The 57,671-nt window shown below is 38.0% G+C and carries 50 protein-coding genes, 1 other RNA gene and 1 riboswitch (2 of these 52 cut by a window edge); of the genes, 36 read left to right on the top strand and 15 right to left on the bottom strand.

From position 1 onward, the window contains the following. From hydA to MHH95_RS00905, 6 genes are all read left to right on the top strand, one after another. A protein-coding gene (gene hydA, locus MHH95_RS00930; protein WP_340726094.1) for a dihydropyrimidinase crosses the window boundary here: on the top strand, nucleotides 1-1,064 show its 3' portion. 334 nt of this gene lie to the left of the window's left edge; the window shows 1,064 of its 1,398 coding nt (coding positions 335-1,398); its start codon lies off the left edge, out of view; the stop codon is at nucleotides 1,062-1,064. A 57-nt stretch (nucleotides 1,065-1,121) separates the two neighbouring features. Continuing rightward, nucleotides 1,122-2,459 carry an NAD(P)-dependent oxidoreductase gene (locus tag MHH95_RS00925; RefSeq protein WP_340726093.1) on the top strand — a complete coding sequence of 446 codons (1,338 nt, stop codon included), beginning with the start codon at nucleotides 1,122-1,124 and terminating at the stop codon, nucleotides 2,457-2,459. 11 nt (nucleotides 2,460-2,470) lie between these two features. Next, nucleotides 2,471-3,754: an NAD-dependent dihydropyrimidine dehydrogenase subunit PreA gene (gene preA, locus MHH95_RS00920; protein ID WP_340726092.1), complete on the top strand. Its 1,284-nt coding sequence runs from the start codon at nucleotides 2,471-2,473 to the stop codon at nucleotides 3,752-3,754. A 118-nt stretch (nucleotides 3,755-3,872) separates the two neighbouring features. Further along, a complete protein-coding gene (locus MHH95_RS00915; RefSeq protein WP_191699558.1) occupies nucleotides 3,873-5,354 on the top strand; it encodes an NCS1 family transporter in 1,482 nt (493 codons plus the stop codon). A gap of 20 nt (nucleotides 5,355-5,374) precedes the next feature. Continuing rightward, a complete protein-coding gene (locus tag MHH95_RS00910) occupies nucleotides 5,375-5,587 on the top strand; it encodes a hypothetical protein (RefSeq protein WP_340726091.1) in 213 nt (70 codons plus the stop codon). A 352-nt stretch (nucleotides 5,588-5,939) separates the two neighbouring features. Next, nucleotides 5,940-6,377: a nucleotide-binding protein gene (locus MHH95_RS00905; RefSeq protein ID WP_340726090.1), complete on the top strand. Its 438-nt coding sequence runs from the start codon at nucleotides 5,940-5,942 to the stop codon at nucleotides 6,375-6,377. A 132-nt stretch (nucleotides 6,378-6,509) separates the two neighbouring features. Here the strand turns inward: MHH95_RS00905 and MHH95_RS00900 are convergent, their stop codons facing one another. Together MHH95_RS00900 and MHH95_RS00895 are read right to left on the bottom strand one after the other, a co-directional pair. Continuing rightward, nucleotides 6,510-6,686, bottom strand: a complete 177-nt coding sequence (locus tag MHH95_RS00900) for an asparagine synthase (protein WP_340726089.1) — start codon at nucleotides 6,684-6,686, stop codon at nucleotides 6,510-6,512. Nucleotides 6,687-6,864: 178 nt separating this feature from the next. Further along, on the bottom strand, nucleotides 6,865-7,476 hold the full coding sequence (locus MHH95_RS00895; RefSeq protein ID WP_340726088.1) for a spore coat protein: 612 nt from the start codon (nucleotides 7,474-7,476) through the stop codon (nucleotides 6,865-6,867). A 95-nt stretch (nucleotides 7,477-7,571) separates the two neighbouring features. Between MHH95_RS00895 and MHH95_RS00890 the strand changes: the two genes are divergently transcribed. The 9 genes from MHH95_RS00890 (at nucleotide 7,572) to eno (ending at nucleotide 17,087) form a co-directional block, all read left to right on the top strand. Next, the gene (locus MHH95_RS00890; protein WP_191699566.1) at nucleotides 7,572-8,159 is read left to right on the top strand and encodes a LemA family protein; all 588 of its coding nucleotides are present in this window, start codon (nucleotides 7,572-7,574) and stop codon (nucleotides 8,157-8,159) included. A gap of 33 nt (nucleotides 8,160-8,192) precedes the next feature. Continuing rightward, nucleotides 8,193-8,972 carry a TPM domain-containing protein gene (locus MHH95_RS00885; RefSeq protein ID WP_191699567.1) on the top strand — a complete coding sequence of 260 codons (780 nt, stop codon included), beginning with the start codon at nucleotides 8,193-8,195 and terminating at the stop codon, nucleotides 8,970-8,972. A gap of 308 nt (nucleotides 8,973-9,280) precedes the next feature. After that, nucleotides 9,281-9,514 (top strand): glutaredoxin family protein, encoded by a 234-nt coding sequence (locus MHH95_RS00880; protein ID WP_340726087.1) that lies wholly within the window; start codon nucleotides 9,281-9,283, stop codon nucleotides 9,512-9,514. A gap of 161 nt (nucleotides 9,515-9,675) precedes the next feature. After that, complete coding sequence (locus tag MHH95_RS00875) at nucleotides 9,676-10,713, top strand: sugar-binding transcriptional regulator (RefSeq protein ID WP_445682984.1); 1,038 nt, start codon at nucleotides 9,676-9,678, stop codon at nucleotides 10,711-10,713. A 66-nt stretch (nucleotides 10,714-10,779) separates the two neighbouring features. After that, on the top strand, nucleotides 10,780-11,793 hold the full coding sequence (gene gap, locus MHH95_RS00870) for a type I glyceraldehyde-3-phosphate dehydrogenase (protein ID WP_339214001.1): 1,014 nt from the start codon (nucleotides 10,780-10,782) through the stop codon (nucleotides 11,791-11,793). A 343-nt stretch (nucleotides 11,794-12,136) separates the two neighbouring features. Further along, a complete protein-coding gene (locus tag MHH95_RS00865) occupies nucleotides 12,137-13,321 on the top strand; it encodes a phosphoglycerate kinase (RefSeq protein WP_340726085.1) in 1,185 nt (394 codons plus the stop codon). 103 nt (nucleotides 13,322-13,424) lie between these two features. Then, nucleotides 13,425-14,186, top strand: coding sequence for a triose-phosphate isomerase (tpiA, locus tag MHH95_RS00860; protein ID WP_340726084.1), 762 nt, complete (start codon nucleotides 13,425-13,427; stop codon nucleotides 14,184-14,186). Continuing rightward, the gene (gene gpmI, locus MHH95_RS00855; protein WP_340726083.1) at nucleotides 14,179-15,720 is read left to right on the top strand and encodes a 2,3-bisphosphoglycerate-independent phosphoglycerate mutase; all 1,542 of its coding nucleotides are present in this window, start codon (nucleotides 14,179-14,181) and stop codon (nucleotides 15,718-15,720) included. The genes tpiA and gpmI overlap by 8 nt, the downstream gene beginning before the upstream one ends. A gap of 74 nt (nucleotides 15,721-15,794) precedes the next feature. Then, a complete protein-coding gene (eno, locus tag MHH95_RS00850) occupies nucleotides 15,795-17,087 on the top strand; it encodes a phosphopyruvate hydratase (RefSeq protein WP_191699573.1) in 1,293 nt (430 codons plus the stop codon). Nucleotides 17,088-17,238: 151 nt separating this feature from the next. On the opposite strand, the gene MHH95_RS00845 is transcribed toward eno, so the two are convergent. Both MHH95_RS00845 and MHH95_RS00840 read right to left on the bottom strand, forming a co-directional pair. Next, nucleotides 17,239-18,456, bottom strand: a complete 1,218-nt coding sequence (locus MHH95_RS00845; protein WP_340726082.1) for a Zn-dependent hydrolase — start codon at nucleotides 18,454-18,456, stop codon at nucleotides 17,239-17,241. Then, nucleotides 18,449-19,168, bottom strand: coding sequence for an L-2-amino-thiazoline-4-carboxylic acid hydrolase (locus tag MHH95_RS00840; RefSeq protein ID WP_340726081.1), 720 nt, complete (start codon nucleotides 19,166-19,168; stop codon nucleotides 18,449-18,451). Before MHH95_RS00840 ends, MHH95_RS00845 begins: the two co-directional genes overlap by 8 nt. A 261-nt stretch (nucleotides 19,169-19,429) precedes the next feature. Between MHH95_RS00840 and MHH95_RS00835 the strand changes: the two genes are divergently transcribed. From MHH95_RS00835 to MHH95_RS00825, 3 genes are all read left to right on the top strand, one after another. Continuing rightward, nucleotides 19,430-20,014 carry a TetR/AcrR family transcriptional regulator gene (locus MHH95_RS00835; RefSeq protein ID WP_340726080.1) on the top strand — a complete coding sequence of 195 codons (585 nt, stop codon included), beginning with the start codon at nucleotides 19,430-19,432 and terminating at the stop codon, nucleotides 20,012-20,014. 438 nt (nucleotides 20,015-20,452) lie between these two features. Then, nucleotides 20,453-21,868 carry a DHA2 family efflux MFS transporter permease subunit gene (locus tag MHH95_RS00830; RefSeq protein WP_340726079.1) on the top strand — a complete coding sequence of 472 codons (1,416 nt, stop codon included), beginning with the start codon at nucleotides 20,453-20,455 and terminating at the stop codon, nucleotides 21,866-21,868. Nucleotides 21,869-22,346: 478 nt separating this feature from the next. Next, nucleotides 22,347-22,577, top strand: a complete 231-nt coding sequence (locus MHH95_RS00825) for a hypothetical protein (protein WP_340726078.1) — start codon at nucleotides 22,347-22,349, stop codon at nucleotides 22,575-22,577. A 67-nt stretch (nucleotides 22,578-22,644) separates the two neighbouring features. On the opposite strand, the gene MHH95_RS00820 is transcribed toward MHH95_RS00825, so the two are convergent. Next, the gene (locus MHH95_RS00820; protein ID WP_340726077.1) at nucleotides 22,645-23,574 is read right to left on the bottom strand and encodes a nuclease-related domain-containing protein; all 930 of its coding nucleotides are present in this window, start codon (nucleotides 23,572-23,574) and stop codon (nucleotides 22,645-22,647) included. Between the two features lie 180 nt (nucleotides 23,575-23,754). On the opposite strand from MHH95_RS00820, the gene MHH95_RS00815 reads away from it, so the two are divergent. Next, nucleotides 23,755-23,997, top strand: coding sequence for a hypothetical protein (locus tag MHH95_RS00815; RefSeq protein ID WP_340726076.1), 243 nt, complete (start codon nucleotides 23,755-23,757; stop codon nucleotides 23,995-23,997). A 62-nt stretch (nucleotides 23,998-24,059) separates the two neighbouring features. Here the strand turns inward: MHH95_RS00815 and MHH95_RS00810 are convergent, their stop codons facing one another. Further along, nucleotides 24,060-24,671 (bottom strand): hypothetical protein, encoded by a 612-nt coding sequence (locus MHH95_RS00810; RefSeq protein ID WP_340726075.1) that lies wholly within the window; start codon nucleotides 24,669-24,671, stop codon nucleotides 24,060-24,062. Further along, nucleotides 24,668-25,309 carry a phosphate starvation-inducible protein PhoH gene (locus MHH95_RS00805; RefSeq protein ID WP_340726074.1) on the bottom strand — a complete coding sequence of 214 codons (642 nt, stop codon included), beginning with the start codon at nucleotides 25,307-25,309 and terminating at the stop codon, nucleotides 24,668-24,670. Before MHH95_RS00805 ends, MHH95_RS00810 begins: the two co-directional genes overlap by 4 nt. A gap of 194 nt (nucleotides 25,310-25,503) precedes the next feature. Between MHH95_RS00805 and MHH95_RS00800 the strand changes: the two genes are divergently transcribed. From MHH95_RS00800 to ssrA, 9 genes are all read left to right on the top strand, one after another. Next, complete coding sequence (locus MHH95_RS00800; protein ID WP_340726073.1) at nucleotides 25,504-26,625, top strand: ABC transporter substrate-binding protein; 1,122 nt, start codon at nucleotides 25,504-25,506, stop codon at nucleotides 26,623-26,625. Between the two features lie 17 nt (nucleotides 26,626-26,642). Further along, the gene (locus MHH95_RS00795; protein ID WP_340726072.1) at nucleotides 26,643-27,644 is read left to right on the top strand and encodes a FecCD family ABC transporter permease; all 1,002 of its coding nucleotides are present in this window, start codon (nucleotides 26,643-26,645) and stop codon (nucleotides 27,642-27,644) included. After that, a complete protein-coding gene (locus MHH95_RS00790; protein WP_340726071.1) occupies nucleotides 27,641-28,486 on the top strand; it encodes an ABC transporter ATP-binding protein in 846 nt (281 codons plus the stop codon). The genes MHH95_RS00795 and MHH95_RS00790 overlap by 4 nt, the downstream gene beginning before the upstream one ends. A gap of 126 nt (nucleotides 28,487-28,612) precedes the next feature. Then, nucleotides 28,613-28,840 carry a preprotein translocase subunit SecG gene (secG, locus tag MHH95_RS00785; RefSeq protein WP_191699596.1) on the top strand — a complete coding sequence of 76 codons (228 nt, stop codon included), beginning with the start codon at nucleotides 28,613-28,615 and terminating at the stop codon, nucleotides 28,838-28,840. 186 nt (nucleotides 28,841-29,026) lie between these two features. Next, nucleotides 29,027-29,773: an alpha/beta hydrolase gene (locus tag MHH95_RS00780; protein WP_340726070.1), complete on the top strand. Its 747-nt coding sequence runs from the start codon at nucleotides 29,027-29,029 to the stop codon at nucleotides 29,771-29,773. Nucleotides 29,774-30,014: 241 nt separating this feature from the next. Beyond that, on the top strand, nucleotides 30,015-32,423 hold the full coding sequence (gene rnr / locus MHH95_RS00775) for a ribonuclease R (RefSeq protein ID WP_340726069.1): 2,409 nt from the start codon (nucleotides 30,015-30,017) through the stop codon (nucleotides 32,421-32,423). 74 nt (nucleotides 32,424-32,497) lie between these two features. Continuing rightward, on the top strand, nucleotides 32,498-32,962 hold the full coding sequence (gene smpB, locus MHH95_RS00770; protein WP_340726068.1) for an SsrA-binding protein SmpB: 465 nt from the start codon (nucleotides 32,498-32,500) through the stop codon (nucleotides 32,960-32,962). Between the two features lie 272 nt (nucleotides 32,963-33,234). Further along, nucleotides 33,235-33,489, top strand: a complete 255-nt coding sequence (locus tag MHH95_RS00765; RefSeq protein ID WP_340726067.1) for a hypothetical protein — start codon at nucleotides 33,235-33,237, stop codon at nucleotides 33,487-33,489. Nucleotides 33,490-33,736: 247 nt separating this feature from the next. Beyond that, nucleotides 33,737-34,093: a transfer-messenger RNA gene (ssrA, locus tag MHH95_RS00760) on the top strand. Nucleotides 34,094-34,995: 902 nt separating this feature from the next. On the opposite strand, the gene MHH95_RS00755 is transcribed toward ssrA, so the two are convergent. The 7 genes from MHH95_RS00755 to MHH95_RS00725 all read right to left on the bottom strand — a co-directional run bounded on the left by MHH95_RS00755 (nucleotide 34,996) and on the right by MHH95_RS00725 (nucleotide 42,613). Continuing rightward, nucleotides 34,996-35,814, bottom strand: a complete 819-nt coding sequence (locus tag MHH95_RS00755; protein WP_340726066.1) for a hypothetical protein — start codon at nucleotides 35,812-35,814, stop codon at nucleotides 34,996-34,998. Beyond that, nucleotides 35,799-36,755 (bottom strand): hypothetical protein, encoded by a 957-nt coding sequence (locus MHH95_RS00750; RefSeq protein ID WP_340726065.1) that lies wholly within the window; start codon nucleotides 36,753-36,755, stop codon nucleotides 35,799-35,801. Before MHH95_RS00750 ends, MHH95_RS00755 begins: the two co-directional genes overlap by 16 nt. Before the next feature lies 1 nt (nucleotide 36,756). After that, a complete protein-coding gene (locus MHH95_RS00745) occupies nucleotides 36,757-36,963 on the bottom strand; it encodes a hypothetical protein (protein ID WP_340726064.1) in 207 nt (68 codons plus the stop codon). Nucleotides 36,964-36,976: 13 nt separating this feature from the next. Then, nucleotides 36,977-39,508, bottom strand: a complete 2,532-nt coding sequence (locus MHH95_RS00740; RefSeq protein ID WP_340726063.1) for a hypothetical protein — start codon at nucleotides 39,506-39,508, stop codon at nucleotides 36,977-36,979. A gap of 352 nt (nucleotides 39,509-39,860) precedes the next feature. Continuing rightward, nucleotides 39,861-41,696, bottom strand: coding sequence for a nuclease-related domain-containing DEAD/DEAH box helicase (locus MHH95_RS00735; RefSeq protein ID WP_340726062.1), 1,836 nt, complete (start codon nucleotides 41,694-41,696; stop codon nucleotides 39,861-39,863). 166 nt (nucleotides 41,697-41,862) lie between these two features. After that, nucleotides 41,863-42,141 carry a helix-turn-helix domain-containing protein gene (locus tag MHH95_RS00730; protein ID WP_340726061.1) on the bottom strand — a complete coding sequence of 93 codons (279 nt, stop codon included), beginning with the start codon at nucleotides 42,139-42,141 and terminating at the stop codon, nucleotides 41,863-41,865. 82 nt (nucleotides 42,142-42,223) lie between these two features. Then, nucleotides 42,224-42,613, bottom strand: a complete 390-nt coding sequence (locus MHH95_RS00725) for a hypothetical protein (protein WP_340726060.1) — start codon at nucleotides 42,611-42,613, stop codon at nucleotides 42,224-42,226. 623 nt (nucleotides 42,614-43,236) lie between these two features. Between MHH95_RS00725 and MHH95_RS00720 the strand changes: the two genes are divergently transcribed. From MHH95_RS00720 to MHH95_RS00695, 6 genes are all read left to right on the top strand, one after another. Further along, nucleotides 43,237-44,625 (top strand): reverse transcriptase domain-containing protein, encoded by a 1,389-nt coding sequence (locus MHH95_RS00720; protein ID WP_340726059.1) that lies wholly within the window; start codon nucleotides 43,237-43,239, stop codon nucleotides 44,623-44,625. A gap of 19 nt (nucleotides 44,626-44,644) precedes the next feature. Beyond that, nucleotides 44,645-45,484, top strand: coding sequence for a GIY-YIG nuclease family protein (locus MHH95_RS00715; protein WP_340726058.1), 840 nt, complete (start codon nucleotides 44,645-44,647; stop codon nucleotides 45,482-45,484). 518 nt (nucleotides 45,485-46,002) lie between these two features. Further along, a complete protein-coding gene (locus MHH95_RS00710; RefSeq protein ID WP_340726057.1) occupies nucleotides 46,003-46,581 on the top strand; it encodes a restriction endonuclease subunit S in 579 nt (192 codons plus the stop codon). 4 nt (nucleotides 46,582-46,585) lie between these two features. Beyond that, nucleotides 46,586-49,642, top strand: coding sequence for a type I restriction endonuclease subunit R (locus MHH95_RS00705; protein WP_340726056.1), 3,057 nt, complete (start codon nucleotides 46,586-46,588; stop codon nucleotides 49,640-49,642). A gap of 102 nt (nucleotides 49,643-49,744) precedes the next feature. Next, complete coding sequence (locus tag MHH95_RS00700) at nucleotides 49,745-50,983, top strand: hypothetical protein (RefSeq protein ID WP_340726055.1); 1,239 nt, start codon at nucleotides 49,745-49,747, stop codon at nucleotides 50,981-50,983. Nucleotides 50,984-51,001: 18 nt separating this feature from the next. After that, a complete protein-coding gene (locus MHH95_RS00695) occupies nucleotides 51,002-52,618 on the top strand; it encodes a type I restriction-modification system subunit M (protein ID WP_340726054.1) in 1,617 nt (538 codons plus the stop codon). Nucleotides 52,619-52,902: 284 nt separating this feature from the next. On the opposite strand, the gene MHH95_RS00690 is transcribed toward MHH95_RS00695, so the two are convergent. Continuing rightward, nucleotides 52,903-53,157 (bottom strand): hypothetical protein, encoded by a 255-nt coding sequence (locus MHH95_RS00690; protein WP_340726053.1) that lies wholly within the window; start codon nucleotides 53,155-53,157, stop codon nucleotides 52,903-52,905. Between the two features lie 143 nt (nucleotides 53,158-53,300). Here MHH95_RS00690 and MHH95_RS00685 point away from each other — a divergent pair, with 143 nt between their 5' ends. Together MHH95_RS00685 and MHH95_RS00680 are read left to right on the top strand one after the other, a co-directional pair. Next, nucleotides 53,301-53,483: a DNA/RNA helicase domain-containing protein gene (locus MHH95_RS00685; RefSeq protein ID WP_445682983.1), complete on the top strand. Its 183-nt coding sequence runs from the start codon at nucleotides 53,301-53,303 to the stop codon at nucleotides 53,481-53,483. Nucleotides 53,484-53,761: 278 nt separating this feature from the next. Next, nucleotides 53,762-53,959: riboswitch (cobalamin riboswitch) on the top strand. A 163-nt stretch (nucleotides 53,960-54,122) separates the two neighbouring features. Next, a protein-coding gene (locus MHH95_RS00680; protein WP_340726052.1) for a DUF4430 domain-containing protein crosses the window boundary here: on the top strand, nucleotides 54,123-57,671 show its 5' portion. 333 nt of this gene lie beyond the right edge of the window; the window shows 3,549 of its 3,882 coding nt (coding positions 1-3,549); the start codon lies at nucleotides 54,123-54,125; its stop codon lies off the right edge, out of view.

Raw genomic sequence — 57,671 nt, 5'->3', positions numbered from 1 at the left:
CGAAGGACAAGGCCGTGATCGACTATGGCTTCCACTTAATGATTGGTGATTTGAATGAACAGCGCTTAAAGGAATTACCGGAAGCACTGGAACGAGGCGGGATTAGCTCGATCAAAGTGTTTTTAGCATATGCAAAGGAATTCCAGGCGACAGATCGTACGTTATTCCAGGCATTTAAAGTCGGGAAGCAATTAGGTGCGACGGTTATGGTGCATTGTGAAAATGGGTCTGTTATCGATGAGCTAGTAGAAGAGGCGAAGGCAAATGGGCAGACAGAACCGATTTATCATGCACTGACTCGTCCTCCAGAAGTTGAAGGAGAAGCGACGAAGCGTGCAATTGAGCTAGCGAATTTAGCGGGTGCACAGCTTTATGTTGTACATGTTACGTGTAAAGAGGCGGTTGATGAAATCATCGCAGCGCGTAATAAAGGCTACAACGTGTTAGGGGAAACTTGCCCACCGTATTTAGTATTGGATCAGACAGCATTGGAAAAGCCGAACTTTGAAGGGGCAAAATATGTATGGTCTCCGCCACTGCGTCCAGTAGAGCATCAGGAAGTATTATGGAATGCGTTGAAAGCGAAGCAGCTGCAAACGATTGGCTCGGACCAATGCTCATTTAGCTTCAATGGCAAGAAAACATTAGGGAAGGATGACTTCTCAAAAATTCCGAATGGTGGACCGTTTATTGAAGATCGCTTCTCCGTACTGTATTCAGAGGGGGTAGCGAAAGGCCGTATTTCGGAAAATGAATTTGTCGATATGATTTCAACGCAGTCTGCGAAGATTTTCGGACTGTTCCCTAAAAAAGGGACAATTGCAGTTGGTTCGGATGCGGATATCGTATTATTCGATCCGACAGTGAAACGGACAATCTCGGCAGAAACACACCATATGAATGTGGATTACAACGCATTTGAAGGGCTGGAAGTAACGGGTGAGCCAATAAGTGTGTTAGTGCGTGGCGATTATGTCATTCAAGATAAAAAGTTCGTCGGCAAGCTTGGAAGTGGTGAGTATATTCGCCGCGAAGTGAAGAGTACCACTAAAGTAACTTCATAGAACTAATAATCAGCTGAAAAAGTAATAACAAATCAAACTGGAGAGGGTTGTTATGAAATGAGCAATAGTTTAGCGAAAAACTTTGAAGAAATATTTGGTGGTTTAACAACATACACAGCAACCGTGGAAGCGAATCGATGTTTGTATTGCTATGATCCACCGTGTGTTAAAGCGTGCCCGACAAGCATTAATATTCCGAGCTTTATAAAGAAAATCGCCTCGAATAATATGAAGGGCTCTGCACGTGTCATTATGGAAGCGAACCCAGTAGGAGCAAGCTGTGCACGTGTATGTCCGACAATCGAGCTTTGTGAGGGAGCTTGCGTGTTGAACAGTGAAGAAAAGCCAATACAGATTGGTCACTTGCAGCGCTATGCAACAGACTGGCTTCGTGAAACCGATGTGAAGTTGTTTACACCGAAACCTGCAAACGGCAAGAAAATCGCGATTATCGGTAGCGGTCCTGCTGGATTATCTGCTGCGCGTGAATTGGCGTTATTAGGATATGGTGTGACAATTTACGAAGCGGATGAAAAAGCAGGGGGCTTAAATTATTACGGAATCGTTTCATTCCGTTTGCCGCAGGATGTTGTGGAATGGGAAGTGCAGCAAGTACAAAATCTTGGTGTTGAAATTAAAACGAATACAAAAATCGGTGAAGATGTCCTAGTAGATGAACTTCTAGCTAATTTTGACCGCATCATCGTAGCTGTTGGGATGGGGAAAGTACCGATGCTCAATATTGAGGGCGAACACTTGGAAGGTGTCTATGATGCGATTGATTTTGTAAAAGAATCGAAAGCTTCGTTTACAGATAAAATGCTAGGCAAAAAAGCAGTCGTGATCGGTGCCGGTAATACTGCGATTGATGCGGCCACATGTTCAGTAAGGCTAGGCGCAGAACAAGTTCAGATCGTTTACCGCCGTACATCGAAAGAAATGACGGCTTATGACTTTGAATATGATTTTGCTAAGCAGGACGGTGTTGAATTTAGATGGTTATCGTTACCGAAGCGAATTATCGGGGACGAAGCCGGCAAAGTAATCGGTTTGGAATGCATTAAGATGAAGCTAACGGAAATCGAGAATGGAAAAGGTACGTTAACGGAGATTCCGGGGTCTGAATTTGTAATTGAAACGGATGCTGTCATTCGGGCAATTGGTCAAGCGAAGCAGTATGAGCTGATTGAACATCTAGGGCTGGCGAATACTCGTGGGGTCATTGATGTCGAGATGAATAGCTTAAAGACATCGAATCCGAAAATTTATGCTTGCGGTGATGTAATTTACGGCAATGGGTACGGTGAAGCGACTGTTGTATCCGCGGCACAGCAAGGGAAAGATTCGGCATACGCAATTCATTATGAACTAAACGCAAATTCAGAGATCGCATAGGGGGTATTCAAATGGCTGATTTAAGTATAAATTTTGCTGGAATAAAGTCACCGAATCCATTTTGGCTGGCATCTGCACCACCGACTAACTCGGGCTATCAAGTTCAGCGTGCTTTTGAAGCAGGCTGGGGCGGCGCTGTTTGGAAGACGTTGGGGGACCCTATTTTAAACGTTTCTTCCCGTTTTGCAGCTGTCAGTTTTAATGGTCAAAAGGTGGCAGGATTTAACAATATTGAGTTAATCACCGACCGACCGCTTGAAGTGAACTTGAAGGAAATTTACGAAACGAAAAAACGATTCCCGAATCATGCGATCATTGCTTCGTTAATGGTCGAGCCAAAAGCTGAAAAATGGCATGAAATTGTAAAAAAAGTACAGGATGTCGGGGTCGATGGCTTCGAATTAAATTTTGGATGTCCCCATGGAATGGCCGAGCGTGGCATGGGTGCCGCTTCTGGTCAGGTGCCGGAACTGGTGGAAAAGCAGACGTTTTGGGCGAAGGAATATGCTCAAGTACCGGTCATTGTTAAGCTGACGCCGAATATTACTGATATTACGGTAACAGCAGAAGCGGCGATACGTGGTGGAGCGGACGCGATAAGTATGATTAATACAATCAATAGTTTGGCGGGCGTTGACTTAAACTCTTGGAATACAATTCCGCATGTTGGAAACAAAGGTGCTCATGGAGGCTATTGTGGTCCAGCGGTGAAGCCAATTGCGCTGAACATGGTTGGTGAATGTGCAAGAAATCCGTATATTAATGTACCGATTTCAGGTATTGGCGGAATTTCAAACTGGCAGGATGCTGCTGAGTTTATATTGATGGGTTCTACAAGCGTGCAAGTGTGTACAGCAGCTATGCACCACGGCTTCAGCATTGTAGAGGATATGATTGATGGCTTAAGCAACTATTTAGATGACAAAGGCTTAGACTCGGTCATGGATCTCGTTGGAAAAACGGTTCCGAAGTATTCAGATTGGGGCGATCTGGACTTAAATTACAAAGTTGTAGCAGAGATTAATAATGATGTTTGCATTAACTGTAATAAGTGCCATATTGCGTGTGAAGATACATCGCATCAATGTATCGATCTGTATACGGAAGACGGTCGTCCGATGTTGAAAGTTCGGGAGGAAGATTGTGTAGGCTGTAACTTATGTTCAATCGTTTGTCCGGCAGAAGGTGCTATTACGATGAAGGAATTGGTGCCTACACAGCCACCTATGACATGGAATGAAAGACAGTCGTTAATTGCAGGATTTGCAGCGAACAGTTCAACTATTGCAAGGTAGTCCTTTGGTAAACATTTTTAAAGAAATACATGTCAGCCTAGCAAAGTCGCATCGAGTGATACCGGCTGGCTGACCCACGTCCTGTGGACCCAAAAATTGAATAATGAGAGGTGTAGCGATGTCCAATCCAAAAAGCTCGAGTAATAATTATTTGAAATCACCTGATTTACTTCCTGTCTCGCATGAGAATCGCAGTATTGGAGTGCTTGGCTTTGGTATGATCTGGGTAGGGATGGCGATTGTACTGGCCGCATTTGCGATCGGTGCTGGCGGGATTGTGAATTTAAGTATGCCGATGCTGATCCTTGCGACATTGGTAGGTTCGATTTTAATTGGTATCTTCATGGTGATTATCGGCGATATCGGTGTAGAACACGGTTTATCGTTTCCGGTGTATATGCGTGCACCGTTCGGAACGATTGGAACACATCTTCCTTCATTTGCACGTGCATTTACGGCATCTTGTTGGTTTGGTATTAATACGTATTTCGGAGCCCTTGCAATCAATGGAATTTTAAATATTATGATAGGCTTCGATAATTGGTTTGTGTGCTTTATTGTCTTTGCGACATTGCAGTTATTCAATGTATCGTTAGGGATTAAATCAATTGAGCGTTTCGCTGATTTTGCTGCACCGATCATTATCTTTATTTCAATTTGGATGTACTTACAATTATCGGCTGAAGCAAAGGCACAAGGAAAAGCGGTATGGTCTTGGGTGGAAGCACCGCAAACAGGTTTTGAACAGTTTACGGCATTTATGATTGTCGCGATGGCGATTATGGGCTTCTGGGCAACACTAGCTGCTGATATGCCAACCCTTTCACGTCACTTTAAAGCACCGAAAAATGAACGTAACTGGTTCAAGCGAAATAAAACGCAGTTATTAGGTTCACTTGTTGTTCAGCCAATTTTTAATACGCTGATGATTGTAATCGGTGCGGTATGTTATATGTCTACCGGTTCAGGTGACCCGATTAACGCACTACAGCAGGCTGCAGGTGGCATTGTCCTTGTAATGTTATTATCGATGATCGTACTGGCTCAATGGTCGACAAATACTTCCGCAAACGTTATTCCGGCTGCGACGATTTTCTCTAATATCGGTGGCCCGAAAGTACCGTTCTGGGTAGGTGTTGTCATTGCCGGTATTGTCGGGACGATTGTTCAACCGTGGAGCTTGTTTGATATTTTAAATAGCGTACTGCTCGTTGTCGGCGGTATCCTTTCTTCAATTGTTGGTATTTTATTTGCCGATTATTATTTAATTCGTAAGCGACGAGTAAATGTAAAGGATCTATATGAAACAGACGGTCAATATCAATATTTAAAAGGTGTCAATGTAGCGGGGATTATCGCGTGGGTACTTGGTGGGTTGATCGCGAATATTTGGCCATCGTTTTCTTCACTAATCGGCTTCTTTGTAGGGGCGGCAATCTATTATGTGCTGGCGAAATTCTGGTGGTTCAAAAAGTATCCGCAAGCTGAAATTACGAATCCGAGTGATGAGGAGTATTTAGGCATTACAGCGGGACGCAGCTGGGAGATTGATGTGACGCCAGAACCGATTGGTGTTCAACAAACTGCTTCTACAGATTAAAATGTAAATGGGGTGCGACGATGTCAGAATATGAATTTGTGGCAAAGGAAATTTTACAGATTGATGAATTACTGGCCGATAATTATATTTTTAAAAGCATTCACGAAAATTTAGAAGGTGCCTTCGTTACTTTTATTAATGAAGAGAGCAACGAAGAGCGTATGCTGCATATTAAAATGGCGGATGCGCGGAAATATTTCTCCAGTAAATTATACGAGCAATTACAAAGTTAAATAGGTGAACAGGCGCATTTCATTTCTTATATGAGATGCGCCTGTTTTTTGTTGGAGAAAAATAGAGGGAGGAGTTCCGCTTATTTGGGCATATCAAGTGTAAGTGGCCAAAAATAAGAGGAGAAATTCCCCTTATTTGCTTGTGCGAGGCTGGAATACATGGATTTTTTTAAAATAACGGGAGTTTGTACCCTTATTTTAGCTGAAAATGGGTTGTTTCCTTTAAATAACGGGAAATCCTACCCTTATTTTTTCGTAAAGCATATTTCGACATGTTAATACATATTGTGAAAAATACAGTGGATGCACTAGTCGGGTTCAGGCAAATTTTTTATTGAAGTGGAGGGCTTTTATGGGAGAAAAGAAGGGAACATTTAAGAAGTGGAAGGATAAAGTAAACGAGAAAGTCACGACACTAAGCAACAAGACGTCTTTTGCTGTAGATCGATCAAAAATACGTAAGCAGATTGCTGCGATTGAAGAAGAGATAAAACTGCTTAAACAGGAAATTGGGGAAATTGTTAATCTGAATCGGAACACCTTATTTTCGGTGAGTATGGTGAATTATCAGCTTATGCAAATTGAAGCGAAGGAAAAGGCTGTTGCGATGCTGGAACAGGATATTGAAGAATTAAATGAACGCAGTAAGGCAGCGGGTGCTGAAGAGGAGATGATAGTGGACTCTACAGATATTATCGAGGTTACGCAAACGTATATTTGTGCGAATTGTAATGAGTTTTACGATGAATCGAAAAAATTCTGTGAGGAGTGCGGCTACAAAATGATTTGATAAATTGCCCAACTTTCTAAGTGCCATAGAAAGTTGGGCGTTTTTTATTTATATAAAGAAAAAGCTGACTGCAAAGAATATGGTTATCCTTTGAGCCAGCTTCCTCGTCAAAAGCAGTTGTACCTGCTCTTTCTACTTACGATGTTCTACAAGGTCAATTGCACCCAATACCATATGGGCGAGACCGAAACCGAAAATGGTATTGGCAAGCATCTTGTTCGTACCGATTTTTTGTTTCATCGCATACCCTGTTGCAGTTACAGCTGATCCAAGTACAGTCGGAATTAAACCTTCACGAATATTTTTCATAAAAGCCCCTCCTTCATCGTAGTAGGTGATACAACACCATTATTAGTGTTTGTTCGTTTGGGGAAGTATATTCTTTAATTTTTGCAAGTAAATATTGGATATCCACAAAAAAAATGTATTATTATTAATTCAAAGCCAATAATTAATGGAAGAATTAATCCGAATACTTTATTGGGGATTAGTTAGGCATATTTTTAGCTTGCTGTGCCTGCCCATACATATTGAGCATCGTATTCATATCTTGCTGCGAAAGTTGTGGTACTTGATAATACCCTTTTTTGTTTTGGTACAAAGAGATTTCGTAGGCCATTTCGATACAGTTTGGTACAGAGTCCTGTAGCACACGACGTACAACTGGATTTGTAGACTCTAAAGCTGCAGCCGTTTTACCAGCTGCTCCTGCTTTATGGCAGCTCAGCATGAAGCTTGAAATGATCGCGTCATTAATTTCGTTAGCAGAAGTAATTGGTTTTTTAGGCTCGCCTGGTGTCAAACCGTAGTTTGTATCATTGCCCATTTGCATATTGTAGCTGCGAGTTGGGTGTTTTGGATCGTGGCCTGTTTTGTAGGCTTCCATTGTAAGATTGTATTCATCAAGCATAAATGGGTATTGTCGATCCATAATAGAGAGTAGCTCTGGGTCTTGAATTTGGTCACGTAATAAAACGTATTGATTTAATCCACCGATCATAGCGCCTAGCACTTCATGAACATCCAGTAATTCATGGGCACCATGATTCATTGAGAAAGGCATTTGGTTGTCTTGTGATTGGGATGATTGGGTAAACATTCAGTAACCTCCATAATAAGAATTTCGTACGCTCTTATTGTGGAAGTGAATGAAAATTTTATACGCATTTTTTTAGAAAGAGGGGATGAGACAAAATGTATTCTAAAAATGAAAGAGGCAGTGCTGGTTTAATTACGGTCATTGCCATCATTGTAGTGATTGTCATTGCGGCAATGATCGTCGTACCGAAATACAATAATTTAGTGAGTGGGGAAGAAACGGTGGATGCAGCATGGGCGCAAGTGGAAAACCAGCTGCAGCGTCGATTTGATTTAGTGCCGAACTTAGTGAATACCGTAAAAGGTTATGCGAAGCAGGAAGAGGAGATTTTTACTCAAATTGCGAATGCGCGTACACAATATGGCAATGCCAATACAGTTGGTGAAGCAGCGGAAGCGAACAATGATTTATCTTCGGCATTATCCCGATTATTAGTAGTCATTGAAAATTACCCGACTTTAAAATCCGATGTGCAGTTTACACGTTTAATGGATGAGCTGGCAGGGACAGAAAATCGTTTGGCGGTAGCGCGTAAGGATTATAATGATACGGTTCAGCAATTCAATAATACTGTGCGTCGATTCCCAGGAAACTTAATCGCGGGCATGTTCAGCTTTGAGCAAAAAGATTACTTTGAAATTAAAGAAGGTGTGGAAGAAGCACCGGCTGTCGATTTTGATTAATAGAGGCGAAATTTCCAAAAAGGGGGGTTGCGTATGAGATGGATTGTCTCGCTTTTCATATTGTTCCTAGCTGTACCGCTTCAGGTGATGGCCGCTATACCGGAGAAGCCGGCTTATAATTCCTACGTTTATGATTATGCGAATGTACTATCTGATGATGTGGAACAACAGCTGATTCAGTCCGCAAAAGCATTGGAAGGTTCAACTGGCAATGTAATCGTCATGATGACCATTGATACGATCGGTGGAATGGATGCGTATGAATTCGGAACGGAAACGATTCGGCAATGGGGAATCGGTGGTGCGAACGAGAATAACGGGATGCTGATTTTCGCTACGACTGAGCAAGGTCCAGGGGAAAATGATGTATGGATTACGGTCGGCGGCGGCTTAGAGGGTGATTACCCGGACGGCAAACTCGGCAGTATGATTGATGAATATATGTTTCCTTATTTAATGAATGGGGATTATACGAGTGCTTTTGCGAATATTTTCTCTGTTTTTTATGAGGAAATGGGTGGTGAAGCAGGTGGGGCTGATTTAGTGAAGCCTGTTTCATCGGGTGATGATGACGGCATTTCCATTGGCTTTATTATTTTTATTATTATTCTCTATTACCTCATTACGAAGTTTGGCGGTGGCGGCGGTCCAGGTGGACGTAGACGTACTGCTCGACGTGTATACCGTAGCGGCGGATTCCCTGGTGCATTTGGCGGAGGTTTCGGCGGTAGAGGTGGCGGCTCTTCTGGCGGTGGATTTGGTGGCTTCGGCGGTGGCGGATCATTCGGCGGCGGGGCTGGCAGGAAGTTTTAGGTTTTAGGATGGGCATCTTACTCTTTCGGGGTGAGGTGCTTTTTTGAGGTGTGGTGTGCAGCAGGCGGTGGAGGTTTTCTAATAAGTGCCGGGGATGTTCTAATATGTGATGCGATTGTTCTAATAAAATGTTGATTTGCTAATAAAAGTGTTAGATGTTCAAATAAGTGGGGTTCATTTGCTAATAAGTGTTATGAAAGTGCTAATATGTCAGCTGGAAGCGCTAATATGTTGCAAAGATTTTCTAATAAAAGCTTCCCCCATTTCTATTTTCCCCGGCTATAATAGTAAAAAAGGGAGGAAATACTATGATTATTAAATTTTACTCAAAACCAGACTGTGAGCTTTGTGTGGAAGGGCTTCATACGTTGAAAATTGTTCAGGAAGATATCGACTTTACAATTGAGCACTATAATATTGAGGAAGATGATGCAGTGCATGAGAAATATATGCTGATGATTCCCGTTGTTGAGCGGGATGGGGAAGTTATTCAGTATGGACAGCTTGATTATGCAACGTTATATGAGGCGCTCGGAGATTGAGGTGAGCGCCTTATTTTTGTTGAAAGAAATAATTCCGACAAGTATATAAGTTGCAAAACAACATTATGCATTTTATAATAAAGACAGAAATTATTTTTTTTGCTCTAAGTGGGACTAAAAAATAATACGCGGGACAAAAATTGTCCAATATAGTCGAGTAGGTGGTTTTTTTGACTGATGTTTCGTTTTTTGCAGCAGAGCGCAAACTAATGCCTGAAATCGATAAGCTCTTTCAAAAGAGGTTTCGAGTATTGCAGGCTTTAGCGACATTCGGACCGATTGGTAGGCGTGCTTTAGTCGAGCAGCTTCAGATGACAGAGCGTGATATTCGTAATGAAACAACCGTCCTCAGTGAGCAGCAATTGATTTCGATTCAGAAAAAGGGCATGATTTGTACGCCAAAAGGGTATGAAGTATTAGAACAGCTTTCCGAATTACATCGGGAGTTGTCAGGTATTGTGGCGATGGAACAACAGCTTAAAGAGATATTCGGGATTGCACGCGTTATTATTGTGACGGGTGATGCGGAACAGGATATGACTGTAAAGCAACAGCTCGGTAAAGAAGCGGCACAGATGTTACAGCAACTCGCTAAAGGTAAAGATCAAATTGCTGTGACGGGCGGTAGCAGTGTTGCCTCGATGAAAGAGTATTTAACAGCAGGCACGGTGCTCGGTGATGCGAGTTTTATCGCAGCACGAGGCGGTATGGGTGACGAGATGACGTTCCAGGCGAATACGGTTGTTTCCAAGTTTGCTAAAAGGTGTGGCGCAAAATATCGTACTTTATTTTTACCGGAGCATTTAAGTGAGCAGGCTTATGAAGCGATGAAGGATGAGCCAATCATTAAAGAAATGATTGAACTGTATGAGCAGGTGGATATTGTCGTTCATGGCATTGGAGCCGCTCAGGAAATGGCACTTCGTCGCAATAGCACATACGAGGAGCAGCAGCTGCTTGAACAAAAGGGAGCCGTTGCAGAAGCGTTTGGCTATTATTTCAATAAAAATGGCGATATTGTTCATCATTTACGTACAATCGGTATTCAGCTTGAGCATGTAAATAAGGCGCAACATGTCATTGCGATTGCGGCAGGCAGTAACAAGGCAGCTGCAATTCAGGCTTATTTCAAAAATGCAGTAAAGCAGACGATTTTAATTACGGATGAACAAACCGCAAATACAATTCTAGAAAGATAAGTTGTTTTTAAAAGTATGTCCATTACACATACTGTTTAAATAATAAATATATTGGAGGAATTTCACATGGTATTACAATTAGCAATTAATGGATTTGGTCGAATCGGACGTTTAGTATTCCGTGAAGCAATGAAGCACGAGGAATTTGAAGTTGTTGCAGTAAATGATTTAACAGATGCCGGACAGCTTGCACACTTATTGAAGTATGACTCAGTACATGGTGTATACGATGCAGATGTTCAGGCGGAAGATGATGCATTTATCGTAAACGGCAAACGCATTCAAGTGTATTCAGAAAAAGATCCTGCAAAATTACCATGGGGCGAAATTGGTGTGGATGTTGTTTTAGAATGTACGGGTAGATGGCGTTCAATGGAAGAAGTAGAGAAGCATATTCAAGCCGGTGCGAAAAAAGCGATTCTTTCAGCACCAGCAAAAGGCGATATGCCAACTTATGTTATGGGCGTAAACCATACTGATTATGACCCATCAGAGGATGTTATCTCGAACGCTTCTTGTACGACAAACTGTTTAGCACCGCTGGCAAAAGTATTGGATGAACAATTCGGTATTAAGCGCGGTATGATGACGACAATTCACTCGTATACAAATGATCAGCGTATCCTTGACTTCCCGCACTCAGACCCACGTCGTGCACGTGCTGGCGCGGTATCAATGATTCCGACAACTACGGGTGCAGCGGTTGCAGTATCGAAAGTATTGCCACAATTAAAAGGCAAGTTGGACGGCTTCTCAATGCGTGTTCCAACACCGAACGTATCTTGTGTCGATTTAGTTGTAGAGTTGGATAAAGACGTAACAGCTGATTCAATCAATGCTGCATTAAAAGAGGCTTCAGAGGGCGACTTAAAAGGAATTCTTGCCTACAATGAATTGCCGTTAGTATCGATTGACTATAACGGCAATCCGGCATCATCAACAATCGATGGCTTATCGACAATGGTTATGGAAAACCGCATGGCAAAAGTAGTCGCTTGGTATGATAATGAAATCGGCTATTCTACTCGATTAATGGATCTAGCATTATATATTGCTGAGCAAGGAATTGACAAAAACTAATTGTGACATACTTTTTGAGGAATGAAGAAAATATGTGACATATTAATTAGAATTTGACATAAAAAGTATAGCCTTTAAAAGGTAGAAACCTTATAATGTATAAGGGTAAAAGAGCGGCAGGGAATTACCCGACCGCTCTTTTTTTGAATATAAGAAAATTGGGTACATACATATTGTTTAGAGATTTAAGCGCAATGATTCATCTTCGTCATAAATATTAGCGAATACGAGGGAAATCAGAGGCGACACAAGACAGCATTATTGAAGTTTGATACTATTTTAACTAACGAGTATACTATCCACACAATAATTTCACGATCGAATTTAAAGGAGGATTTTCTTTATGTTTTTAAAGAAGTCAATGAATGATGTAGATGTAAAAGGGAAGCGCGTATTTGTACGTGTTGATTTTAATGTACCGATGGAAGAAGGCAAAATTACGGATGAAACGCGTATTCGTGCAGCCGTTCCAACAATTGAGCAATTAGTGAGTGCAGGGGCAAAAGTTATTTTAGCTTCACACCTTGGTCGTCCAAAAGGTGAAGTGAATGAAGATATGCGTTTAACAGCAGTAGGTGAACGTCTTTCTGAATTAATGGGCAAGCCTGTTTCGAAGCTTGATGAATCAATTGGTACAGATGTAGAAGCAGCGGTAAACAATATGCAAGATGGCGACATCATTCTTCTTGAAAACGTACGCTTCCATAAAGGCGAAGAGAAAAACGACGAGACATTGGCAAAAGAATTTGCAAAATTAGCAGACCTTTACGTAAATGATGCATTTGGTGCAGCTCACCGTGCACACGCTTCAACAGAAGGTATTGCGAAGCATGTACCAGCTGTATCAGGTTTATTAATGGAAAAAGAATTAGACGTATTAGGGAAAGCTTTATCAAATCCGGAGCGTCCATTCACAGCGATTATTGGTGGCGCAAAAGTTAAAGATAAAATCGGTGTTATTGAAAACCTGCTAGATAAAGTAGACCACCTGATTATCGGTGGCGGCTTAGTATTCACATTCGTAAAAGCAATGGGTCATGATATCGGAAAGTCATTGCTAGAAGAAGACAAAATTGAGTTGGCAAAAGGCTTTATCGAAAAAGCAAAAGAAAAAGGCGTTCAGCTGCACATGCCAGTTGATGCAGTCGTAGCGAACGAATTTTCAAAAGATGCTGACACTAAAGTAGTTGCAATCGATGCGATTCCTTCTGACTGGATGGGACTTGATATCGGACCAAAAACTGCGGAAAACTATGCAGAAGTCATTAAGCAATCAAAATTAATCATTTGGAACGGACCAATGGGTGTATTCGAAATGGAGAAATTTGCAAATGGTACAAAAACAGTAGCAGATGCAATGGCAACAACAGATGGCTACACAATTATCGGTGGCGGTGATTCAGCTGCAGCGGTAGAGAAATTCGAAGTAGCATCTAAAATGGACCATATTTCAACAGGCGGCGGTGCTTCATTAGAGTTAATGGAGGGTAAGGAATTACCGGGTATTGTTGCGTTAAACGATAAATAATTTATAGAATAATTATTTGTGTCAACACTGACTCAAAGCGTCCGCCTTAGCGGAAAACAGTTAGTGTTAACGAACAAAATAATTAAAAACTGGAGGGTTTTGAATGAGAAAACCGATCATAGCAGGAAACTGGAAAATGTATAAAACATTTGATGAGGCAGTGGACTTTGTGGAAGAGATTCAGCAAGAGATCCCATCTCCTGATAAAGTGGATGCAGTCATTTGTGCACCAGCACTATATTTACCAACGCTTGTCGTAGCATCAGAGGATTCAAGCCTGGCAATTGGCGCACAAAATATGCATTACGAAAATGAAGGTGCATTTACAGGTGAAATCAGTCCTGTGATGCTTGCCAATATTAATGTAGATTACGTTATTTTAGGGCATTCAGAGCGTCGTGAAATGTTTAACGAAACGGATGAAGCGATTAACAAAAAAATTCGAGCAGCTCTTAGTCAAGGAATTGTACCGATTATTTGCTGTGGTGAAACGTTAGAAGAGCGTGAAGCGGAACAGACAGAGGCAAAGGTAGCACGACAAATTACAAAGGCGTTGGAAGGCTTTGCACCGATCGAGGTTGAACATATGGTCATTGCTTATGAGCCAATCTGGGCAATCGGAACAGGTAAAACGGCTACGGCTCAAGATGCTAATGTGGTATGCTGTGCAATTCGTTTAGCGATCGAAACGTTATATGGCAAAGATACTGCTAGAAAAGTACGTATTCAGTACGGTGGCAGCGTAAAGCCTGAAAATATTAAAGAGCTATTAGCGCAAGAACATATTGATGGTGCCTTAGTAGGTGGAGCGAGCTTAGATCCGGCATCATTTATGAAGTTATTGGAGGCGGCAGCAAATGCCTAAACAACCTGTTGCATTAATTATTTTGGACGGCTTTGCTTTTCGTGATGAAGTAAAAGGAAATGCCGTTGCCCAAGCATATAAACCGAATTTCGATCGCTACTGGAATGTTTACCCGCACGCTACATTAACAGCGAGCGGGGAGGCTGTAGGTCTGCCAGAGGGCCAAATGGGGAACTCTGAAGTAGGTCACTTAAACATCGGTGCAGGGCGCATAGTTTATCAAAATCTTACACGTATCCATAAATCGATTCGTGAAGGTGATTTTTTCAGAAATAAAGCATTTTTAGCTGCTGTTGAACATGCAAAAGCGCATGGTTCAAAGCTGCATTTAATGGGGCTGCTTTCAGATGGTGGCGTACATAGTCACTATGAGCATCTGTTTGCCTTATTGAAATTAGCGAAGGCAAATAATCTGGAGGAAGTGTATGTCCATGGCTTCCTCGATGGTCGTGATGTTGGTCCGACGACAGCGCTTAACTATATTCTAGAAACAGAAAAGCAGATGACGGAAATCGGTGTAGGGAAGTTTGCCTCGATTCATGGCCGCTACTATGCAATGGACCGAGATCGTCGCTGGGAGCGTGTCGCATTGACATATAACGCCTTAGTCGATGGAGTTGGACAGACTGCTTCTTCTGCTACTGCCGGTGTAGAGTCTTCGTATGAGCGTGATCTGCATGATGAGTTCGTTGTTCCGTTTGTTGTGACAGAAGAAGGTAAGCCGGTCGCTACAATTGATACGAATGATGCGGTTATCTTTTTCAACTTCCGTCCGGACCGTGCGATTCAATTGTCGCAAGTGTTTACAAGTGAAAATTGTGATGGCATTCCGTTATCACAAAACCATCCACAAAACTTAAAATTTGTTTCTTTCACACATTATAGTGAAGATGTCGTATCTGAAGTTGCCTATGAGAATGACAACCTTGTAAATACACTTGGTGAGGTCATTTCAAGAGCAGGCAAAACACAGCTACGCATTGCGGAAACGGAAAAGTATCCGCATGTGACATTCTTTATGAGTGGAGGTCGTGAAGTTACCTTTGTAGGGGAAGAGCGTATTTTAATCGCTTCTCCGAAAGTAGCGACATACGATTTGAAGCCTGAAATGAGTGCTTATGAAGTAACGGATGCTTTATTGAATGCCATTGCAGAAGATAAATTCGATGCAATTATTTTAAATTTTGCCAATCCGGATATGGTAGGGCATTCAGGCATGCTGGAGCCAACGATTAAAGCGATTGAAGCAGTCGATGAGTGCTTAGGTAAAATCGTCGATGCGATCGCAGAAAAAGGTGGCCATGCAATTATTACTGCAGACCATGGCAACTCGGATGAAGTTGTGACATTGGATAATCAGCCGATGACAGCCCATACGACAAACCCAGTGCCGGTCATTGTGACAAAGCCTGGTGTGATGCTTTATGAAGATGGAATTTTAGCAGATTTAGCACCTACTATGCTGGATTTGCTTGGGATTGACCAACCTGCCGAGATGACAGGGAAATCGTTAGTTATGCCAAACGAAAAGTAATTCGCGCGGTTAATTATATTGCTTGTCATTGTGCAAGCACCTAATAAATTTATTGACAGAGGAGATTTTTAATTATGCCATTCATTACTCAAGTATACGCTCGTGAAGTATTAGACTCTCGCGGTAACCCAACAGTAGAGGTAGAAGTATTCACAGAATCAGGTGCATTTGGCCGTGCGATCGTGCCATCTGGTGCATCAACTGGTGAATATGAAGCAGTGGAATTACGTGACGGAGATAAAGGCCGCTACTTAGGTAAAGGTGTTGAAAAAGCGGTAGAAAACGTAAACACAATTATCGCTGAAGAATTAGAAGGTCAATATTCTGTATTGGACCAAGTTGTAATCGACCAAGCGTTAATCGAACTTGACGGAACAGACAACAAAGGTAAATTAGGTGCAAACGCAATTTTAGGTGTTTCTATGGCTGTAGCACATGCAGCTGCTGATTACTTAGATATTCCTTTATATCAATATTTAGGTGGCTTCAATTCAAAACAATTACCATTGCCAATGATGAACATCATCAACGGTGGTGAGCATGCAGACAACAACGTAGACATTCAGGAATTCATGGTAATGCCAGTAGGTGCGAAATCATTTAAAGAAGCATTACGTATGGGTACTGAAGTTTTCCATAACTTAAAAGCAGTTTTAAAAGGTAAAGGCTACAACACAGCAGTAGGTGACGAAGGTGGTTTCGCGCCAAACTTAAGCTCAAACGAAGAAGCAATCACTGTTATTATCGAAGCAGTTGAAAAAGCTGGCTACAAAATGGGTGACGATATCCGCATCGCACTTGACGTTGCATCTTCTGAGCTTTACAACAAAGAAACAGGCAAATACGTTTTAGCTGGTGAAGGTGTAGAAAAAACATCTGAAGAAATGGTTGCTTGGTACGAGGAGTTAACTTCTAAATACCCAATCATCTCAATTGAAGACGGCTTAGACGAAAATGACTGGGCTGGCCACAAGCTATTAACAGAGCGTATCGGTGACCGCGTACAATTAGTAGGTGACGATCTGTTCGTAACAAATACTGAGAAATTATCTCGTGGTATTGAAGAGGGCGTTGGCAATGCGATTTTAATTAAAGTAAACCAAATCGGTACTTTAACTGAAACGTTCGAAGCAATTGAAATGGCGAAACGTGCTGGCTACACGGCAGTAATTTCTCACCGTTCAGGCGAATCAGAAGACAACACAATTGCTGATATTGCAGTTGCAACAAATGCGGGTCAAATTAAAACGGGTGCACCATCTCGTACAGACCGCGTTGCGAAGTACAACCAATTACTACGCATTGAAGATCAATTAGGCGACACTAGCCGTTTTGAAGGATTAAAGTCTTTCTATAATATTAAATAATGAATGAGTTAAGGCCGGGGCATTTATATGTCCCGGCCTTTTTAATAATTATTATAACCTTGAACCGTTGATTTCCATTCCGGGACCGATGCTTTCCCCGGGCACGGCTCTAGCTAACTTTGTCCCCTAGAGGTCGCTGGTTTCACTGTGGTTATCGCTGATCAAGTTCAAGTAAAGTTTGTTTTAAAACATTTGCTCCTGCGATGATATCTTCGGTTGAGGTGAATTCTTTTGGGTTATGGCTGATGCCGTCTTTTGAGCGGACGAAAATCATTGCTACTGGGAATTGTCCGTAAAATTGCATTGCATCGTGTCCGGCACCGCTTGGTAAATGGACGACTTGCTGTCCATTGTCTGTGATAGCTTGTGCAATAATTTGTTGGATTTCGGCATCACATTTAACTGGTGCTACTCTTTGCAATGTTTCAATTGATAAAGTAAGTTGGCGCTCTTGGGCAATGGCTTGAGCTGCGTGGTGGATTTCCTGTTCCAATGTATTTCGGACTTCCTCTTCGATATCGCGAATATCGACCGTAAAAGTGACTTCTCCGGGAATGACATTGACTCCGTTTGGCGATACGGATAGCTTTCCGACCGTTGCAACTGCTGCAGGATACTGGCGTGCAAGCTCTTCAATTTTCGCAATGATTAGGCTGGCGCCTACTAAAGCATCCTGTCTTAGTGCCATTGGTGTTGCGCCTGCGTGTTCAGCTGTACCGGTAAGAGTAATTTGCTGCCAAAGTGGTCCGGCAATGCCTGTTACAACCCCGACACCTACATCTGTCTTTTCTAGCACTTTTCCTTGTTCAATATGCAATTCAACATAGCATTCTACATTCGATAATTTTGCATCTGCCACGTTTGATGCATCTAGCCCATCCTGCTGCATCGCTTCTGCTATCGAAATACCTTCTTCATCCGTACGCTGTAATTCCTCTAGCTGTAATGTTCCGGCAGCTGCACGACTGCCAATCATACCAAACTGGAAGCGTGTCCCTTCCTCATCCTTAAAGGCGATTACCTTTACCGGTCGTTTTAATGGGATGTCGTTGTCTTGAAGTGTATGAATTACCTCAATTGCACTTAATACGCCTAGCGCACCGTCATAATGTCCACCGTTTGGAACTGTATCAATATGTGAACCTAACAAGATGGCCGGGGCATCAATATGACTGTTTATTTCACCTATAATATTGCCGATTGCATCAGTAGATACTGTCATTCCGGCTGCTTCCATTAGTTGCTTAATATAGAGATTCGCTACCATTTCTTCCGCGGTAAATGAAAAGCGATTGACCCCTCCCTCGGGAGTAGAGCCAATTTTGGCAAGTTCAGTTAGATGCAGCAGTAAGCGTTCTTCATTAATCATATAGAGGATCAATCCCTTTCTCTTTCATTTTGAAGCGGAAGTGACACTGACCTTCACGGAGTAAATACTGGTCGTGTATAACGTCAAATTTGTTGTTGTAGCCATAGGCAATGGAGTTATCAATGACTTGGCAGTACAAAATGCCGTATTCGTGCATATTGTCGTCAGCCCATTGTTGACCGAGTGGACAGCCTGTAAAAGTTTGCTCCAATTCGTTTGGCGTGTAGTTATCTTCCATTATAAATAGCTCGCTGCGTCCCATATCATAGTTTGGAATATAGTTCTCAACCGTGTTTTCCTGCCCGTTTAAGCGAGCGCGCTGTGCAATGCCCCGACCACGTTTTTGGCCGAATTGCCATACGCTTTTCTTAATTACTTCTTCACCTTCATTACCGTAGCGGTCTACAATTTGCTTTGTTACTTGTGCAAACAGCTTGGCGAATAAGGCAAAAGGTGTGGCATTTTCGTAGTTGTCCGTCGTTTGATGGTCAGTGGGAATGTAGTCGTAAAGTGAGTGAATAGAACCTTCCAACGTTGCTTTTCTGGCAATTTGCTCCGCATTATAATAGCCAAAAGAGCGAACGGCGTTTTGTATGAGCGGAATGACTTCTTGCCCGAAAGCTTCTTTGGCATTCGTCTCGATGTGAGTGAAAAGCATTGCTGTCATGTATTCCATCGAATATGGTTTGATGGAAACTGGCTGTTGTTCCATAATGTATCGCCTCCACAATAATGGTATATAAAGCCTAGTGATATACTTATGATTAGGCTATTTTATAATATTCTAATAATTATGTAAACGATTTGAATTTTTAATAGTTTGTATGAATCCAGCAGAGAGTAAGCAGGAAAGGGAACTGTAGAGATTTTGTGAACATTTGACTAATGCTTTTCGTCATTTGATATTATGTGATAAGGTTAGACCGAAAAGTATAAATTAATTAGACCGATCATTATAATTTTGGAGGGCAGCATGACAAAGCAATCAAAGGATAAAATTTTAGAAACAGCGACAAGGCTTTTTTATTTTCAGGGGTTTCACGGAACAGGCTTAAATCAAATTATTCAGGAATCAGGGTCGCCTAAAGGTTCGCTTTATCATTATTTTCCTGAAGGCAAGGAGCAATTAGCGGAGGCGGCGATAGAGCTGTCGAAGCGAAGAATTGGTGCCTCCATTCAGCGTTATATGAATGAATTTGAGGACGTAGAGGCTGCGTTAAATGCACATATTTTAGCAATGGCTGAGTTATTTGATATGGAAAGTGGCCTTGAGGAGCATTCATTTACGATTATGCCTTTTGGTTTGTTGGCGGCGGAATCGGCTTTTATGAATGAACGTCTACGCAAAGCATGCGGAGATACGTATAAGTATTGGGAATCGATTTATTATACGAAGCTCATTTCAAACGGCTATAGCGATGAATCGGCTGTCATCATTAGTAAAGCTGTCAGTGCGATGATTGAAGGTGCGGTAACGTTATCATTATCACAGCGGTCAAATGAACCGTTATTAAATATAAGTAAAGTAATCCCAGCAATACTTGCGCAATATAAGTGAACCGTTAAGGCGAAATTGTCTTAGCGGTTTTTTTAAGTCAATTTGTTCACAATTGATATTTTTTTGAGGGGAAATGGATAAAGAAGTGTTGCAAAATGAACGTTTATCATAGCAAAGCGCGGTAAATGTTGATGTATCAACTTTTGTCACCATTTGTTCAAATTTAGATTAAAATTTTGCAATCGTTTTCAAATCGGAAATGGAAGTAACTGTCTACGATGCATAGCACCATAAAAGGTTATAAATGGATATTAGGTGTTCACAATTATAATGAATGGTCTAATTTTTCTCCTGAAATGATTGAATTTCTATGAAAAAATTTGGTATATTGTAAAGCGTGCTGTTAAAGCAAAGCAAACGTTATATAACAGCAAAAGTATGATAGGAAGCAATTATCATCTTTATAAATAAGTTTTTATAGTACAGGAGGAAACAGAAGTGGCAGCACCTTTTTTCAATGTTAAAAGCCCTAAAGGTATGGCAGCGGTATTAATGATCGGGACGTTCCTAGGTCTATTCGGTGAAACAGCCTTAAACATGGCGTTAACAAATATTATGGATGATTTCAGTATATCCGCGGCATCAGCGGCGTGGTTAACAACGGGTTATCTTTTAGTTTTAGCAGTATTAGTGCCATTATCATCGTATTTAGTACGTTGGTTTACAACGCGTCAATTAGTTGTGGCGGCAATGGTCATTGCAATTATCGGTTCGTTATTAGGCGCGTTAGCACCGAATTTTACGGTTCTATTAGTCGGTCGTTTTGTACAAGCGGTTGCAACGGGTATGATTTTACCATTAATGTTTAGTGTTGTGATGTTGATTTTCCCAGTGCAAAAGCGAGGCGCAGTAATGGGGATTGTAGGGGTTATTTTAACTGCAGGTCCAGCATTAGGGCCATCGATTGCAGGGTTAATCGTTTCTTCACTTAGCTGGAGATATATTTTCTGGATCATGGCGGTTGTTTATGCGCTCGTAATTTTATTAGCATGGAATAAAATAGACAACGTTTCAAATGTGACACGACCTAAAATTGATTTGTTATCATTAGTTGCCTCGACATTTGGTTTCGGTGGTGTTGTATTTGCACTCGCTTCATTGGCTGAGCAATCGATTACAGAAGTGATCGTTTGGGTACCGCTTGTAGTGGGATTAGTGTTATTAGTAGTATTCGGTATTCGCCAAACAAAAATGGAGGAGCCAATGATCGACTTATCGGTATTCAAGTCACCGATGTTTAGTTTAGGTGTCGCTTTAATGGTCGCGTCCATGTTCATGATTTTATCTGTAGCAATATTAGTACCAATGTTTTTGAAAACGGTATTAGGTTTCGCAGCATTAACGGCAGGTTTATGTATGCTGCCAGGGAATATTTTAAATATTATTATGTCACCGATCGTTGGTGCTAATTTCGATAAAGTGGGAGCAAAAATCTTCACACGCATTGGATTTACGATGATTTTAGTGTCGATGGTTGTATTCTTAACGACAATTTCGGCTACAACGGCAACTTGGATTATTATCGTTAACTTATGTGTATTTTTCGTAGGGGTATCGATGACCATTATGCCGGCGCAAACGAATGCGATGAACTCATTAGCGCCACAGAAATTTGCGGACGGTTCAGCTGCATTGAATACATTAACACAAATTGCAGGTGCTTCAGGTACAGCGGTCGCGATTACACTGTTCACTATTGGGCAGGAAAATTATGCTGAAAAGTTCAGCAATGCATTACCGGGAGAAATGCTCGCGCACGGTGTACACACAGCGTTCATCGTAGTAAGTGTAGTATCTGTGATCGGGTTAGTAGGTTCACTCTTTGTGAAAAATAGTAAGCCTGTGGGGAATTAAGGTTCTTCGTTGGGTGTGCAGCATCGGATTATTGCCGGTGCTGTTTTTTTGTGGGGGTGGGGCGGTTTTATTAGAAGGTTGAGTATGTTTATTGAAAAATTTTTGCTGGTTATTAGAAGAAGTGCGGGGGATATTAGAAGATGCGTGGATTTAGGGTTTGTCACTACATTGAGTAGGGCTGGGAAATGGGTGCACGGATTTTTATTAGAAGATTGAAATGGGTTATTAGAAAATAGTGAGGGGTTATTAGCACATTTTCGAGTTTTATTTGATCATGTGGAGCACTTATTAGCACAATGGGAACTTTTATTAGAAGATCGGCAATTTATTAGAACAAATAAATTTATATTAGAACATTTCGCGATATATTAGAAAATCCGTGAACAGGGGATTCAAGTATTTCTTATGTATTAATGTTTTCTTAATATAATTATGGTATTGTTACTATAAATGAAATAAAAGGGATGTTTATTACTTTATGGAAAAAATAGATAGAAAATGGGTATTTGCTGTACTCATCGGCTTTTTCGCGATTTTTTTATTGATTATGTTTAAACCTACTGGATACGACTATATCATTTTTGCGATTGCTTCAGCTTTATTAGCGTACGGTGGCTTTATTCGCAAGAAAAATATGATAGATAAAATTTCTGTTCCACTGGGTATCGTTTTGCTTTTAATTTTTGTAATATTGTATTTTGTAAATTAGTAGCCATTGTGCTACTTTTTTTATTGCATAAAAAGAAGGGACTTCATAGTAAAAGTCCCTTCAATGATCAGTCAAACTTCTCCGGAATGATATAGTATGTCCCTTTATTCGTCCCATGCTTTTCGAGGCCGGATTTGGCTAATAGTTTGGATGCGATATGGATACAGGGGATTTTGAAAAATTCGCGGAACGCTTTATTGGAGATGCGGGGACTGACTAAGGTGCGGTATTGTAAAAAAGTTTCGTATAAGGCTTCTTTGCTTTTTACTTGGCAGACAGGGCAGATAAAATAGCCTTGCTTATAGTGCATTTCATTTACATAATCGCACTGCTTACATAGAACGCCGTTGCGGAGGCGGTGCTTTTCTATCGTTCTGCGTGGGGGGAGCGGTTCGTATAATTGTTGGAATTGTTTTTGCAGAAAAGTAAGATGTGCACGGGGTTTTGGATGTAGTTTATAGAGCTTTTCAATAAATCTTGGGATGCCGCTCATATGCATGATTGGGAAATTGTTTAAGGACTCATCGAGCTTTGCGCGGTAATTGGCTAGAACGACGATGTGGTAAACGGGAATGGATAGTTGCCAAGTCTTTAACTGGTGCTCCAGGAATAGCTGATGACGGTAGGCTTGGTCAAATGGATTGGGGAAATTTTCATTCATTTGATCCTGTACGCGGAAAAATTCGTGTAGGGCAGGTTTGTAGAATAGGGTACCGGATATTTGTTTTACTTCGATGACTAAGAGGAAATTTGGTGTGAGGAGCAAAGCGTCCATTTGATGGGTAAAGCCGTTGGAATTTTTACATTCGAAATTATAAAAGATGTGAAAATCTGATTTAAAATAAAAATCTGTTAGTAGCCGCTTTATTTTTTGCTCGCCTGATAAGCCGGCCTCTAATCGGTAAAATTCCTGTTGGATTGCTGAGGTCTCTGAATCGTCCATTCTTATGCGCTTCATCAGTGTTTCGATAAGTAAATAATGTCTTGATTTTTGCACTTTTTCCACCTCCTGTACTCATTATAAAATATCCTAATTTATGGGGAAATAGAAAGGGTGAAAATGTTTTTTTGCAGGAAAAATGAAAAAATATGTTTCTCTTTTGGTAAAGCTGGGAAAAGACCACCAAACAGTAAGGGAGGCAATTTATTTATGAAATTAAAAAAATACTCTACACTTATGGCGGCAGCGGTGTTATCTTTATCACTTGCAGCATGTAACGATGACGAAGATCCGGTTATTATTGAAGATGATAACGATGGCGTAGTTGACGATAATAACGATGGTACTAATCTAGACTTAGATGTAGATAATGATGGCGATGCAGGTACTGATGGTGACGCAGGTACTGAAGGTACTGGCGGTACTGAAGGCACAGGTGTTGAAGACGAAGACACTACTGATGACAACAGCAACGACTAATTAAAAGCATAAAGCATGGCGCTCGCATTTATTTGCGGGTACCATGCTTTTTTTCTGTTCTATTAAATTTCGCCGCAAGCTAACCATGGGAGGAAGCCGTCTAAAAACTTCTCCGTTGCCGGCATGAAATAAGAGCCGAAGTGGAAATCAGGGTCAAGTGTTGTGACAATCCAAGTACCTTTTGAGCTGACTTTATCGACGTACAATAATGAGCCGCCGTCCTTCATATCAATGAGTGACTGCATGCCCTCTTGCAAATGGAATACGCCGTGCTGATGCCATGTGCAACCTGCTTCATCCAAGAAACCATCACGGAATAACGGGTAATCCGGTGCGACCATGCGAAGTCCGCTGTCGGCATCCTTTTCAAGCCACCACCAGAAATTTGTCGGGCGTGTTTCCCAGTTTTGACCTGGAATCCAGTTCCATGGCTGAGGACCGAATGCTACGACAACGCCACCATTATCAGCAAAACGACGAATAGCCGGAGCCGCTTCTAGCAATAATTTATTGTGCAATTGCGAAGGGACGATTAATACATCCATGCCCTCTAAATCTTGCTCAGCAAAGCGAGGCAAATAGATGATTTTATCGAAATATTGTTTGTACTTTGGTGTGTTGAATGTAACGAAATGTGGTGCGTGACCGCTATATAAAACTGCTATTTTTCTCATGCTTGAGCTCCTTTTAAGCGTAGTAATTCTTCATTCAGCCATGCTAAAAATTGTGGTGCAATCAGCTGTGTCGAGTTTTCACCTGTTGCGTAAGTTAAAAAGTCACGGCAAGAAGCAGCGACAACCGTTCCTTTTGTTGCGGTACGGTCAATGAAAACGATTGGTGTGCCGTCTGTATATTGTAAAATGACTTCCGATTCTTTATTTACGATAGGGTGTGACCCGCGTGCATAGAAGCCTGAAACGCCTTTACGATACGCAAGCTCCATCATGTCAACGCCTTCATAAAATGTCCCTTCAGATGCAGGCTCCATTAAATAATCAGCGTGCGACTTAATTTCCTTTGGCATAAACAGACCAGCGCCAGGTAACCAAGGGCGGAAAATATGTGTGTTAGCAATAACGATCTTGCCTTCATTTAAGAAGTTTTCAATTACTTGTTTTTGCTCATAAAGATGCTCCTGATCGATAAAATCCGTTACGACTAACACATTGAATGCAGAAAGGTCAGCAGTCGAAATTTCGTATTGATCAAGGAATGTTACGTGGTCCATTGGTTCGTTTGAGACGTTCATCGCGCGTCCCTCTAGGCTGAATGCATGGCCGCCATCCAGTTTTAAAATTTTGTATTCAGACATAAAAATCTCCTTTAATCCTGTAAATTTAATTAATTGATACATATTCTCATTTACTAATTGACACTGAAAATCATTATCAATTATACTCAATATTGTATTAAATTCAAATGATTTTTTTATTGAAATAATATTTTTTTATTATGAACTGGTAAAAAAGTAGTTACATAGTATCGGGAAGAGGAGAGACTTTTAAGATGAAACGTAAAGCAATTTTAAGTTCGCTTGCAGTGGCGGCGATAGCACTTGCAGCATGCTCAGATAAAGAGACTGCAACTTCTGGAGGAGAGGTACAAGCAACAGCAGAGGAAAAAATCGTTATCGACCAGGCGGGAACAGAGGTAACGATTCCTGCTGAAGTGAATTCGATTGTATCGGGCGGGATTTTGCCGTACTTCCACACGTGGTATGTTGCGACAAACTCATCAAAAGAAATCGTAGGTATGCATCCAAATTCTTATAATGCGGCAGAAAACTCGATTTTAGCGAAAATGTCGCCGGATATTTTAAAGGCGGATACATCGTTCGTTCAAAATGGTGAAATGAATGTAGAGGAATTAATGAAAATTAACCCGGACGTATTTTTCGAGCTCGCGACAGATGAAAAATCAATCGAGCAAGCGCGTAAAGCCGGTATAAATACTGTGGCAATTAAAGCAATTGATGCCGCGGCAGCAGAGCCACTTGCAACATTCAATAGCTGGTTGGAGTTAACGGGTGAAATCGCAAGAACAACAGATCGTGCAGATCAATTCATCGAAATCGGTACAGCGGTACAAAATGAAATTAACGAAAAAATTGCTGGCTTAACGAAGGAACAGAAGCCCAATGCATTAATGATGTATCAATTATCAGAGCAGGCCATTACTGTTAGCGGTAAAAACTTCTTCGGGAATCAATGGCTGAATGCAACAGGTGCCAATGACGTTGCGGAAGACGATGTAACTGGTCGCAAAGATGTGAACATGGAGCAAATTTATAACTGGAATCCGGAAATCATTTACTTAACGAACTTTACGGAAATCCAACCAGAGGACCTATATAACAATACGATTCCAGGTCAGGACTGGAGCGAGGTTGAAGCGGTTAAGAATAAGCAGGTTTATAAAATTCCATTAGGTATTTATCGTTGGTTCCCGCCAAGTGGGGATGCACCGTTAATGCTTAAGTGGTTGGCGAACAATAACCAGCCTGAGTTATTTGACTATGATATGAACGCAGAAATAAAGAGCTATTATAAAGACTTTTACGGATTTGATATAACAGATAAAGAAGTAGAGCGCATTTTGCATCCTTCTTCTGACGCTGCGAAGTATTAAGAAATCGAGGGACGCTTATGAAAACGTGGAAAAATATTTTACTATGGGTTTTACCGCTCGTTATTGCCATCGCTTCACTCGGTATTGGACGCTTTGAAGTGGATTTTGTAACGGTCGTAAAAATTTTAGGCTCACATATTTTTCCGATAGAAGAAACTTGGACGCAAATGGAATATAACGTTGTCATGACCGTTCGGCTGCCGCGTATTATCCTCGCGCTATTGATCGGTGCGGGGCTTTCCATTTCCGGAGCAGCTTTCCAAGGGATGTTTGCTAATCCATTAGTGAGCGCGGACATTTTAGGTGTCGCTGCAGGTGCAGGTTTTGGTGCTTCTATCGGGATTTTATTATTCGGAAATGGTTATGTAACACAAGGCTTGGCATTAATTTTTGGTTTAGCAGCCATTGGTTTTACGTATGTAATCGGCGGGTCTGGACGCAATATGCCGATCTTTATGCTCGTACTGGCCGGGGTTGTAACAAGTGCGTTGTTTAATGCGTTAATTTCTTTAACAAAGTTTGTAGCCGATCCTGAAGAAAAGTTGCCTGCCATTACGTATTGGTTAATGGGGAGCTTAGGGACAGCCTCTTATCGTGATTTATGGACTGCCGGACCGATTATTTTAGTCGGAATGTTGATATTACTGGCATTACGCTGGCGCATTAACTTATTAACATTGCCTGATGAAGAGGCAAAATCATTAGGGATTAACGTAACACGTCTAAAGTGGCTTGTTATTGCAGGGGCTACGCTTTGTACAGCGGCAGCCGTTGCGGTAGCGGGGATTGTTGGCTGGGTTGGATTAATTATTCCGCATATTGCGCGTATGTTTGTCGGCAGTAATAATGAACGGGTATTACCGGTGTCCATTGCACTTGGCGGAGCGTATTTATTATTAATCGATACATTGGCTCGTTCGGTAACGGCTGCAGAAATTCCGTTGTCTATTTTAACTGCGATTGTTGGAGCGCCGTTCTTTGCATATCTTTTACGTCGTACAGGAGGTAGCTGGTCATGAAAATAGAAGTACGTGGTGGCAACTTCTGCTATGCAAAAAAGAAGGAAGTAAAGCCGTTTATATATGAATCGAATATTAGCTTTACGCTGGAGCCGGGAAAGATTATGGCGATACTAGGTCCGAACGGTGCAGGGAAGACGACGCTATTAAAATGTATTACCGGGTTGCACGGTTGGCGTGTTGGTGAAACATTGATCGATGATGTACCGCTTGCGAAAGTTTCGCAAAAAGAGCTTTGGAAGAAAATCGGCTATGTACCGCAAGCACATAAAATGGTGTTCGGCTTTTCAATAGAAGATTTAGTTGTGATGGGGCGTGCACCGTATATTGGCTCATTGTCAAAGCCACGCAAGGAAGATTATGAAAAGGCGCACGAAGCATTAAATGAAGTCGGCATTGTGCATTTAGCGAAAAAGTCGTGCAATGAAGTGAGTGGTGGGGAATTACAGCTTGCGTTAATCGCACGGACACTTGTATCGAATCCAGAAATTTTAATATTGGATGAGCCGGAATCACATTTGGATGTGCAAAAGCAAGTTGTCATTTTAGAAACGTTAAAACGCCTATCTCAAGATCATAATATTTCATGTATTATTAATACACACTATCCGAACCATGCCTTTTATTTAGCGGACCAGGTGCTGATGATTGCGAAGAACAAGAAAGCGGTGATCGGTCCGGTACAGGAGGTCATGACGGAATCGCGCATGAAGGAATACTTCAATATTGAACTGCGAAAGCTTATTTTTGAAGAAGAGGATCTACTATTTGAAACGATGGTGCCACTTGCGCTTGCTGCAAAACGAGATATTAGCGAATGCCGATTTAATAGCTTTGAATAAATAGCAGGCTGCAAAGCGCTATATTTGGATAAAATTTGCTGTGCATTTCCAAGAAATATTGAAAAGAGGTTCGCAGTTTGATATACTATTTGGTATTGTGACGTCCATATTTAGGAGGTGGAGCAAATGCATACGTTATTTACAGTATTACTTCTGATCGTAGCTTTAGCCTTAATCGTTGTCGTGTTATTACAATCAGGTAAAAGCGCTGGTTTATCAGGTGCCATCTCTGGTGGAGCTGAGCAACTATTCGGTAAACAGAAAGCTCGCGGGATGGATCTAGTATTACACCGCACAACAATCGTTCTTTCTGTTGCATTCTTCGTTTTGGCACTTGCTATTACGAAATTCTAATTGATTGAAATAAGATTGAAATTAAACGCCTAACCAAGCATTTACTGCTAGGTTGGGCTTTTTCTTTTAGTACGGGGAAAAACACAGTATAATAGAAGAAATGGAAAGTTATTCATCAAATTGATCGATTCGTAGGTGTGTGCGGGTCGTATTTTTCATATCTTGAATAAGACAGGAGCCACTAGCATGAAAACAGCTTTGTCTTCACCGTTCTTTTTTGAGGCAGGTAAAAGGGCGGTACTATTATTACATGGATTTACAGGAAGTTCAGCGGATGTGAGGATGCTTGGCCGCTTTTTGGAAAAGCAGGGCTATACATCGCTTGCACCGCATTATAAAGGACATGGTGTACCACCGGAAGAATTAATCGTCTCCAATCCCGATGAATGGTGGGAAGACGTAAAAAGTGGGTATACTACATTAAAGGAAGCAGGCTATGAGGAAATCGCCGTTGCAGGACTATCGCTCGGTGGCGTGTTTTCGTTAAAGCTTGCGACAAGTCATCCAGTGAAAGGTGTAGTCACAATGTGCTCACCGATGACGATGCGCACGACAGACATTATGTTTGAAGGCGTACTTGAATATGCAAAACAATACAAAAAAAATCAAGGTAAAAGTGAACAGGAAATTGAATTAGAGATTGAAGCAATTAAACAGCAGGGCATGCCTTCATTGCCTGACCTGCAACAGCTTATTTACGATGTACGACAAACGATTGACCATTTGTATGCGCCGATTTTAGTCATTCAATCGACAAACGACAAAGTCATCAACCCCGATTCCGCCAATATCATCTTTGATACCGTCGAATCCATCGACAAGAAACTCAGCTGGTATGAAGAATCAGGACATGTCATTACACTCGATAAAGAAAAAGACAAGCTTCATGAAGAAGTTCTCACGTTTTTAAATTCGTTAGATTGGACAGTCTAATGATGTGAAATAATTTTGTTCAATTTATTTATAAAGGGAAATTTTTTTAACTGTACAGCAGTTGATTGGAGTGGAGGGGCGACTCCTGGGGGATTAGCGTGACGCCTGAGACTACAGGCTCAGGCCACGCCCCCGGAAAGCGTCCCCGCAACGGAAATCAACGGTTATAAGGGAATAACCTTTTAAACATATTATAGGTAAACTTGAACTTTATTTTCTGTTCAAAGGAGGGAAATAATACATGACACAACAAAATGAATTACAACAGCGCGTCCTCGATATGATGAAGGATGATGGCTACAAACCAATGACCGTTTCGGAAATTGAAGATACGCTTGAATTGGTAGAAGCGGATGATTTCCGTGAATTAGTGAAAACACTCGTAAAAATGGAAGCACAAGGACAAATCGTTCGCTCCCGTTCTAATCGTTACGGTTTACCGGAGCGCATGAACTTACTGCGCGGCCGCTTTATCGGGAATGCAAAAGGCTTTGGTTTCGTTGCACCGGAAGAACAAGGCATGGACGATATTTTCATCCCAGCACATGAAGTAAACGGGGCACTAAACGAGGATACTGTATTGGTCCGTGTATTAAAGGAACAATCAGGTGACCGCCGTGAAGGTACGGTTGTTAAAATCGTTGAACGCAGTAAAACTTCATTTGTCGGTACGTACCAGGCAAATCGTGGCTTTGGCTTTGTTATTACAGATGATAAAAAGCTAAATATGGACATTTTCATCGCGAAGGAATATTCATTGGGCGCGGTGGATGGACATAAAGTAGTCGTAGAAGTGACGCATTGGCCTGATGCAGCTAAATCAGCAACAGGGATGGTTACGAAAATTTTAGGTCATAAAAATGATCCAGGTGTGGACATTTTATCGATCCTTTATAAATATGATATTCCGCCAGAATTCCCGCAAGAGGTTGTCCAGGCGGCAATCGATGTACCGGAGGAAATTACGGAGCAGGATTTAGTCGGTCGTCGTGACCTACGTAATGAAGTCATCGTAACAATTGACGGTGCAGACGCAAAAGACTTGGATGATGCCGTAACAGTTGTCAAAAATGGTGATGGTACGTATAAATTAGGTGTTCATATTGCCGATGTTAGCTACTATGTCACTCAGGGCTCGGTACTGGATCAGGAAGCTTATGAACGTGCGACTTCTGTTTATTTAACAGACCGCGTTATTCCGATGATTCCACACCGTTTGTCAAATGGGATTTGTTCATTAAATCCACAGGTTGACCGATTAACATTATCTTGTGAAATGACGATTGATGGAGCAGGTCATGTTGTGAAGCATGAGATTTTCCAAAGTGTCATTAACACGACAGAGCGTATGACGTACTCGGACGTTTATAATATTTTAGAAAATCCGGATGAAAACCCAGAGCTAATGGAGCGCTATGAAAAATTAGTGCCGATGTTTAAAGATATGGCGGACTTAGCGCAAATCCTACGCAACAAACGTATGGGGCGCGGTGCGATTGACTTTGACTTTAAGGAATCAAAAGTATTGGTCAATGAAGATGGCTGGCCGACTGACATCGTATTACGTGAGCGTACAGTAGCAGAGCGTCTAATCGAGGAATTCATGCTTGCGGCGAATGAAACGATTGCCGAGCATTTCCACTGGATGGAGCTGCCGTTCATTTACCGTATTCACGAAGATCCGAAACCAGAAAAATTACAACGTTTCTTTGAATTTGTTACAAATTTTGGTATTATGATAAAAGGTACAGGAAATTCGGTACATCCGAAAGCATTACAGGAAGTCATTAAATCGATTGAAGGCTTACCAGAAGAGCCGGTTATTTCAACGATGTTATTACGTTCGATGCAGCAGGCGAAGTATTATGCGGAGTCTTTAGGTCACTTCGGCTTATCGACAGAGTTTTATACGCATTTCACATCACCAATCCGTCGTTATCCGGATTTAATCGTCCATCGTTTAATTCGTACGTATTTAGTAAATGGGGATACGTCGAAGGAAACAGTTGTGCAGTGGAGTGCTGTAATGGATGAAATTGCGGAACATACGTCAAGCCGTGAACGTCGTGCAGTAGAGGCAGAGCGTGATACAGATGCACTGAAAAAGGCACAGTTCATGTCTGACAAAATCGGTGAAGAGTTCGAAGGGATTGTATCATCCATTACGAACTTCGGTATTTTCGTGGAGCTTGAAAATACAGTAGAAGGTCTCGTGCATATTTCGAATATGACCGACGATTATTACCGATTTGATGACCGTCAATTGTCAATGATCGGTGAGCGTACGGGTCGCCAATTCCGTATTGGGGATGAAGTGAAAATCCGTGTAGCGAATGTCGTGATTGAGGAATCTTCAGTCGACTTTGAAATTGTCGATATGATCAGCAGTCCACGTCCAGCACGTCGCTCAACATCAAAAGTCATTCATGCAGGCCGCAGAGAAGGGCGCAAAAAAGATGATGAGCGTACAGGCGAAAAACGCGACCGCAAAGCACGTGGCGGTAGTAAGGCACGTCCTGAGAAGGCAAAACGTTCAGGCTCGTCTGACCGTGATCCACGTGGACGCCGAAAAGAAGGTAAAGCGGGCGAAAAGCCGAAGTTTTACGAAGGCATCGCTAAAGGGAAAAAGAAAAAAAGTAAAAAGAAATAGTAAGGTGTGAAGCTATGGTGCAATTTTCGGCATCATAGCTACCTCCCTTATGTTGATAATAGAGGTGTTTAACGATGGCAAAAGGCGCAGGAAAAGTGTTAGCTCAAAACAAAAAGGCGAGCCATGATTACTTCATAGAAGAAACGATTGAAGCAGGGATGGTACTGACAGGTACAGAGATTAAATCTGTACGAGGTGCCCGTGTCCAGCTGAAGGAAGCGTATATTAGTGTGATGGGCGGCGAAGCATGGGTTAAAAACATGCATATTTCTCCGTTCGATCAAGGCAACCGCTACAACCATGACCCACTACGTGAACGCAAGCTGCTCTTACATAAAAAGCAAATTAGTGAGTTAGTCGGTGCAGTAAAACGTGACGGCTATACAATCGTGCCGCTTAAAATGTATATTAAGGACGGCTATGCGAAGCTGCTAATCGGTCTTGCGAAAGGTAAGAAGGATTACGATAAGCGTCATGATATGAAGAAAAAAGAAGCTAAACGCGACATGGAGCGTGCTTTCAAAGATCGCCAGCAGTAAGCGAGTTTTCTTTATTTTAGTAAGGGTAACTACCTAATAAGTAAATTGAATAGGGGCAGCCCAAATTTTTGCTGAGGTTGCTTGTATAAAATTTTTTAAAAGGTATGTTAAAGGTTTTAAAATCTTTTAACATATCTTTTTTTGTGTGAAAAAAGTGGTTTTGAAAATTTTACTTGTGGGTAATAATTAAAAATGGACATTAAATTGACAATATTTTAGATAGAACAGGTTGTAAATAGGAAAGGTACTAGGATAATAGGGGGATATAACAGGTGATAAGAATACGCAATGCAGAAATTACAGATAGAATTGTTTTGTTAGTTGAAAAACATTGTGAAAATCCTAAATGCATGGCAATGGTAGAAGAACTGGTTGCAATAAAATGTCCAGAGTACGAGGAGGTTTTTGAAGAGCAAGTAGGAATGCCTTTAAGTGAATATATATCAGCTATCCGTTTATATAGAGCTGAAAAATCGCTCGTGAATAAAGGAAACGACCGTGTAAAATTGCAAAGCCAATTCAGTTGATTCGTTCGTGGAAAGAACAGGACAATCAAAATTCGGCTTGATAGAAATGAAGTGATGACGGAATCGTAGCTTTGCGATGGAGAGCGAAGCAAATATTGGCAAGGTGTAATCGAAGCGGATATACTTGCAAGCTCGGACGTTTTGTCATATAATTTACTGTACTAGCCAGTGTGTATCTACTCATACGGTACACGTTTTAATGAGCATCTCGCTCATGCCGAAACTTAACTCGGGTTTACTACTACTCGGGGACGTTACGGATTCGACAGGGGTGGTTCAAGCTCTGGTCGCGCGTCGGAGGTCTCGTCTTCGTCAACAACGGAAGTTATATAATAACTGGCAAACAACAAAACTACGCTTTCGCAGCTTAATACTGCGTAGCACTCAGCCTGTCTATCGCCCATGTAGACTACGCTGGGTTCAACTTAAGTGGGATACGATCGTTGGCACCACCTGAGTCAACGGTAAGAGATTTCCAGGTTAGCGATTCGGACGCCTGTCTGTCGGCATAAGAACTCGCGAATTGCAAATAGACAAACTACACGCGTAGAAGCCGGCGTATTGGAGCTTCTGGACGTGGGTTCGACTCCCACCGTCTCCATTTTATGGAATTGTACGATTTCAATAGATGTCAAAACCCTTGATAAATAAGGGTTTTGGCATTTTTTCATTTTCATTGAGTGTCAAAACCCTTGTTTATCAAGGGATTAGCGAGTGATTGTCGAGTAACGTGTGTATGAATTTTCATCGTTGTTTCTAAATCGGTATGACCGAGTTGTTCCGTTACTTCTCGTTTTGTGGGTGCTTCGGTTTATTATGGATATTCTGGAATACTATCTGTTTGTTATCATGTTTAACTTTCAGCCGAGCTTTGGCTCTATACGATAATTCCTCACGATTATAAAAGTACTCTTTAAAAACTTCATTTTCATGTTCAAATTGATTCTACTTTTCAGAAGGGAGCTCAATTCCAGTCATTGGATTTTCCTACACAGCCACTTTTATTCCGGATAGATACTTAATGCATCTTGAGCCTGTATCTTTTTCAAATCCTGTTTCACTTTCTTCCAAAAGAAAAGCCGCAGCGAGTGACGATTCGAGGTATATCTTCGCTCTTTGGAATACTTAAATTCACAACGAATTTATATGATGTATTACCATTTTCTAATGTTTCTTTCTTTATTCTAAAGGATTCTTTAATAGATGTCTAAAAAGCGGGAAATTAATATTCTGGTTATTGAGGGGGGACTATAAAAAAGGGAGCATTGAAATCCCATAAAATAGATAATTTTATAGTTAAACGTCCAAAGAAATGTAAAATATTTAAGATTATTTTAGCTTCGTGTTCTTTTTTTCTGCCATCTTTAACTAATTATAATCGCGATGTTATTTTGGAGCGCGTTTTTATTTAGGTGTGACTGATCTAGCTTCTTAGTTTTTAGGGTCTTTTTATTTTAATTCAAAAACATCCAACATATAATTTTTGGTATGTTGGATGTTGTTTTGTTATTTTTTGTTCTCTAGATTATTTTCATCGAGTATGACATTTATATTCTCTAATATAAATTCTATTTCTTTAAGAGTATTTTTATTTTTAATTAAGTTTTCATTTAATAAATATTGGGTTTCAATAAGATTATTAAAGTCTGAATGAAGCTGAGAATTATCCTTTTTAAGCTGCTCTAGAATTTCTGTTTGTGTATCAGGTTTAGATGGTGCAAGAGCTTTATCGAACATATAATGAATACCTATAAATGAAATTGCTATTAAGGAAATCATTATGCTTTTATAAGACAGGTAAATATGATTATTACGCATTATATTATAATTAACATTTTTTTCAGTTTCATATGCGAAAATTTCTTTTTTTATTTTTTTCTTTTTATATAAATCTGAAGGAAACAACTTATAATATCTATTTAAATTTCCAAGTACATCAAAGGCCATTTTTCCTGCTAAAAGTAGGTTTACAAGTGCAATTAATACTAAGAAAAGAGATAATACTCTGAAATTTTGTATTTTAAATAATAAATCTATAAAGCTAACAATTAGTGTAACAATTATACTTATTGAAAATAGACTTGTTTTAGCTTTATCTTCGAGAGATTTTTTATTTTCTAGAGTTTCAGAATGAAAAACTTCCATTTCACTCCAAGTTAATTTTTTATAGTCTGTCATATAAGATAAAGGGCTAGTTTTATTTTCTATATCATTGATTTTTTTAGTCATTATTTTTTTATAATTATAGTTTTCAATATAAGGACATATAAAATATACTATATTAATTAAAAATACAGATAAATTAGATATTACTTTGGTGAACATAGTGCATCGCATATCCTTTCAGCAATTGGGAGTTCAGCATTTTCAACTAACCAGGCCCATTCACCAGTAGGGTTTATTTCTAAAAAATAAAAATCATTATCATATTCTATAAGATCGATTGCACCAAAATTTAGAGAAAGTGATTTAGTTAGTGTTACACACTTTTGTTTAATATTATTAGGCAAATCAAATTTTATATATTCAATATTGTCTTTTTCTCTCCGCCAATCGCCATTTATTCCTTGACCATTTTTTAATATTCTAACAGCGAATAATTCTTCTTCGATGATTGTTACTCGGATGTCTATTTTATAAGAATTGTTACCTATGTAATCTTGTATTACTACTGGTGATAATTCTAAGCTGGAATTTTTAATTTCTTCAGCGGTAACTAAATTAGAATATATAAAAGCTTCTTTATCGTCGATTCTTAATACGGCGGTATCAAGAGACTTTGCTATAAAAAGTTGATTATCATTAATGTCTATATTACTTGTATTTGTAATATAAGTATTTGGTGTTAGAAAACCTAACCTATTTGCATATTTTAATTGTAAAAGTTTGTTTTCAGATTTGAATGTTGAAATAGGATTATTCATCCATTTTGCATTTTCAAATATTGTTAAGTTACGAATAAAGGCAGTCCATTGAGTTCTATATAATTGTTCTTCAATTGGAATGTTAGGCTTATATATATCCCTTAAATAAATTGGCGCTCTATAGTATATAGATTTTAAATTATTATCTGAAATTATATAATCAATATCATTAACAGTGATTAATAACTGTAATTTTTTTAAATCAAAAATTATATCGTAATCAGAAAATTCATCACGATTTATTCTTAAGTAATTCGCCTGTTTTTTTTCAAGTTCCAAGCAGATGTAATCAGTTCCAAAGTCCAATTTATTAGAAATAATAAGTATATCTACAATGTTCATATTATTCTCCTTTTTGATCTTCGCCCGTTTCACGGTCACACTTTTTACTTCTAGGCTTTTGAACTGAAGAATCTAATATTAGTGGTTGTAAAGACTTTTTATTAATCCAGTAACCTTTAATAGTATTAAAATTATATTCTTCAAGATTAATTTTTTCTTCTTTAATAGGATAAACATAAGCTTTTTCTAATAATAAATGCGTGTTCAATAATAACCCTCCATTATTTTGAGTAATCATATATTTGTTCATGCAAGTCGTTTATATGAATAAGGTCTTGATCTTTTTCAATTTCTAATAAATCAGGTGAACCTAGAGTAGAAAAGAAACGACTATGATATAGAATTGTTTCATTTGAAACTAGATATTCATATTCTTTAAGTAAAATAGGGCAGCTGCTAAAGATGATTTTAAAAATATCTTTGTCTAATAAATATGAATCTTGTAGAGAAAGCTTTTTTTCAAAACTGATTTTAAAATATTCTTTTAACGCATTATCTAAGATTGTTTTACTCTTTGAACTAAGATGGATTTGTTGATCTTCGATTCTATTTTTAAGGGAAATCATAGATTCTACTAAATATAAAGATCGATGACTCATTTGAATCAAATCGCCAAAATCTCTAAACTCAATTTCTGTTTTAAATGAAAAAACTAGATGTTTCATAAGATTGATAATAAATAAGCTAGTGTAACTAGCTTCAATATAGAAATAAGAACCAATTACCGCAGTTGAGCCTGAGGCTAAAAACATATTTGCAATATTTAAATGGGAAGATTTTATAAAATTACTTTCACATGAACCTAAAATCACAAATGGAATTTTCCAAGTCAAGTTTTGAGTTAGTTCATGTGCAAAAATTTTCTCTTGGCCAATAATAAGAATTCCAAAATCTGTATCGTTATATTCACCGTGACCATAATGGATTAATATTCCTGGTCTTATAGTATTTATTGTAGCAATATAATCAGATTTAGTGTTCACTTTTTTATAAATAAATTCTATATTAGATAAATTAAAAAGGGACTTTAATTGTTCATTTAAGATTAAAACATAAGGTTTTAAAGAATCGTCATTTGCAATAGCGTCTATTAGTAGTACTTTTGTTGATTGAGATTTTAATATAGTTCTTCCATCAGAAATAATATTATAGTGATTTATTATATTATTTCCTGGAGTTATAGGGATTCTATTAATTTTTTTCGACAAATTTATTGGATATCCATTCAATTTAATCCACTCAATTGGCAAGTCAGTAATAAATGTAATAGAATGTGTATGTTTAAACAGTAAATCGATAAGTTCTTGAGGGACAGAATTTTTAAATTGATTATTAAATGTATCAAAAAGACTATTTAATTCAGCTAGATTTTCAAAATATGAAGTTACCTCATATGTTTTCATCATCGAATGAATATGTTTAAACGAAATAGGTCGTAGTCTAATGTAGGGATTTCTTTGAGCCAGTGTGAAAAAAACATACATTTTTGAGAGGAAATCAATCTCTTTACCTCTTTCATTAACTAAAATAGGGAACTGCTCTTTAATTGCTTCAATAGAACAAATTAAATTTTGGATTTCTGAAGTTGTTTTCGGTTGTATAGAATTTAGGTGAGATGATAAAGATTCGAATTTGTGGTTTAGCAGTTTTTTTTCCCAAGCTACACCAAAGTAATAATTTTCTGAATCAACCAAGTAATCTATAATCTCTTTGTATATAGATTTTTCTAAGAATCCATATTTTTCAGTGTAATTTTTACTGATTAAGCCATAACTATCACTAATTTTTTCTACAGAAATATTATTAATAGATGGTATACATAATGTTAAATTAGTTTTGAAATTCAATACATGAAATTTTTTTAAAACTTTATTTACTAAAATTTCATACAAAAAAGAAGTTGGAGTCGTAAATAATTTAAGTAGTTCTTCTTTAGTAATATCGAATTGTTGTAGTTCAAATTCATCTTCAAAATCAAACGATTCTTCTTCAATATAACCTAATTCCAATAGGATATATTTTTCTGCAATAATCCTTTTGAAATATTTTATTATAAGAATATCTGCTTCCTTCTCACGAACATCTAGGTTTTGGCTATCTGTTGGCTTTTTGTTCCTTTGGGTCAAGTTTTTTCTTTGGAATCCATAAAGTCCACGTATTCTATCTATGGTAGAAGTTAATGGATTAAGATATTTTAAATCAATTTCCTTCAAAGAATTAAAGATTGTGGTGTTTCCTTTGCTATTAAATGGTGAATTAATATTATTGTTAGTTAAATTATTTAAAACGTTAATATAGTGCTGTATTATTTTTAATGCAACCTTCGGAGTGTTTTCACGAGTTAATGTAATGATTGACGGATGATAGGAATCTACTAAACTTACTATAGGCATTTTACTATGATCAATTAATTTAGTAATAGCAATAGAATTAAGCGAGAGTTCCTTTAGAATGAAGATACAGCCGAATGAATTATTTTTTATAGCTGATAAAAATAGTTCATCAACGTTTGACTCCTGTATAAATCTTATATAATAAAATTCTTTAACGTACTTATTGGAAGAAGTAATCCATGAACTATTCACCTCTTTAATATCATAAGGTAAATGAGAAATTAGTTCGAAAAAAGGCGTGCTTTGTAACAGTCGGTCATCAATTCTATTAAAATAGGAGTCCGTAAAATTAAATGTTGAATTTTCCCTGTTGGTAATAATTATATAATAATGAAATTTAGTTGAATTAGTTTGTTCCATGATTACCTCCTGTGAAATCCAATAAGTGTAAATGAAGAGGGAAAACGTCTTCCAATTAAAAATGCGAGGCAGGGTAGCATATCAAGGTTTTGTATCCTCTCAAGTAGCTGTAACTTTTTATATTCAAAGCTTTATAATGTTAAATAGCGACTGAGTTTCGGTAGGCTTATTTGTAAGCAGAAGGCATCATTTAATGGATGGTCAGCATCGATTAATGGGCCTTAAAGAATATATTAACGAATCAAATAGTATGTTAAATGTTCCTTTTCTTGCCTTTCACTATTTAGATGTTTAAGAGTTACCTTAAATATAAGAGTAGCTTCTTAGTAAAAAATTACGAAGCTACTCTATTTTAAAAATAGGATGATAAAAAATTCAGTTCCTCACAGTTATTAATACATGTAAAGCTTCTTGAATCTGAAAATGATTTTACACGAGTAAGTGCGATGAAAAGAGCCTTTTTCATTTCCTCGATTTTTTGCTGCTCATTGCCGAGTCCTTCTAGTAGAAGAATAATGTGTGAGCTTTCCCAACCTTTAAAGCTGTGGTAACTACAAATTTTAAGTTTATTTTTGCCTGGCTGGAAGCGCCATTTTTCATTGCGACGTCTATTGTGGTCACGTGTACCTACCATATCATATACATGGGAAATAGATGTATGTTGTTTGAAGGCATTTACAATTTCAATACCTGTGTCTTCTCTCATTGTAATAATAGTGATGTCTTCAATAGTGCTAATCTTCAAATTTAAAATTTCCTGTACTTTGTGTTGGCATAAGTCTGCACGATTTATGAAAGGTTGTGCATCAATCCATTCTATTTGAGTGAATAAATCGGGTTGGGTAGATTTTGCAACTATATTAGTCGTATTACCAAATACATTCGAAAGTCGTTGTACTTGATGAACGATACTTTCAGGAAGTCGATGTGAGATGTTAAGAGAACCAGCACGACCACTAAAACCTATGCCGGTATTTTGGTTAGGATCTGTTATCCAAACACCTCGATCCTCATAAATGCTTTGTTCTTTGTCGTACATAATGAGTAATTCCCCATTATTTGTATGGAAATTTTTTAAGAACATAATCCAAGGGCCGTTAAAATCTTGGCCTTCATCGATAAAGATACAATCATACTTTAAATAGTATGGGTGGTGTTCCGCTAATTTTTTACTGATCATATCAATACATGTATCTGTATAGTCCTCGATGTTATCGTAGACATTTTGAACAGAGCAACTCGTTTCGTTCATAACCGTTTTTAAAAATCCATGAAAGTGTGAAATGGTTAAATGACTTTTTAAAAGATGACGGTTTTCTAACCCGAATTGTTGGCTGCATAAGTCACGGATGTAATGGCGTAGCGTAATGTTAAACGTGATAATTAAGACATTTAATCCTTGTTTAATTGCTTCGCTTGCTTTTTCGGCAATGATTAAAGTTTTGCCAGATCCAGCAACGCCACTCCATCTGCGCGGGCGACCAATTTTAATGGATACGAGCGCTTGTTGTTCAGATGTAAGCTTGATAGGTGTTCTACGTTCACGAACATAATCGCTTTGACGTAAAAGGGAATGTAGCTCATCCACTAATTGCTGTAAATATTGACCGTTCCCTTTCGCGAAATTTGACTGCGGATAAAATAAATAAGGTGGATATAATTCATCATTCCGTTCATTAAAGTGATAAAAATCTTCAACCACATTTCGATCCCAAATATAACAATTATTAGGGGTTGGATAATTACAAAATGCAAGCCCCTCTGAACGGGATGCTTTATGGAAATATACAATAGTTGATATCATACCAAAAGAATTTTTATGATAATGCTCATTTGCTGATAAAAAGTTCGTTAGTTCATATTTTAAAATCATCTCTTTATAGGCATTCACTTGTGTGACAGGATTACTAAAGTGATATTTGTTATTCGTTCCTAAAACCTTTGCTGGCGCAAGGTAAGTAGGCGGTTTAAGATGCCAATCCTTTACTTCTATTATGATAACGCCTTTTTCACGATGAGTTAAAATGAAGTCTGGATGCATTGAGTTAATAAATGGTTGTACAAATAAAGTCCAACCGTTAAAGCGTTCGATTTTACTTAGCATATTAATTAAATATTTTTCACCTTCAGTTAATGGTTCACGTGGATTGGGATTTTCGATAATTGTTAAGTGCTGAAGTGTCTGCATAGTGTAATCCTCCATTTATGAAAAATAAAAACCCTGGTAAATTAAAGCAAAGAATTTATCAGGGTCTATGTATGGTGTGATGGTTGCTAAGTATTTGGCCAAAACCCCTCAGTTTGAGCACATAACATTCTCATTCTTATTTAGTTTTCAAAAGCTTTGTGTATTTCTATTTTTTAGCTACAATCTTTAGTTCTAAATCTAATCCGTTGAGTATTTTTAGTAGTGTTTCAATATTGTAATTGTGATCACCGCTCGTTACTCTCACTATTTGAGGATGTTTTAGACCAACTTTGTCGGCTAATTTTCGAATAGAAATATTTTGAGCTTTACATGCCTCTTCAATTGCTTTACTAATGTCAACTTTTGGTTTGCTCACTGACGAAATTTCATCAGGAAGAGTTATGTAATCAGAAATTTCGACTGTTTTAATTTTTTTAAAATCCATCGTTATGCCTCCTTATATATCCACATATGAGTTAGATAGACTGTAAAATGTGTGTTAGCTGCTTTCTGAAGCAAGAAGAAAGTTATAATAACTCTTCCCGCTTCGCAACTTTAAGTGCTTTGTTTTTATCTACCTCTTTAATAGTAGCAGATTGCTTTAGAAAGCTGTGTAATACAATAATTTTTACACAGCCTTCATCGTCTTTTACAGGAATGACAATAAATCTCCATTCTTTTTTCGCTAAGCTCTTAACTTTTACTTCATAAAGTTGCTTATGGTTTCCAGTTAATTTCTCGATGCGATTACGAAAATGCTCGTAGGATAAACCGTGTGTATTTAATGTACCTAGTACAGTAATTACCTTAGATAAATCCTTTGCATTTAGAGAGTTAAAGCTTCTTAAAACATCTTCGTTGAAAATTAAGTTACTTACATCAATTCCTTCAATATCATTTAAGCGCACTAGTGTCATTTTACATTCCCCCACATTTTATGAATTATATAGTTCACTGAGGAAAATTGACCTAGTCTATTGTACCTTATATTTTTTACCAAATAAAGTATAATTTGATGGTAACTTATATGTTACCACTTTGTCAATGGAAATACTGTTAATTTAAAAATGGGTAGTAATGGAGAAAGTTAATACAATTTCATTTGGTGATAACTAGAATCTATAATGGTTTATGGAACTTAAAATTAATGGGATGAGTCTTTTTAACCGAAAATCTTTTAGTTGGCTGCGGTAATTTTATGTTCACGATTCAAGAACTAATTAGATCTATAGTCTTGTATAATTTACAAATTTTATAATTTAATATATAATAATATTATCTCCAAAATTGGTTGTGAGAGAGATTAGTTTCTTTGTTTAGCAAATTTATGAACGTTCCTAAATTCGCTAAACCACCAGATGTCGAGGATCAACGCTACTAAAGCTTGGCCTTCCACATTGAATAAACTAATCACGGTTAGAATTGCCTCCTTATGGTAATGATACCAAATGTTAAGAGTGCTCTTATAGAGTGCAAGCGGTCAAAGGCTCTTCACCTCACAGGGTGAACCCGTCAAATTAGGCTAGGAGGTTGATCTATTATGAATAGAAGTAATGGACCGCGAGAATTACATGGCCTTCCTAGCTCTTCTGAAGTTAATTGGTCGAAGTATAAGATGAAGAGATATCTTCATTTTGATAAGCGTATAAATTTAATAAAGGATGAGCATATGAAAGCGAATCTCCAAGATCCAACTTGGGTAGCTTCATATGCTTTTTTGCCGTCTATTCATTTCAAGATTGTTTTTAAAAAATATATAACCTTAATAAATGAAAAGGGCGAAAAATATAAGAAGCCAGATAAGAAGCCACGTGAGATTTATTATGCTGCTCATAAGGATAGTTACATTTATAAGTATTATGGGGATTTATTGAACAATGCGTATAACGAATATGCTGATAAAAATGGCATTGATGATATAGCGATAGCTTATAGGAAAAATAAGCGCGGTAAAAATAATATTGATTTTTCTTATGAAGTTTTTGATTTTCTTTTGAAGCAAAATCAAGCAATAGTTATAGCTTTAGATTTTAAAAGTTTCTTCGATAAAATTGATCATAGGTTGCTAAAGCAAAAAATGAAGCGTGTGTTAGATCTGGAAGAGTTGCCGGAAGATTGGTACAAAATTTATAAAAATATCACTCGTTACTCTTATGTAGAGAAAGAGGATATTGAAGAATTTTTACTTGATAAGTACGGTAAAAAGAAACTGAAAAAAATCCGCTCTCGGTTGCCTCAAATTATGGAACCAGCTGAACTTAGACAATTTAAGCAAGGTAAAATTAAAGTGAATGATAAATTATATGGTATACCTCAAGGATCTGGAATGAGTGCAGTTTGTTCAAACGTACACTTAATTGATTTTGATAAAGAGGTACTTGAATGGACAAAGGGTAAACATCCAGATGCTTTATATAGAAGATATTGTGATGATCTTATTATTGTCATTCCAACAGCTAATGCTACGGTAGAGCTACTAGAGGAATTAAAGAATGAATTAATACAACGGATTGATCGGTATAAAGCAGAGGGCCTAATTATTCAGGAAAAGAAGACAGAATTACGCTTATATAAAGAGGAAACATTTTTTAATGAAAATATGGAGATTAGCGCATTAGATTACTTAGGGTTTGTCCTACATGAAAATGTAATTAAATTACGAGAAAAAAGTTTATTTAAATACTATTCTCGTACATATAAAAAGGTGAAGACAAGTAATCGAATAGCTTATGCTACAAAACGTCCTGGTCCTAAAAGGAAACTTTATGATTTATATACGCACTTAGGTCATAAATATATGGGCTATGGAAATTTTTATGCCTATTCAAAAAAGGCACATAACTTGATGGGTAAGCTTCCTTGTAAATCTAATATAAAAAAGCAGACTAAGCAGCATTGGAGGAAGATACATAAGAGACTAAATCAATAATGTAAAAGGAGAAAAGAAAATGACTTTTGGCAAAACAATAAAAATGTTCTTAATCGATGGAGATCCAAGCGGTAGACTAACTTGTGAACTGTCTAACTGGACAGGCTTAGCATATAGAATCCCTAGAACTGAAGTGAAAAAATGTGGTGATCGCCCTAACCTAAATTCTACTGGCGTCTATATGTTATTTGGTAGAAATGATGATGATAAAGAAGCAGTATATATTGGGGAAGCAGAAGAAGTATATACTCGCCTACAGAGTCATTTGCGTGAAAAGGATTTTTGGAATGAAGTCATTGTGTTTATTAGTAAAGATGAGAACTTTAATAAAGCTCACATAAAGTATATTGAAAATAAATTATATGAAAAAGCTAAAGCTACAAATCGTTATGACGTATTGAACGGCAACATCCCACCAATGCCTTCTATATCGGAAGCAGATTGCGCAGAAATGGATGAATTCATTAGTAACCTGCTCATGATGGTAAATACGTTAGGGCATAAGTTATTTGAAGAGATTAAAGATAATTTGGATTCAACTAATAGTGAAGCATGGTATATAAATGCAGCTCGTGGTGCAAAAGCAAAAGGCGTTCAAACTCAAGAAGGATTTGTTGTGTTAAAAGAATCGAGAATTGCCATTAGCATTGTCGATTCTTTTTCAGAGCGTTTAATAGCAAAAAGAGATGATTTAATTCATTCTGGAAAAATTCAATTTATAAACGATGAATATATAGTAATGGAAGACTTATTATTCTCTAGTCCATCATTAGCAGCTGCAATTGTAATGGGGAGAAGTGCGAATGGTTTGGCTGAGTGGAAGGATACTTACGGTAAGAGCTTAAAAGATTTTACTTAGTAATTGCTAAAGCGATAATTACATTTATTCATTATTGGGCACTTAAAAAATTTTTTGTGATAGAGGATTTAACTGAAGATCCTTTTATTTCACGTGATGAATTGTGACAGTACATAACTATCAGTGATCAAGTGAAATTTTTTAATACAGTTATTGTAAATTCAATTTTTTACTTTGGCTGGTGCCTATATAAGCTATTAGGGTTGTATATAACCAGAATAGCTTCTTTTTATTGTTACTAATAGGAATTCTTAGCATTTTAGTGTTACTTTCCAAATAACTTCTCGCTAACCAATATAAATACATTTGAATTAGTGGCTTCGGATTCTTTACTTATTTAGAGTTAGCTTCTTAGAAGATATCCAATCTTCAATAAACCTAAAGAGGAGTATTGAAACAAACTTGCGTTGAAATATAATAATATTTCAAAATATCGTTTGACATAAAAAGAAAGTAGTGTTTTAATCGTAATATAAATATATTACATAAAATCATCTTTAAATTAGGCGGTGAATTATTTGGAGAAAAGAAAAATTAATGAGTTTATAACATTTGTTCCTGGTATTAATCCAACAAGAGCACAAAAGCATTTTGAAACACAAGATATTAATTATTATGATCAAGCATCATTTGAAGCTGATTATAATCATAGGGACGTTATGAAATCAGATGTTATAAAATCTTCAGTTCAAAATATTTTCTCATTACAGGAAGGTGATGTTGTAATTAGTAACTCCTTACAACTTGCCACTATTGTGCGTAAGAATAACGTTGGTAAAGTGTTATCTCTTAACTTTACAAAATTAGAGTTTCATAACGAACAACTCGATGAAGCATATTTTCTTTATTTATTTAATGCTTTTAAAGAAGTCAGGAAACAAAAAGAAATGCAATTGCAGGGAACTGGCCCTATTCTTAGAATTCCACTTCGTGCCCTCGGTGAAATTATGATTCCTGTTGTACCAATCGAAGAACAGAAGAAAATAGGAGCTATACACTTAGAAACTCTAAAACTACAAAATAAGTTAAACAAATACGCAAACTTGATTGAGCACTTTACGAGCTCAATCTTAGAAGAAAACTTAAGGGGGAAATAATCAATTGAAAAGTAAATCTGAATTAGAATTTGAAAATGAAGTCGTTGATTATTTGACTAAAATAGGTGGAGTAAAACAATGGGAGTACAAAAAAGAGATAAGAACAACTGAACAACTCTGGGATAACTTTAAAATAATCCTAGAACAAAACAATAGTGCTCGTTTAGAGGCACCACTGTCTGTCACTGAATTTAATCAGGTAAAAAAAATTATTTCTAGTATTGAATCACCTTATCAGGCTGGTCAATTTTTATATGGTGTGAATGGTGTTTCTGAAATTGAAGTGGATCTTGATAATGGCAAACACGTATTTTTGACAGTATTTGACCAAGCTCAAGTTGGTGGGGGAAATACAGTTTACCAAGTAGTAAATCAAATCAAACGCCTAAAAGTAGTTGATGGTAAGCAAAATCGTCGATTTGATGTGACGTTACTGATTAATGGTCTACCGATTATTCAAATCGAATTAAAAAAAGCACTTCACAGTACTACTGAATCATTGAATCAGATGGAACAGTATATTGCTGAAAAACAGTTCAGTGATATCTTTTCAACATTACAAATTTTAATTGCAATGACGCCATATGATATTCGCTATATGGCTAATACACCACTGAAAAGTTTTAACCGAGCTTTCGCATTCAATTGGCAAAATGAAGATGATGCCCGTCCTGTTCGCTCATGGAAAGTGTTTGCAGACAAGGTGTTATCAATTCCAATGGCTCATGATTTGGCAACACGCTATATGATACTTGATGGTACTAAAAACAAAGAAAATATCAAAGTAATGCGTCCTTATCAAGTCTATGCCACAAAGCGTGTGCTTGATAAAGTTAGAAAATTTGACTTCAAATATGATGATGGGAAGTTAGGATATATTTGGCACACTACAGGCTCAGGTAAGACAATCACAAGTTTTAAGACTGCTTGGCTTGCAAGTCGTCTATCTAATGTAGATAAAGTTATCTTCTTGGTTGATCGTATTGCGCTTACAAACCAAACAGCTGATGCTTATAAAGCCTATGATCCAGTTGCGGGATTTGAAGGGAAAACTGGTGTGGTGAGTGACACAGCAAATATTTCAGACCTCCATCGCAAATTAACTAAGAAGAGCGATAAGAACATCATCGTGACAAGTATTCAAAAGATGTCGCGTTATGTAGCGCGAGATAGCTTCAAGCCACTTAATGAAAGTATTCTTTTTATCGTTGATGAAGCCCACCGTTCAACTGGTGGTGGTACTGAAAATGAAGGTATGCTTGAAACAATCCGAAAAGCCATTCCCAATTCTGCTTGGGTTGGTTATACTGGTACACCAAAATTCCCCGAAACACGAGAAATCTTTGGTGATATTCTACATGCTTACACCATTAAAGAAGCGATTGCGGATAAAAACGTCTTAGGGTTTAACGTAGAATTCAAGGAAACTATTGAGGCTCCCGAAGATCCAACAGAAGATGATATCGACGATAATGTTCGTGGTAGTGTTTACGACTATAGCCCAGAACATGTGAACTTGGTAGTTAAAGACATCTTCGATAATTGGAAGAAACGTTCAAATGACCACAAATATAATGCCTTGTTTACAGTCCACGTTGGCGGTAACAAAGCAAGTACACCAAGAGCGATGGAATACTTCGATAAGTTCGTTGAAGAAAATGCGAATCGTCCAGCGGATAAACGATTAAAAGTTGCAGTGAGTTTCTCTGCAGATACATCCAATAGTATTCATCAACTAAAAACGAACGAGAACTTGCATAGAGCTATCAAAGTCTATAACGCAATGTTTGACACAGCTTTTGATATGACGACAGTAAAAGCCTACACAGAAGACTTAGCCCGCCGTTTGAACAAGACAGTTGATGATGGTAACTATTTAGATTTGGTTATCGTGGTTGATCAACTTTTGACCGGTTTTGATGCTCCTGAAATGAATACGCTCTATATTGACCGAACGCTTAAAGGGGGGAACTTGATTCAGGCTTACTCCCGTACAAACCGAATGCATAATTTAATCGATAAACCGTGGGGAAATGTCGTGAATTATCGCTGGCCAGAGCAAAATGAATATGAAATGAATAAAGCTTTTGCTATTTACTCAAATCGTGCATCTGCTGACGAACAGCTTACGCTTGAAGAGTTGAAAAAAGCTAACGAAGAGTCCGGAATAATTTCTAAACCGTTTAGCAAGGTTCAAGCTGAGATGCAAGGAGTCATCAAGAAGCTTTCAACACTCACAGATGATTTTGTGCAATTACCACCAAGTGAAAAAGCACAAGATGAAGTCTTTGAGAATTTGAAAGAGTATAATCGCTTACTTAGTCAGTTGAAACAATATACCGAAGATGATGACAAAAATCCTATTTCTGCCTATGATAACCCTGAAGAGTTCTATGAACGATTAGGTATTACTGAAGAGCAGGAAGTCATTTTAACAACTGTAATCGCAGGTGAGTTGAAGGAACGACGTGCTAAGCGAGAAGATATTGATATTTCGCAAGTTAATCTCTCTATGGTTCATATTCACGATGTTACCATCAACTATGATTATTTGATTGAATTAATTGCTCGAATGGCTGATGAAGTTTACGTGAACGATATGTCGAAAGCTGAAAACACCCTTGATGAAATCCAACTTGAAATTGCCAAGTCTGACAATGAAAAAGAAAAATCTAAGATGCGCAACTTTGTATCTAAGATTTTCTCAAAAGAATTTGAATTTGATAATTATCCAGCACCTCGAAGTGTTGAAAAAATGAATCAAGCGATGGACAAAGCGCAAAAAAATACGAATATCCAACTTGTAACGAACTTCATTCGCACTTGGGGACTTGACAACAGTGCAAAACCTAAGGAACTTGAAAACTTGATAAAGAAACACCGATTAGGCCAAGAGGATATGGATAAACAAGGTGAGTTAACAGCAATCATGAATGACGCAAGAGCGGATTATAAAGAAATTGCAGCTGAAAAGATAGCAGAATTAACCTGGGTACGATATCGCATTGAATTCCGTAAAGCATTTTACGAAATGGCTGACGAAATTAAGAAGGTAGAATAATTAAGCGATAAAATTATGCAGACTTGAAATAGAACGGAAATGAATTTTTCTTGTCACGACTTGCTTTAGCAATTCAATATTTAAAATAAAAGGAGATTTGAAGTGAGCGATAAAATAACAAAAACACCCCAAATCAGATTCGCAGGATTTACTGATGCTTGGGAACAGCGTAAATTGGATGATATATTAAAAGAAAGAAAAGTGAAGCAAAAAATTTCTAAAGATACTCCACTCTTAGCCTTTGCAGCTGGCCAAGGTGTAATTGATCGTAGTGAAAGAAAAACTAATAATAGAGATTTTTTGACAAAAGATGCTACTAAAAAAACATACTTATTTACAAAATATGATGATATTGTCTATAATCCTTCAAATTTAAAATATGGTGCAATTGATAGAAATAAACATGGTCAAGGTGTTATATCGCCAATTTACGTTACATTTGAAACGGATGAAATTCCATCATTTATTGAATTAATAGTTAAAAGTGAAAACTTTAAACAACGAGCTTTACAGTTTGAAGAAGGGACTGTTACAAAACGCCAATCTGTTAAACCCGAAAATCTTTTAAGTTTAAATATTGAATTGCCAAATTCTAAAGATGAGCAAACAAAAATTGGTAGCTTCTTAAAACTAATAGACGATATTATCACTCTTCATGAGAGTAAATATGACAAGTTAGTAATAGTGAAAAAATGCATGCTCAAAAAAATGTTTCCAAAAGATGGAGCAAATGTTCCTGAAATTCGCTTAAAAGGATTTACCGATGCTTGGGAACAGCGTAAGTTGTCAGAATTATTATTTCCTGCAGATGAAAGAAATAATAGAGGAAAATATACACAAGATGATGTACTAGCTGCATCATTAGGAACTGAGCTAGTAAAAAAACATATATTCTTTGGGTTGCGGTCAACAGAAGAGTCGGTTAAAAACTACAGAGTAGTGAAGTCAGGTGATGTAATATACACAAAGTCACCAATAAAGGGTTATCCTAATGGAATTATCAGAACAAACAAAGGATTAGATGGAATTGTTCCATCTTTGTATTGTGTTTACCATAGTATCCCGAGTATAAATTCAAGTATTATTCAAAGCTATTTTGAAGATAAAGGTAGACTAGATGCTTATTTATGTCCGTTGGTAAATATTGGTGCGAGAAACAATGTTAACATTACGGATTTAGGATTTCTTGAAGGTACTATTTATATATCACAAGATATTGATGAACAAAACAAAATAGTTGCCTTTTTTAATCATTTGACGAATCTTATTACCCTTCATCAGCGTGAGTTAAATTCACTCAAAGATTTAAAGAAATCACTACTTCAACAAATGTTTGTATAAGAAAAGGAGATTACACAAATGAGTAATGCTACAGATATTACATCGAAGCTATGGGAAATGGCTAACAAACTGCGTGGTACAATGGATGCAAGTGAGTACAAGAACTATATTTTGCCATTTATGTTCTATCGCTATTTATCAGAAAATCAGGATGAATACTTAAAAGTCAATGATTTGGAAGAGTTCTACGAAGTGACAGATGACACTGAAAAAGAGGATTACCTTGAAGAAATTAGTAAAGGTATCGGATATGCGATTGATCCAGCCTATACTTGGGACAAAATCGTATCAAAAATTGAAAATCACAAAATCAAAGCTAGTGACTTCCAAGACATGTTTGACTCATTCAATACAAATGCCAAACGTAACGCAGTCGCTGAAGCTGAATTTGCTAACGTATTCTCAGATGTTAACCTCGGGGACACACGTCTTGGCTCAAGTACAAATGAACGTGCGAAGGCTTTGAATGATATCGTTTTGATGATTAACGAGTTCACTTTCAAAGATAATTCAGGACGTGACATTTTGGGTGACGTATACGAGTATTTGATTGGACAGTTTGCTGCCAATGCAGGGAAAAAAGGTGGGGAATTCTATACACCTCATGAAGTTAGTCAAATACTGGCGAAAATTGTCACGATCAATGCAGATGTTACTGGAGATCAATTCCGCGTATATGACCCTACAATGGGATCAGGTTCACTTCTTTTGACAGTTCAAAAAGAATTGCCAAATGGTGATGAAGAAGGAAGCGTTGATTTTTACGGCCAAGAGTTGAATACTACGACTTATAACTTAGCTCGCATGAACTTGATGATGCATGGTGTTAACTATCGAAATATGGAGTTGAATCGTGCAGACACACTTGATGCTGACTGGCCGTTTGCTGAAAAAGATGGCACACAAATTCCTTTGAAGTTCGACGCGGTCGTAGCTAACCCCCCATATTCTCAAAAATGGGATACAAAAGACGTTGACCGAGAAAAAGACTCACGTTTCAAGGGTTATGGTATAGCACCTGCATCTAAGGCAGATTATGCTTTTGTTCTTCATGGACTGTACCATTTAGATAAAGCTGGAACAATGGCTATTGTGTTGCCACATGGTGTACTCTTCCGTGGTGCGTCTGAAGGGAAAATCCGTAAGAATATCATCGACAACAATCTGTTAGATACAGTTATTGGATTGCCAGCTAATTTGTTCTATGGGGCAAGTATCCCCACATGTGTGCTAGTGTTCAAAGGTCGTGAAGCTCGAAAAAATAAAGATATTTTATTTATCGATGCTTCAAATGAGTTTGAAAAAGGCAAGAACCAAAACAAACTCTCTCCTGAAAATATCAACAAAATTATAGAAACTTACAGTAACCGCGTAGACGTTGAGAAATATGCTCACGTGGCATCTTTGGATGAAATCAAAGAAAATGATTACAATTTGAACATTCCACGTTATGTCGACATGTTTGAAGAAGAAGAAGTTATTCCACTTTCACAAGTGGCTCAAGAATTGAAGGAAGTTCAAGTAGATATTATGAATTCATATGAGAAATTGTTTGAGCTTATGAGTGAATTGAATGGAACAACTGACAAAGCTAAAAATGAACTTAGCAAATTTATTGATCTTTTAGAAAAATAATCATGTAAATTAATGATTCCAATAAACATCAAAACCTTTAAAAAACAGAGGTTTTGATGTTTTTACTATTTCAACGAAGAGTATTTAAAACACCACTAAAATAATTTAAAATTACAATGTAATTTATGAGCTTTTGATAACTGCATCATTAGCTGCTACTTGAGTGCTATTTGTGTATATGTCCATTGTTGTTTTAATGAAAGAATGACGTAAACGTTTTGAACTTTCTTTATACTAGCATTATCCTCAAATAGAAAAGAACAGTGTTTAGGGGGTTAAAAATTTTAGTTAACCAATGCTTCCAATATAAACTTTTCAGCAGTAAACAAAGCCTCTTCTTTAGTGGAGAAGATACCTGTTACGCCATTTATTATTTGATCTTCTACCTCAATAATATAATCCGCAGAATACTGTTGTTCCATATACTTTTTTAAAGTGATGGAGATGGTTACGTCTTCGTAATTAAAAACTTCAACGTCATAAACTTCGGCTTCATATGTACCTAATTCATAAATAATCGATTTTTCTAACCCAATCATGTAAATTCCTCCATTCAATAATAATATATTACACTTATAATTATATGGTAAATTATACAAGAAGACTATTAACTGTTTGATAATATCAATAAAATTTTCAGGCAATTTTAACTTTTTTCATCCAAATCTTAACTTTAGCAATCTTGACGGATAAGGGTGCTTATACAGGTACAGAGGGTATTGCCAATGTTACTGAAGCGAAAGAAAAGATTGTCCTAAATTCCATCAATATTTTAATGAAACGTGGTATTAAAGGGCTCTATATTTACGCAAGTGATGAAGCGCTGCGAGATAAATTGCTTTCATTTCAAAGAGAAGACATTTAAATGAATTGCTTGATTAGGGGTATTGAATGGGAGTTGGTCTCTTGTTTAATACCCTTTTTCCAATGCCTGTGAGGGGGGGAATCCTTAAAAATTAGCTCCTTTTCTTTATTCAAGTTACCTTTATTACGATATAAACTTGCTAATTATAAATAAAACGGACATATGTAACCGTCAAGTAAAATTAAACAGTTAAGTAATTCAAAAATTTCTTTTTTATAGTATTCTGAAAAAAGTACTATGCTAATCATATTTTTGTGTTAAAATAAATTCCAATTGAATATGTTTTGCAGAAATAGGTTGCTCTTAATTGAGCATAATAGGGAATTCGGTGTGAAACCGAAGCTGTATCCGCAACTGTAAGTGTAGAAGACTGTGTAAAATATGCCACTGTTAAATGAGGAAAAATGCCTCTAGTCAATGGGAAGGCTTGCACATGATACACGAGCCAGGAGACCTGACTTATTTTTATCGTATTAACTCTCTTCGGAATAAGGAGAATGTACGGCAAATAGATGAACGGGTATTTTTATATGCTTTTTTCTGTTTTCCGCCATTTCTCAATTTGAGGAATGGCTTTTTTTTTTGTATTGGGTTAATGGCAAAACATTATTCATGAAAAACTTTCAGGAGGTTTATTGCATGGATTTTTGGAAAAAGTGGTTGCATATAGCATTAACACTTGTTCTAATGGTATCACTTATAGCGCCAGCAACGGTAGATGCTGAGCAGGTAGAAAATTTAGAGAAACAAGTGGAACAAATTAGTGTGCAACTAGAAGTAAAAGGGTTAAAAGAAAATATTATTGCCAACTCCAATATATCCGTAACAAAGGGAGCAAGTGCACTTGAGGCGTTACAGCAAACATTAACAGCTGCAAATATCCCATTTGAAGTCGTGACTAGCGATTATGGCCCGTATGTAAAATCAATTAATAGTTTAGTATCGGGTTCATTAGGTCATTGGGATGGTTGGGGTTATTCGATTAACGGTGAATCACCTGAACTTGGTTTAGGAAGCTATGAACTTCAAGCAGATGATATAGTATCTGTTTATTATAGTTTATCGCCAATGTTAGAGGCACAGGCGTCTGAACAAGAGGGCGAGAAACTTGTTGAAGTGTCTGTAAAAGGGGATTTATTTACTGAACAGGCAGCAACATTAGAAAATTGGATAACGCCAGATGGTTTAACAATTACAAATATTACTAAGCAGGACGAACAACAATTAACATTAGCAATTGAAGCGGCACCTGGTACATATGAATTACAGCTACTAGCTCCTGCATTATTAAGTGCACAAGAGCAAAAAATTTCAGTAAAAGTTGTCGATTCAATTCAACCTGTAAATGACTTAAAAGTGAATTTCCGTGTTGAAGGCATTGCAGGTACAGTACTAAATGTAAAAGACTTTGAAATTAAAGGTAACGGTAAAATTAATGCTGCACAAGTAACACAGCAAATTTTAGATGCCCATAAAATTACGTATGACTACAGCGACTCAACGGGCTACTTTAAAAATATTGGTGTAGACGGTGAAAAAGGCCTAGGTGTAGGCAGTGGCTGGATGTACAAAGTAAATGGGGAATATCCAGATGTTTATGGAAAAGACGTTGAAATTAAAAATGGCGATACAATTGTCTGGGATTATATTAATGCATCTTCAGTTATAGAAAATTATGAATTCCCAGAGTACAACTTAATCATGTATTCAGGTGCTGAATCTGTCGATAAAATTACGTTTAATCCAATCATTGATATGCCAACAACGGTAGTGGCAGGTACAGACGTAAAAATTAAAGTGACAGGTAAATATAATACAGTATCTTACTTGTATGAGCATATTTCAGGACCACATATAACGGATTTAGCAGACGTAACTGTTGAATATAACGGAAAAAAATATGTTACAAATGCACAAGGTGAAGTAACGATTCCTGCAGTGGAAGTAGTAGAAGGAAATTATGAACTTCGCTTTACAAAAGATTTACCAGGTACTATTTTGACGGATAACGGCAATAAAGAACTTGCCTCGTTCCCTCGCATTATTCGTACGTATGAATCATTATTGGTTACACCAGATGAGCAACCAGCAGAAAACCGTAAAAAAGCGGAAGATGCATTAAAATTAGGCGCAACATACTTACAAGCAAATAAAGAAACTGTAACGGCACGTGTAAATGAATCACATAGCGCATTTTGGATGTTAACAGCGATGAAGGCAGCAAATGTCAATGCAGGCACATACGACTGGACAACTGCACCAACAACTGCAGGTACGTTCTTTACAACCCCGTTAGAAGCATCACAAAATGATACAAATAAGATTGCGGGCACAATTATTGCAGCAAAAGCATTAGGTTTAGATCCATTAAACATTAAAGGGCGCAATCAAGTAGCAGATTTATTAGCAATGCAAAAGGAAAACGGTCTGTTCTCGACAATTTGGGGTGAAGCATTCGCTTTAATCGCGTTAGAGCTAGCTAATGCAGAGTATGACCAACAAAAGCAGATCGAGGCTATTTTAGCTTTACAAAATAAAACAACAGGCTATTTTGGTGATAACGATGCAACAGGGTGGACATTATTTGCACTTTCACCATTTAAAGATGACCCAGCAGTAAAAGCAGCGATTGACAAAGCGGTAGCGGCTGTACATGCGAACTATCAAGCAAAAGGCTTCACAGATAACTCGAACTCAATGGCAGCGATTATTTCAGGTCTAGCAGCAGTGGGGGAAGATTTATTCTCAACAAAATGGTCTTATAAAAAAGGTGATGACTACGTAAATATCGTAGGTCACTTAGTAGATAACTATATTCTAAAAGATGGTGGCGTACTGTATAAGGCGTCGCAAACAAACTCGAATTTAATGGCATTAGAGCAAGTGTATATCGCTTTAGCGGATGCGTTAAATGGAAAATCAACATTTTATACAGTAGCAGAAAATGCAGTAACTCCAGCTCCAACACCAGAAAAACCTGATTCAGAAAAACCAGATTCAGAGAAACCTGATTCAGGGAAACCAGATCAAGGGAAACCAGGTACAGATGGCGGCGCAACGGCTCCACCAGTAATAACGAATAGTAAGGTAACGATGTCGATCACTGTATCTGCATCAGAAGTTGTTTTACCAAGTGAGCAGTTTGAAATTTTAGCAGATGAAACAGCATTTGATTTATTAAAACGTGTTACACAGGCAAAAAATATTGCGTTAAATGCACGACAAACATCAATGGGGATGTATGTTGCAGGTATTGCGGGCGTTAACGAGTTTGATCGTGGTAAATTAAGCGGCTGGATGTTCAGCGTTAACGGTGCATTCCCAGAAGTATCAGCAGATGTGTATCAATTAAAAGCAGGCGATGTTGTAAGTTGGGTCTACACATCTGATTTAGGTGAAGATGTAGGCGGGTCACCAGGTGGCGGTTCAGCAGGTGCAGGTGGCGGTTCAACAGGTGAAGGTTCAACAGTAACACCACCAACAACAGAAGAATCAGAGCAAACGGATGAAATCTTTACAACACAATTAACAGGTGCAGATTTAGCGGGGGAAAAAGAAGTAATCGTAACAACCCCAAAAGGTTTAGTACTAACAATTCCTGTTGAAAACGTAACACTTGCAGAGGGTGAAAAATTATCTGTAAAAGTTGAGGAACAAGATGGGAAAATTACATTTGCAATTCAGATTATGAATGAAAAAGGCGAAACAAAGCCATTCGCATTCTCATCAGGCTATGTGAAATTAACGTTCCTTGTTAATGCAGCAAATAAAGTAGCTGTAGCTAATGGCAATGTAAAGTCTACACTTATTGCGGCAGTGAATAGTAAATTTAATGCAACATCAAATGCAGCAGAAAATGGAGAAATCGTTATTTTACAAGAAGAGAACGGTGCGTTAATAGCTGTACCGCATTTAATTGTAGACGGTAAAGCAACCGTGTTCACAAAAGCAGGTGGAACATTTGTAACATCAACTGAGCAAGTGACATTCAATGATATTGCAAATTTCAGCAATAAAGATGAAATCACGTATTTAGCAAACCGTTATGTAATTAAAGGATCAAACGGCAACTTTATGCCACAAAGTAAGATTACACGTGGTCAATTTGCGATGATGATTGCCCGTGCATTAGGTTTAAAAGCGTTAGGTGAGAACCCATTCACGGATACAGTTGGGAAAGAGTATGAA

Source organism: Solibacillus sp. FSL K6-4121 (assembly GCF_038002585.1).
GTDB classification, from domain to species: Bacteria; Bacillota; Bacilli; order Bacillales_A; family Planococcaceae; genus Solibacillus; species Solibacillus faecavium.
The sequence above is the reverse complement of the archived record's forward strand: the minus strand, read 5'-3'. Positions and strand labels throughout refer to the sequence as shown.

Excerpts from the sequence above, each read along its gene's own strand:
- MHH95_RS00925 (WP_340726093.1), top strand. The coding sequence starts at position 1,122 with ATGAGCAATAGTTTAGCGAAAAACTTTGAAGAAATATTTGGTGGTTTA.
- preA (WP_340726092.1), top strand. The coding sequence starts at position 2,471 with ATGGCTGATTTAAGTATAAATTTTGCTGGAATAAAGTCACCGAATCCA.
- MHH95_RS00915 (WP_191699558.1), top strand. The coding sequence starts at position 3,873 with ATGTCCAATCCAAAAAGCTCGAGTAATAATTATTTGAAATCACCTGAT.
- MHH95_RS00910 (WP_340726091.1), top strand. The coding sequence starts at position 5,375 with ATGTCAGAATATGAATTTGTGGCAAAGGAAATTTTACAGATTGATGAA.
- MHH95_RS00905 (WP_340726090.1), top strand. The coding sequence starts at position 5,940 with ATGGGAGAAAAGAAGGGAACATTTAAGAAGTGGAAGGATAAAGTAAAC.
- MHH95_RS00900 (WP_340726089.1), bottom strand. The coding sequence starts at position 6,686 with ATGAAAAATATTCGTGAAGGTTTAATTCCGACTGTACTTGGATCAGCT.
- MHH95_RS00895 (WP_340726088.1), bottom strand. The coding sequence starts at position 7,476 with ATGTTTACCCAATCATCCCAATCACAAGACAACCAAATGCCTTTCTCA.
- MHH95_RS00890 (WP_191699566.1), top strand. The coding sequence starts at position 7,572 with ATGTATTCTAAAAATGAAAGAGGCAGTGCTGGTTTAATTACGGTCATT.
- MHH95_RS00885 (WP_191699567.1), top strand. The coding sequence starts at position 8,193 with ATGAGATGGATTGTCTCGCTTTTCATATTGTTCCTAGCTGTACCGCTT.
- MHH95_RS00880 (WP_340726087.1), top strand. The coding sequence starts at position 9,281 with ATGATTATTAAATTTTACTCAAAACCAGACTGTGAGCTTTGTGTGGAA.
- gap (WP_339214001.1), top strand. The coding sequence starts at position 10,780 with ATGGTATTACAATTAGCAATTAATGGATTTGGTCGAATCGGACGTTTA.
- MHH95_RS00865 (WP_340726085.1), top strand. The coding sequence starts at position 12,137 with ATGTTTTTAAAGAAGTCAATGAATGATGTAGATGTAAAAGGGAAGCGC.
- tpiA (WP_340726084.1), top strand. The coding sequence starts at position 13,425 with ATGAGAAAACCGATCATAGCAGGAAACTGGAAAATGTATAAAACATTT.
- gpmI (WP_340726083.1), top strand. The coding sequence starts at position 14,179 with ATGCCTAAACAACCTGTTGCATTAATTATTTTGGACGGCTTTGCTTTT.
- eno (WP_191699573.1), top strand. The coding sequence starts at position 15,795 with ATGCCATTCATTACTCAAGTATACGCTCGTGAAGTATTAGACTCTCGC.
- MHH95_RS00845 (WP_340726082.1), bottom strand. The coding sequence starts at position 18,456 with ATGATTAATGAAGAACGCTTACTGCTGCATCTAACTGAACTTGCCAAA.
- MHH95_RS00840 (WP_340726081.1), bottom strand. The coding sequence starts at position 19,168 with ATGGAACAACAGCCAGTTTCCATCAAACCATATTCGATGGAATACATG.
- MHH95_RS00835 (WP_340726080.1), top strand. The coding sequence starts at position 19,430 with ATGACAAAGCAATCAAAGGATAAAATTTTAGAAACAGCGACAAGGCTT.
- MHH95_RS00825 (WP_340726078.1), top strand. The coding sequence starts at position 22,347 with ATGGAAAAAATAGATAGAAAATGGGTATTTGCTGTACTCATCGGCTTT.
- MHH95_RS00815 (WP_340726076.1), top strand. The coding sequence starts at position 23,755 with ATGGCGGCAGCGGTGTTATCTTTATCACTTGCAGCATGTAACGATGAC.
- MHH95_RS00810 (WP_340726075.1), bottom strand. The coding sequence starts at position 24,671 with ATGAGAAAAATAGCAGTTTTATATAGCGGTCACGCACCACATTTCGTT.
- MHH95_RS00805 (WP_340726074.1), bottom strand. The coding sequence starts at position 25,309 with ATGTCTGAATACAAAATTTTAAAACTGGATGGCGGCCATGCATTCAGC.
- MHH95_RS00800 (WP_340726073.1), top strand. The coding sequence starts at position 25,504 with ATGAAACGTAAAGCAATTTTAAGTTCGCTTGCAGTGGCGGCGATAGCA.
- MHH95_RS00795 (WP_340726072.1), top strand. The coding sequence starts at position 26,643 with ATGAAAACGTGGAAAAATATTTTACTATGGGTTTTACCGCTCGTTATT.
- MHH95_RS00790 (WP_340726071.1), top strand. The coding sequence starts at position 27,641 with ATGAAAATAGAAGTACGTGGTGGCAACTTCTGCTATGCAAAAAAGAAG.
- secG (WP_191699596.1), top strand. The coding sequence starts at position 28,613 with ATGCATACGTTATTTACAGTATTACTTCTGATCGTAGCTTTAGCCTTA.
- MHH95_RS00780 (WP_340726070.1), top strand. The coding sequence starts at position 29,027 with ATGAAAACAGCTTTGTCTTCACCGTTCTTTTTTGAGGCAGGTAAAAGG.
- rnr (WP_340726069.1), top strand. The coding sequence starts at position 30,015 with ATGACACAACAAAATGAATTACAACAGCGCGTCCTCGATATGATGAAG.
- smpB (WP_340726068.1), top strand. The coding sequence starts at position 32,498 with ATGGCAAAAGGCGCAGGAAAAGTGTTAGCTCAAAACAAAAAGGCGAGC.
- MHH95_RS00755 (WP_340726066.1), bottom strand. The coding sequence starts at position 35,814 with ATGTTCACCAAAGTAATATCTAATTTATCTGTATTTTTAATTAATATA.
- MHH95_RS00750 (WP_340726065.1), bottom strand. The coding sequence starts at position 36,755 with ATGAACATTGTAGATATACTTATTATTTCTAATAAATTGGACTTTGGA.
- MHH95_RS00740 (WP_340726063.1), bottom strand. The coding sequence starts at position 39,508 with ATGGAACAAACTAATTCAACTAAATTTCATTATTATATAATTATTACC.
- MHH95_RS00735 (WP_340726062.1), bottom strand. The coding sequence starts at position 41,696 with ATGCAGACACTTCAGCACTTAACAATTATCGAAAATCCCAATCCACGT.
- MHH95_RS00730 (WP_340726061.1), bottom strand. The coding sequence starts at position 42,141 with ATGGATTTTAAAAAAATTAAAACAGTCGAAATTTCTGATTACATAACT.
- MHH95_RS00725 (WP_340726060.1), bottom strand. The coding sequence starts at position 42,613 with ATGACACTAGTGCGCTTAAATGATATTGAAGGAATTGATGTAAGTAAC.
- MHH95_RS00720 (WP_340726059.1), top strand. The coding sequence starts at position 43,237 with ATGAATAGAAGTAATGGACCGCGAGAATTACATGGCCTTCCTAGCTCT.
- MHH95_RS00715 (WP_340726058.1), top strand. The coding sequence starts at position 44,645 with ATGACTTTTGGCAAAACAATAAAAATGTTCTTAATCGATGGAGATCCA.
- MHH95_RS00695 (WP_340726054.1), top strand. The coding sequence starts at position 51,002 with ATGAGTAATGCTACAGATATTACATCGAAGCTATGGGAAATGGCTAAC.
- MHH95_RS00690 (WP_340726053.1), bottom strand. The coding sequence starts at position 53,157 with ATGATTGGGTTAGAAAAATCGATTATTTATGAATTAGGTACATATGAA.